Annotated in this window: 30 protein-coding genes and 2 pseudogenes (2 of these 32 running past the window's edge); 23 read left to right on the top strand and 9 right to left on the bottom strand. The window is 69.4% G+C overall.

What is annotated here, in order from left to right; translation table 11 throughout:
• The 3 genes and pseudogenes from ACIRG5_RS20225 to ACIRG5_RS20215 all read right to left on the bottom strand — a co-directional run.
• Positions 1–3,295, bottom strand: a pseudogene (locus tag ACIRG5_RS20225) (SDR family NAD(P)-dependent oxidoreductase) (its annotated part extends 1,829 nt beyond the left edge of the window); the annotation flags it as partial.
• Between the two features lie 37 nt (positions 3,296–3,332).
• On the bottom strand, positions 3,333–21,830 hold the full coding sequence (locus ACIRG5_RS20220; RefSeq protein WP_402906619.1) for a type I polyketide synthase: 18,498 nt from the start codon (positions 21,828–21,830) through the stop codon (positions 3,333–3,335).
• Positions 21,831–22,098: 268 nt separating this feature from the next.
• Positions 22,099–22,491 carry a hypothetical protein gene (locus tag ACIRG5_RS20215; protein ID WP_402906618.1) on the bottom strand — a complete coding sequence of 131 codons (393 nt, stop codon included), beginning with the start codon at positions 22,489–22,491 and terminating at the stop codon, positions 22,099–22,101.
• On the opposite strand from ACIRG5_RS20215, the gene ACIRG5_RS20210 reads away from it, so the two are divergent.
• The 3 genes from ACIRG5_RS20210 to ACIRG5_RS20200 all read left to right on the top strand — a co-directional run bounded on the left by ACIRG5_RS20210 (position 22,480) and on the right by ACIRG5_RS20200 (position 24,082).
• Positions 22,480–22,992, top strand: coding sequence for a hypothetical protein (locus ACIRG5_RS20210; RefSeq protein ID WP_402906616.1), 513 nt, complete (start codon positions 22,480–22,482; stop codon positions 22,990–22,992). The genes ACIRG5_RS20215 and ACIRG5_RS20210 overlap by 12 nt on opposite strands.
• 68 nt (positions 22,993–23,060) lie before the next feature.
• Complete coding sequence (locus ACIRG5_RS20205; protein WP_402906615.1) at positions 23,061–23,933, top strand: aminoglycoside phosphotransferase family protein; 873 nt, start codon at positions 23,061–23,063, stop codon at positions 23,931–23,933.
• Complete coding sequence (locus ACIRG5_RS20200) at positions 23,933–24,082, top strand: hypothetical protein (RefSeq protein WP_402906613.1); 150 nt, start codon at positions 23,933–23,935, stop codon at positions 24,080–24,082. The genes ACIRG5_RS20205 and ACIRG5_RS20200 overlap by 1 nt, the downstream gene beginning before the upstream one ends.
• Here ACIRG5_RS20200 and ACIRG5_RS20195 read toward each other — a convergent pair.
• The gene (locus ACIRG5_RS20195; RefSeq protein WP_402906611.1) at positions 24,059–24,877 is read right to left on the bottom strand and encodes a helix-turn-helix domain-containing protein; all 819 of its coding nucleotides are present in this window, start codon (positions 24,875–24,877) and stop codon (positions 24,059–24,061) included. The genes ACIRG5_RS20200 and ACIRG5_RS20195 overlap by 24 nt on opposite strands.
• Before the next feature lie 55 nt (positions 24,878–24,932).
• On the opposite strand from ACIRG5_RS20195, the gene ACIRG5_RS20190 reads away from it, so the two are divergent.
• The 10 genes from ACIRG5_RS20190 (at position 24,933) to ACIRG5_RS20145 (ending at position 42,409) form a co-directional block, all read left to right on the top strand.
• On the top strand, positions 24,933–25,685 hold the full coding sequence (locus ACIRG5_RS20190; RefSeq protein ID WP_402906609.1) for a nuclear transport factor 2 family protein: 753 nt from the start codon (positions 24,933–24,935) through the stop codon (positions 25,683–25,685).
• Position 25,686: 1 nt separating this feature from the next.
• Positions 25,687–26,532 carry a protein-ADP-ribose hydrolase gene (locus ACIRG5_RS20185; protein WP_402906607.1) on the top strand — a complete coding sequence of 282 codons (846 nt, stop codon included), beginning with the start codon at positions 25,687–25,689 and terminating at the stop codon, positions 26,530–26,532.
• Positions 26,529–27,323: a hypothetical protein gene (locus tag ACIRG5_RS20180; protein ID WP_402906605.1), complete on the top strand. Its 795-nt coding sequence runs from the start codon at positions 26,529–26,531 to the stop codon at positions 27,321–27,323. The genes ACIRG5_RS20185 and ACIRG5_RS20180 overlap by 4 nt, the downstream gene beginning before the upstream one ends.
• Positions 27,324–27,518: 195 nt before the next feature.
• Positions 27,519–34,028 carry an SDR family oxidoreductase gene (locus ACIRG5_RS20175; protein ID WP_402906603.1) on the top strand — a complete coding sequence of 2,170 codons (6,510 nt, stop codon included), beginning with the start codon at positions 27,519–27,521 and terminating at the stop codon, positions 34,026–34,028.
• On the top strand, positions 34,016–37,681 hold the full coding sequence (locus tag ACIRG5_RS20170; protein ID WP_402906601.1) for a beta-ketoacyl synthase N-terminal-like domain-containing protein: 3,666 nt from the start codon (positions 34,016–34,018) through the stop codon (positions 37,679–37,681). Before ACIRG5_RS20175 ends, ACIRG5_RS20170 begins: the two co-directional genes overlap by 13 nt.
• A complete protein-coding gene (locus tag ACIRG5_RS20165) occupies positions 37,681–37,941 on the top strand; it encodes an acyl carrier protein (RefSeq protein WP_036014077.1) in 261 nt (86 codons plus the stop codon). Before ACIRG5_RS20170 ends, ACIRG5_RS20165 begins: the two co-directional genes overlap by 1 nt.
• Positions 37,934–38,716 (top strand): alpha/beta fold hydrolase, encoded by a 783-nt coding sequence (locus ACIRG5_RS20160; protein WP_402906599.1) that lies wholly within the window; start codon positions 37,934–37,936, stop codon positions 38,714–38,716. The genes ACIRG5_RS20165 and ACIRG5_RS20160 overlap by 8 nt, the downstream gene beginning before the upstream one ends.
• Complete coding sequence (locus ACIRG5_RS20155; RefSeq protein ID WP_402906597.1) at positions 38,713–39,876, top strand: glycosyltransferase; 1,164 nt, start codon at positions 38,713–38,715, stop codon at positions 39,874–39,876. The genes ACIRG5_RS20160 and ACIRG5_RS20155 overlap by 4 nt, the downstream gene beginning before the upstream one ends.
• The gene (locus ACIRG5_RS20150; RefSeq protein ID WP_402906595.1) at positions 39,873–41,636 is read left to right on the top strand and encodes a class I SAM-dependent methyltransferase; all 1,764 of its coding nucleotides are present in this window, start codon (positions 39,873–39,875) and stop codon (positions 41,634–41,636) included. Before ACIRG5_RS20155 ends, ACIRG5_RS20150 begins: the two co-directional genes overlap by 4 nt.
• Positions 41,633–42,409, top strand: coding sequence for a hypothetical protein (locus tag ACIRG5_RS20145; RefSeq protein ID WP_402906594.1), 777 nt, complete (start codon positions 41,633–41,635; stop codon positions 42,407–42,409). The genes ACIRG5_RS20150 and ACIRG5_RS20145 overlap by 4 nt, the downstream gene beginning before the upstream one ends.
• Here ACIRG5_RS20145 and ACIRG5_RS20140 read toward each other — a convergent pair.
• The 4 genes from ACIRG5_RS20140 to ACIRG5_RS20125 form a co-directional block, all read right to left on the bottom strand.
• Entirely contained in the window at positions 42,387–44,627 is a 2,241-nt protein-coding gene (locus ACIRG5_RS20140; RefSeq protein WP_402906593.1) for a glycoside hydrolase family 3 N-terminal domain-containing protein, read from the bottom strand. The genes ACIRG5_RS20145 and ACIRG5_RS20140 overlap by 23 nt on opposite strands.
• Positions 44,628–44,848: 221 nt before the next feature.
• On the bottom strand, positions 44,849–45,346 hold the full coding sequence (locus tag ACIRG5_RS20135) for a hypothetical protein (protein WP_402906591.1): 498 nt from the start codon (positions 45,344–45,346) through the stop codon (positions 44,849–44,851).
• A 33-nt stretch (positions 45,347–45,379) separates the two neighbouring features.
• A complete protein-coding gene (locus ACIRG5_RS20130; protein WP_402906589.1) occupies positions 45,380–46,000 on the bottom strand; it encodes a TetR/AcrR family transcriptional regulator in 621 nt (206 codons plus the stop codon).
• Between the two features lie 90 nt (positions 46,001–46,090).
• A complete protein-coding gene (locus ACIRG5_RS20125) occupies positions 46,091–46,777 on the bottom strand; it encodes a D-alanyl-D-alanine carboxypeptidase family protein (protein ID WP_402906587.1) in 687 nt (228 codons plus the stop codon).
• Between the two features lie 145 nt (positions 46,778–46,922).
• On the opposite strand from ACIRG5_RS20125, the gene ACIRG5_RS20120 reads away from it, so the two are divergent.
• From ACIRG5_RS20120 to ACIRG5_RS20105, 4 genes are all read left to right on the top strand, one after another.
• On the top strand, positions 46,923–47,333 hold the full coding sequence (locus tag ACIRG5_RS20120) for an SSI family serine proteinase inhibitor (protein WP_402906585.1): 411 nt from the start codon (positions 46,923–46,925) through the stop codon (positions 47,331–47,333).
• 131 nt (positions 47,334–47,464) lie between these two features.
• The gene (locus ACIRG5_RS20115) at positions 47,465–48,562 is read left to right on the top strand and encodes a calcium:proton antiporter (RefSeq protein ID WP_402906584.1); all 1,098 of its coding nucleotides are present in this window, start codon (positions 47,465–47,467) and stop codon (positions 48,560–48,562) included.
• A gap of 65 nt (positions 48,563–48,627) precedes the next feature.
• Positions 48,628–49,149: an FAD-binding protein gene (locus ACIRG5_RS20110; protein ID WP_402906583.1), complete on the top strand. Its 522-nt coding sequence runs from the start codon at positions 48,628–48,630 to the stop codon at positions 49,147–49,149.
• Between the two features lie 86 nt (positions 49,150–49,235).
• Positions 49,236–50,366 carry a lipase family protein gene (locus tag ACIRG5_RS20105; RefSeq protein ID WP_402906581.1) on the top strand — a complete coding sequence of 377 codons (1,131 nt, stop codon included), beginning with the start codon at positions 49,236–49,238 and terminating at the stop codon, positions 50,364–50,366.
• 302 nt (positions 50,367–50,668) lie between these two features.
• On the opposite strand, the pseudogene ACIRG5_RS20100 reads toward ACIRG5_RS20105, so the two are convergent.
• A pseudogene (locus ACIRG5_RS20100) lies at positions 50,669–51,051 on the bottom strand (DUF3291 domain-containing protein).
• A gap of 91 nt (positions 51,052–51,142) precedes the next feature.
• On the opposite strand from ACIRG5_RS20100, the gene ACIRG5_RS20095 reads away from it, so the two are divergent.
• The 6 genes from ACIRG5_RS20095 to ACIRG5_RS20070 form a co-directional block, all read left to right on the top strand.
• The gene (locus ACIRG5_RS20095; protein WP_402906580.1) at positions 51,143–52,072 is read left to right on the top strand and encodes a D-2-hydroxyacid dehydrogenase family protein; all 930 of its coding nucleotides are present in this window, start codon (positions 51,143–51,145) and stop codon (positions 52,070–52,072) included.
• A gap of 34 nt (positions 52,073–52,106) precedes the next feature.
• A complete protein-coding gene (locus tag ACIRG5_RS20090) occupies positions 52,107–52,562 on the top strand; it encodes an SRPBCC family protein (RefSeq protein ID WP_402906578.1) in 456 nt (151 codons plus the stop codon).
• Between the two features lie 254 nt (positions 52,563–52,816).
• Positions 52,817–53,905, top strand: a complete 1,089-nt coding sequence (locus tag ACIRG5_RS20085) for a mandelate racemase/muconate lactonizing enzyme family protein (RefSeq protein WP_402906576.1) — start codon at positions 52,817–52,819, stop codon at positions 53,903–53,905.
• 31 nt (positions 53,906–53,936) lie between these two features.
• Positions 53,937–55,895 (top strand): alpha-galactosidase D, encoded by a 1,959-nt coding sequence (locus ACIRG5_RS20080; RefSeq protein WP_402906574.1) that lies wholly within the window; start codon positions 53,937–53,939, stop codon positions 55,893–55,895.
• Between the two features lie 26 nt (positions 55,896–55,921).
• Positions 55,922–56,872, top strand: a complete 951-nt coding sequence (locus ACIRG5_RS20075; RefSeq protein ID WP_402906572.1) for a carbohydrate ABC transporter permease — start codon at positions 55,922–55,924, stop codon at positions 56,870–56,872.
• 9 nt (positions 56,873–56,881) lie between these two features.
• Positions 56,882–57,671, top strand: partial view of a carbohydrate ABC transporter permease gene (locus ACIRG5_RS20070; RefSeq protein WP_402906570.1) — the 5' portion only. It continues 92 nt past the right edge of the window; 790 of the gene's 882 nt are visible here — the first part of the coding sequence; its start codon is at positions 56,882–56,884; its stop codon lies beyond the right edge, outside the window.

Raw genomic sequence — 57,671 nt, 5'->3', positions numbered from 1 at the left:
CGAGGTGTTTCGCCAGTTCGGCACCGAGCCCGCCGGTGCCGCCGGTGATCAGGACGGTCTTGTCCTGGTCCCACTCGTGCACGTCCTCGGTCTTCTGGGCTTCTTGAAGCCGTGGCACGGTCGTCTGTCCATTGCGGACCTTCACGTGCGGCTCGTCCCACGCCACCAGCTTGGGCAGCAACGCGCCGGACACGTCCAGTCCGTCGGTGTCGAACAGCAGGAACCTGCCGGGGTTCTCCATCTGCGCACTGCGCACGAGCCCTGCGGTGGCGGCCGCGGTGACGTCGTTCTCTCCGCTGACGAACACGATGTGCGCGCTGTAGTCGTTGGCCTCTTGGAGGATCGCGAGAACGCGTTGCGTCTGCGCGTGCGTGCTTTCTGGTGTGCCGTCACCGCTGACCGCCACGATGAACACGTCAGGCTTGGTGGACTTCGCGGCTTCGGCGAGCGTCTCCCCGTACCCGGTGACGGTCTGGCCGGCGCTGTAGAGCACGTGCGCGAGGTCGAACTCGTCCCCGCCGATGATCGCCCATCGGGCCGCCGCGATGGGACTGGCGGTGACGGTGGCTTCGATCCACCGCAGCTCGTGCAGGGCAGGTTGGGACTTGGCCGGTCCGCTCGGCGCGGTGCCGCCCTGGGGCCAGAACCGTTGCGTGTCGAACGGGTAGGTGGGCAGCGCGATCTTGGTGCCGCGCGGGAAGAACTTCCGCCAGTTGACGTTCACACCGCTGACGTAGAGCTTGGCAAGTGCGGTGAGGACCGCCGCCGGTTCGGGCTTGTCCTTGCGCAGCGTCGGAATGCAGCCGTCGACGAGTGCGCTGAGCACTCCGGTCGGGCCGATCTCGACGAACGTGGCCTCGCCGATCTTCTGGACGTTCTCGGTGAAGCGGACCGTGTCGCGGACGTGGCCGACCCAGTAGTCGGTGGTCGTGACGTCGCCGCTGGTGTGGATGGGGATGCGCGGCTTGTTGAGCGTGATGTGTTCGATGGCGTTGCGGAAGTCGTCGAGCATCGGCTCCATCAGCGGGGAGTGGAAGGCGTGGCTGACCCGCAGCTGCTTGTGCTCCCAGTTCTGTGCGATCACCTCCGCTTCTTCCCCGGCGATGACGATGTCGTTGGGGCCGTTGATGGCGGCGATGTCGACCTGAGCCGTGAGGTGCTTCCTGACTTCCGCTTCCGTCGCCTTGACGGCGAACATCGCGCCGTTCTGCGGAAGGGCCTGCATCAGACGTGCGCGCTCTTGGACCAGTGTGGCGGCGTCTTCGAGGCTGAGGACGCCGGCGACGTGTGCCGCCGCGATCTCGCCGATGGAGTGGCCGGCGACGTGGTCGGGCTTGAAGCCGTAGCTCTCCAGGAGCCGGTACAACGCCACCTGCAGCGCGAACAGGGCCGGCTGGGTGGTGCCGGTCTGGTTGAGCGCCTCCTCGTTCGTGCCCCACATGGCGTCGTCGAGATCGACGTCGAGGTGCTGGGCGACGTTGTCGAACGCGGTGCGGAAGGTGTCGGAGGTCTCGTAGAGGTCCTTGCCCATGCCGAGGCGTTGGGCGCCCTGGCCGCTGAAGAGGGCGGCCACCGGTGTGCGCTGGGTCTGGCCGCTCGCGAGGGTGACGCCGTTCAGGAGGACGGCGCGGTGTTCGAAGCCGGTGGATCGGGTGGTGAGGAGCGAGTGGCCGAGGTCTGCGGGGTTCGCGCCGCTGTCGATGAGTTCGCGGACCTGGCCGGCCCGCGCTTCCAGAGCGCTCGCGGACTTCGCGGACACGACCAGCGGAGCCTCGTCCGCCGGTGTGGAGGTCGCGCCGAAGCCGAACGGGCACACCGCGCCTTGTTCGCTGTCGGCAGCCGATGCCTTCCCTCCATTCGGAATCGATCCCGACTGGCCGGCCCCCTGGGGGGATCCGCCCCCCATCCCAATCATCTCAGGCAGGTCTGACAATTCCTGAGCGCTCGGGGCCTCCTCGATGATCACGTGCGCGTTCGTCCCCGACACGCCGAACGACGAGATCCCCGCCCGTCGCGGCTGCTCCCCGCGCGGCCACGGCTCGGCCTCGGTCAGCAGCGCGATGTTGCCCGCCGCCCAGTCCACGTGCGACGACGGCGCGCTCACGTGCAGCGTTCGGGGGAGCGTCTCGCGCTGCAACGCCATCACCATCTTGATCACGCCCGCCACACCCGCGGCCGCCTGCGTGTGCCCGATGTTCGACTTCACCGCGCCCAGCCGCAGCGGCTCGGCCCGTTCGGCGCCGTAGGTCGCGAGCAGCGCCTGCGCCTCGATCGGGTCACCCAGCACGGTCCCGGTGCCGTGCGCCTCGACCGCGCCCACCTCGTCGGCCGCCAACCCGGCCGATGCCAGAGCCGCCTGGATCACCCGGCGTTGCGAAGGACCGTTCGGCGCGGAGAGGCCGTTCGACGCGCCATCCTGGTTGACGGCGCTGCCCACCACCACGGCGAGCACGGGGTGTCCGTTGCGCTGTGCGTCCGAAAGCTTCTCCACCAACAACACGCCAACGCCTTCGGACCAACCGGTCCCGTCGGCGTCATCGGAGAAGGCCTTGCAACGCCCGGAAACCGCAAGTCCGCCCTGACGCGTGAAGCCGGCGAAGTTCGACGCCGTGGCCATGACCGTGACGCCACCCGCGACCGCGAGCGAGCACTCGCCGTTGCGCAGCGCAGCAGCAGCGAGGTGCAACCCGACGAGAGAAGAAGAACACGCCGTGTCGATCGTGACGGCAGGTCCCTCGAAACCGAACGTGTACGAGATACGGCCCGAGATGACGCTTGCGGCCGTGCCCATGCCGGCGTGGCCCTCGACGTCCTCCTCCGACGCGATCAGCACGTGTCCGTAATCTTGGCCGTTCGTGCCGACGAACACGCCCGTTTCGCTGCCACGCAACGATGCCGGGTCGATGCCCGCACGTTCGATGGCCTCCCACGTCGTCTGCAGCAGCAGCCGTTGCTGAGGGTCCATCGCGAGAGCCTCTCGCGGCGAGATGCCGAAGAAGCCGGGATCGAACTCGGCCGCGTCGTAGAGGAACCCGCCCTGCAACGTCGCGGAGTCCCCGCCCGCCAGCGTTCCCAGGTCCCAGCCGCGGTCGGTCGGGAACCCGGTGATCGCGTCACGGCCCTCCGAGACCAGGTCCCACAGGTCCTCGGGGGAGCGCACGTCGCCGGGGAAGCGGCACGCGATGCCGACGATCGCGATCGGTTCGTGGCGCCCGGACTCGACCTCCTCCAGGCGTTGACGCGTCTCGTGCAGGTCAGCCGTGACCCACTTCAGGTACTCAACGAGCTTCTCTTCGTTCGGCATCGCCGGAAACCTTCCGTCGTGAAGTGGGTCAGCGCTCGGTGCGTCGGCCGAGCTCGTTGTCGATGAACGCGAACACGTCGTCCGCGGAGGCCTCGGTGAGGCGATCGCGCGCGGCTTCTTTCTTGGCCGTGCCGCCGTACTGGGCGAGCAGCTTGCGCAGCCGCGCCGCGACACCCGGCGTTCCGGCGGCGAGCGCGATCTCCACCTGGTCGAGCTCGGAGGCGAGCGCGGGCCGTTCGTCCTGCGCGCCGACCAGCAGGCCGTGCAGGTGCGCGGCCAGTTCGGCGGGCGTCGGGTAGTCGAAGACGAGCGTCGCCGCGAGCTTGAGCCCGGTGGCGGCCGCGATGCTGTTGCGCAGCTCCACGGCGGTCAGCGAGTCGAAGCCGAGGTCGCGGAACTGCCTGTCCGCCTGCACCTCGGCGGGCGATCCGTGCCCGAGCACCCCGGCCGCGTGCCCGCGCACCAGATCGAGGACGTGCTGGAGCTGGTCCTCCGCGGGCAACGCCGCCAGCGTCGCGCCGTAGTCCACAGTGGACGCGCCGCCCGCCGTCCGCTTGCCGCCGCGCACCAGCCCGCGCAACACCGCCGCGACCGGCCCGTCCGAACGCCCGGTGCTGATCCGCGCCGGCACCAGGAACGCCTCGTCGCGTGACGTGGCGTCGTCGAACAGCCGCAAGCCCTCCTCGACGCTCAACGGCGGCATCCCGCCCCGTCCCATGCGATCCAAGGCGCCGTCCTGCAGATGCGCCGTCATGCCACTCGACTGCGCCCACGGACCCCACGCCAACGACGTCGCCGGAAGTCCCTGCTCGCGCCGATGGACGGCAAGTGCGTCGAGGAACGCGTTCGCGGCCGCGTAGTTGCCCTGTCCCGGCGCACCCACGATGCCCGAGACCGACGAATACAGCACGAACGCCTTGAGCTTCTGCTTCTTCGTGGCCTCGTGGAGGTTCCACGCGCCGTTGACCTTGGGCCTGAGAACGGTGGCGAGCCGCTCCGGCGTCAGCGACCCGATGATGCCGTCATCGAGCACACCCGCCGTGTGGATGACGGCCGTCAGCGCGACGCCCTTCACCACCTTCTTGACCGCCTTGAGGTCGGCGGTGTCACAAGCGGCGATCGTGACGTCCGCACCGTGCGCCGTCAGTTCCGCCTGCAACGCAACGGCTTCCGGCGCATCCGGCCCTCGCCGCGATACCAGCAGCAGCCGCTTGGCGCGCCGTGCCGCGACGAGGTGACGTGCCAGCTCCGCACCCAGCCCACCCGTACCGCCGGTGATCAGCACGGTGCCCTCCGGATCCCACCGCGCCGTCTCGACGGTGTCGGTGACGCGGGCGAGCCGAGCAACGAGGACCTGCCCGTCCCTCACTCGCGCCTGCGTCTCGCCCGCGTCCAGCAAGCCGATCGGCAGCGGCGCGGAGTCGTCGGTGTCGACCAGCAGGAACCGTCCGGGGTTCTCCGACTGCGCCGACCTGACCAGTCCCCACACCGTCGACGCCGCCAGGTCGTCGCCGCGCCTCACGAACACGACCCTCTCGTCCTGCTGGACCGTGTGGAGTGCCTGCACGGCAAGCGAATGGGCCTGCTCGACGTAGTCCTCGCCACCGCTGATCTCGACGATCGCTGCTTCAGCCTCGGTGAACCGCAGCGCCGGCACCCACTCCAGCCGGAACAGCGAATCCTGTTGCTGTCGCCTGGTGAGCGGCGAGCCGAGGACCACCGTCCGCGCCGAGAAGACCGGCGCCCCTTGCCCGTCAACGGCATCGATCGAGCCACCCAGATGCCGGACCCTCAGCGTCGACGCGCCAATCGCGTGCAGCGACAGACTCCGCCACTCCAGCGGCACGTCCTCGCCGAGCATCGCCTTCTGGATGAGCTCGGGATGCACGCCGTACTGGTGGGCGTCGTCGGATTCCAGCGACACCTCGGCGAACGTCGCGTCCCCGAGCTGCCACGTGTTCTGCCCGATCTCGACAGCGCCCTTCGGCGGCCACTCGGTGACCCGGAAGTCGCTCGCGTACTCACCTTCCGTGAGTACGCCACTAGCCAGCAGCACCCACTCGTCACCCTGTCGCGTGTGGACGGTGAGCTGCCGCTTGCCGTCTTGTAGCGCGGAAACCGACACCTGTAACACACCCGCCGTCAACGGCCCGCTGACGACCAGTTCCTCGACGAGCCCGCACCCGACCTGGTCGGCCGCCCGGAACGCGATCTCCGCGAAGGCCGCCTCGGCATGGTCTTCCGTGAGCCTGTTGGTGAACACCACGGCATCGGACCCGGCGAGCGTCATGGCGGCGCCGAGCACCGGGTGGTCCACCGGCCCAAGTCCGACCGCGGCGACGTCACCGGCGTTCTTGCGCGGCGTGGGCCAGTACCGCTCGTGCTGGAACGGGTAGGTGGGCAGCTTGATCTTGTTGTTTTCGGGGAAGAACGGCATCCAGTCGACGTCCACTCCCCGCACGAACAGCCTCGCGAGAGCCGTGGTCCACGCCGTGACCTCGTCCTTGTCCTTGCGCAGCGCCGGAATCGCACCGTCGACCAGCGCGCTCAGCACCCCGTCCGGCCCGATCTCCAGGAACGTGGCGTCGCCGATGCGCGCAACGTTGTCCGCGAACCTCACCGCGTCCCGCACGTGCCGGACCCAGTGCTCAGCCGTCGTGACGTCGCCGGTCGCCTGCACCGGGATCTTCGGCTCCTGGAAACGAATGTGCTTGATGGCCTCGCGGAAGTCGTCGAGCATCGGCTCCATGAGCGGGGAGTGGAACGCGTGACTGACCTTGAGCTGCCTGTGCTCCCAGTTCTCGGCGATCTTCCGCGCCTGCGCCTCGTCGCCCGCGATGACCACGGCGTTCTCCCCGTTGACCGCCGCGATGGACACGACGTCGTTGAGGTGCTTGAGGATGTCGCTCTCGCTCGCCCTGACCGCGAACATCGCGCCGTTGGCCGGCAACGCCTGCATCAGGTTCGCGCGTGCTTGGACGAGCTTCGCCGCGTCTTCAAGACTGAACACCCCGGCGACGTGCGCCGCCGCGATCTCGCCGACCGAATGCCCGGTGACCACATCGGCCTTGACGCCGAAGCTCTCCGCGAGCCGGTACAGGGCGACCTCGATCGCGAACAGCGCGGGCTGCGTCCTGGCCGTGCTGTTCAGTTCGGCTTCGTCCGCGCCCCAGACGATGTCGCGGATCTGGAGTTGTCGATCGACCGCGTCGAACGCTGCTGCGAATGCTGCGAACCGCTCGTACAGCTCCCGGCCCATCCCGAGCCGCTGCGAACCTTGCCCGGAGAAGAGCATCGCGAGCTTCTTCTTGCTTGCCTGTCCAGTGGCGATTTCCGCGCCGTCGAGCAGGACCGCCCGGTGGTCGAAGCGCGACCGGCCGAGCAACGAGAACCCGATGTCCTGCGCGCTCGCCCCGGTCCGCGTGCTGAAGTCGGTGATCCGCTCGATCTGCGCGCGCACCGCATCGGAGGACTTCGCCGAAAAAACGAACGGAGCCCCCTTGGGGGGACGCGAAGTCCCCACTCCAATCGTCGCACGAGAGACGGACAAACCCGAGTCGGCAAGATCGACAAGTGGCGAGTTGTCCACAGGTGCTGAGTTGTCCACAGATTCCAGCGCGCCCCTCTGACCAGCGCTTGCGGGCGGTACGCTGGAAATTGGGGGGATCCCCGCGGCCGGCGCCTCCAAGATCACGTGAGCGTTCGTGCCGCTGATGCCGAACGACGACACACCCGCGCGCCAAGGCCGGTCCACCGCGGGCCACGCGGTCGCCGAGGTCAGCAGCGACACCGACCCCGCCGACCAGTCCACGTGCGACGACGGCGAGGTGACGTGCAGCGTGCGCGGCAGGACGCCGTGCCGCATCGCCATCACCATCTTGATCACCGACGCGACGCCCGACGCGGCCTGCGAGTGGCCGATGTTCGACTTCAGCGAACCCAGCAGCAGCGGTTCGGAGCGGTCCTGGCCGTAGGTCGCGAGCAGCGCCTGCGCCTCGATCGGATCGCCCAAGGCCGTGCCGGTGCCGTGCGCCTCCACGGCGTCCACATCGGACGTCGACAACCCGGCGGCAGCGAGCGCCGCACGGATCACACGTTGCTGCGACGGGCCGTTGGGCGCGGTCAGGCCGTTGGAGGCGCCGTCCGAGTTCACTGCGGAACCGCGCACGACCGCGAGCACCTCGTGGCCCTGAGCCAGTGCATCGGACAGCCGCTCGACCACGAGCAGGCCGACGCCCTCGGCCCATGCGGTGCCATCGGCGGAATCGGAGAACGCCTTGCAACGGCCGTCACGCGCGAGGCCGCCCTGCTGGCTGAACTCCATGAACGTGCCCGGCGACACCAACGTCTGCACGCCGCCGGCGAGCGCCAGAGTGCACTCGCCGTTCCGTAGGGCGGACACGGCCATGTGCAGCGCCACCAACGACGACGAGCACGCGGTGTCGACCGTGATCGACGGTCCTTCCAGACCGAGTACGTAAGAGAGGCGGCCGGATACGACGCTCGGGGACGTTCCGGTGCTGGAGAAGCCTTCGCGGGCCTGCTCGGAGTTGATCACCAGCTGGCCGTACTCGAGGCCGCCGGCGCCGAGGAAGACGCCGGTGCGCGAGCCGCGCAGGGCCAGCGGGTCGAGGCCGCCGTGTTCGAGGGCCTCCCAGGCGGTTTCGAGGACGAGGCGCTGGTTCGGGTCCATCGCGACGGCCTCGCGCGGGGAGATGCCGAAGAACGCCGGGTCGAAATCCGCGATGCCGTTCAGGAAGCCGCCGTGGCCGGTCACCGACTGCCCGGCGCCGTCGCCGACCACGCTCGTGTCCCAGCCGCGGTCCGCCGGGAAGCCGCTGATCGCGTCCCGTCCGGCCGCCACCAGGTCCCAGAGCTGGTCGGGGCTCAGGACGTCGCCGGGGAACCGGCAGCCGATGCCCACGATCGCGATCGGCTCGTCGCTGACGGCGCCCGCGAACGACTCGGCCTCGGTGGTGCCGCCGAACATCTCGACGGCCAGGTGGTCGGCGAGCGCCTGAGGGGTCGGGTAGTCGAAGACGAGCGTCGCCGGGAGCGTGAGGCCGGTGGCCGCGTCGAGGCGGTTGCGCAGCTCCACGGACGTCAGCGAGTCGAACCCGAGCTGGCTGAACTCCAACCCGGCGTCGATCGTCGCCGCGGATCCGTGGCCGAGGACGGCGGCGGCTTCGGCCAGCACCAGGTCCACGAGGCCGTTCGGGCTGATCTGCACGTCGGAGCGGTTCGTCGCGGTTCGGCGTCCGCCGCGCACGAGGTCGCGCAGCAGCGGTGGCACCATGCCGTTCGTGGTGCCGCTGATGACCCGTGCGGGCACCACCTGCGCCGCGTCGACCGTGACCGCCGCGTCGAACAGGGCCAGGCCGAGTTCCAGCGAGAGCGGCGGCATCGAGGACTTCTCGAGCCGTTCGAACGCCGCCGCGTCCATCTGCCCGGTCATGCCGACGTCGGACGTCCACGCGCCCCACGCCAGCGACACCGCGTGCAGCCCCAGCGAACGCCGGTACTGGGCCAGCGCGTCGAGGAACGCGTTGCCCGCCGCGTAGTTGCCCTGGCCGGCGGTGCCGAGGACGCCGGACACCGACGAGTACAGGACGAATTGCGCCTCCGGGACGAGCGAGTGCAGGTTCCACGCGGCATCCACCTTGGGCCGCAGCACCTTCGTCAGTCTCTCGGGGGTCATCGACGCGATCACGCCGTCGTCGAGCACGCCCGCTGTGTGCACGACGGTGGTCACGTCGTGCCCGTTGAGGACGGCGGCCAGCGCGTCGTGGTCGGCCACGTCGCAGGCGGCGATCGTGACGATGGCACCGTGCGCGATCAGCTCCGCCTGCAGCTCCAACGCACCGGGGGAGTCGGGTCCGCGCCGGCTCAGGAGCAGCAGGCTCCGCGCTCCGGACGCGACGAGGTGCCGTGCCAGTTCCGCGCCCAGGCCACCGGTACCGCCGGTGATGAGCACGGTGCCGGACCAGTCGACGGGCCGCGTCTCGTGCTCGCCCAGGCGTGCCAGCCGTCCGGCGTGGGCGACGCCGTCCCGGACGACGAGCTGCTGTTCTTCGCTCATGAGCATGCCGGGTTCGACGGCGCTCGACTCGTCGAGGTCGATCAGCAGGAAACGTCCGGGGTCCTCGGCTTGTGCGGCCCGCACGAGGCCCCAGACCGCAGCCGCACCAAGATCGCGGACCGGCTCCTGCGCGCCCCGCGTGACGAACACCGTCCGCTCGTCGGCGTTCTGCAGAACCTCCAACGCCTCGATCGTCGCCCGGTGTGCGGCCTCGGCGTCGACGCCGCCCTGGATCTCGACGATCCGGGCGTTGATCTCGGACGCCTCGCCGAGCTTCGCCGGCACCCAGTTCACCTGGAACAACGCCTCACGCACCCGCTGGTCCTGCGGGACCTCAGGCACGTGCACAGTCAACGCGCGCACGGACAACACGGGGTTGCCCTCGATGTCGGCGGCCGCGACCTCGACGGCGTCGCCGTTGCGCGTGAGCTGGACCTTCAGCCGTTCCGGGCCGATGGCGTGCAGCGACACGTCCCGCCACTCGAACGGCACGCCCTCACCGAGCAGTTCGCTCGTTCCTTCGAGGGCCTGCGCCAACAACAACGGATGCACACCGAACGTGGCGGCGTCGTCCACACCTTCGGGCAGTTCGACCTCGACGCCGTCGCCACTGAACGCCGCGTGGTAGGGCTCGGTGGTGAGCGTGCCGGTGGCGTGCTCGACCCAGGTGTCGCCGTGCTGGGCGTGCACGCTCACCGTGCGCTTGCCGTCCTGCGGTGGTCCGACGCGCACCTGTACGGCGACGGCGTCACGTTCCGGCAGATGCAACGGCACGGCCGTGATGAGGTGTTCGACGCGATCGCAGCCGACGAGGTCGCCCGCGCGGATCACGAAGTCCAGGAACCCGGTCGCCGGGAACGTCTCGCCGAGCCACGGATGCGTCGCCTTCGCGAGCCGTCCGCTGAGCACCAGTTCGTCGGTGCCCGCGACGGTGACCGCCGCGCCGAGAAGCGGGTGTCCGCCCGATGCGAGGCCATAGGCCGTGAGGTCGCCTGTCCGGCCGCCGACGGATGCTTTCGGCCAGAACCGCTCGCGCTCGAAGGCGTACGTCGGGATGTTGATTTGTACACCTCGAATCAACATCTGAGTCAAGTCAACATTGATTCCGTCAACATGTACTTGACTGAGTGCAGTCATCAAGCTGTGCAGTTCAGTCCTGTCGCGCCTCGACGTCGGCACGCCGTTGACGAGCGCGGACAGGACGCTGTCCGGTCCGACCTCGATGAACCGCGTGACGCCCTTGTTTCTGAGCGCCTGGACGTTGTCGTGGAACCGGACCGTGTCACGGACGTGGTCCACCCAGTAGTCGACGGTGTCGGGCTGTCCGGATGTTGACATTCCTACAACCGGCGCGTGGAACGTGAGTCCGCTGATCGCCTCGCGGAAGTCATCGAGCATCGGCTCCATCAACGGCGAGTGGAACGCGTGACTGACGCGGAGTCGCTTGTGCTTCCAGTTGGCGGCGATGGCTTCGGCTTCTTGCTCGTCGCCGGCGATGACGACGGAGTTGAGAGCGTTGACGGCAGCGATGGAGACGTTCGCGGTGAGATGCGGCGTGACCTCGGCCTCGGTGGCTTGGACGGCGATCATCGCGCCGGTCCGCGGGAGGGCCTGCATGAGGCGGGCGCGTGCTTGGACGAGCTCGGCGGCGTCTTCGAGGCTCAGGACGCCGGCGACGTGCGCCGCCGCGATCTCACCGATGGAGTGGCCCGCGACGTGGGCGGGCTTGATCCGGAACTCCTCCAGCAGCCGGAACAACGCCACCTCGAACGCGAACAGCGCGGGCTGCGCGTTGCCGGTCTGGTCGAGCGCGTCGGCGTCGGTTCCCCAGACGAGGTCGCGCAGGCCCGGTTCGAAGTGGGCGAGGACGGCGTCGAACGTGTCCGCGAAGGTGCTGAACCGCTCGTACAGCTCCTTGCCCATGCCGAGGCGCTGCGAGCCCTGCCCGGAGAAGAGCACCGCGAGCGTGTGGTCGCCGGCGACGCCGTTCGCGACTTCCTCGCCGTCGATCAGGACCGCGCGGTGGGCGAACCGCGACCGCTTCGACAGGGTGTGGGCGACGTCGAGCGGGTTCGCGCCGGTGGCGAGGACGGCCTTGATCCGCTCGACCTGAGCACGCAGCGAGCCCGCCGACTTCGCCGACACGAGCAACGGCACCGCGCTCGCCGCGCCCAGCGTGCCCGCCGTGTCTGGCGCGCTCGGCGCTTCCAAGATCACGTGTGCGTTCGTTCCGCTGATGCCGAACGACGAGACGCCCGCGCGGCGGGGACGGTCCACCGTCGGCCAGGCGGTCGTGGAGGTCAGGAGTTCGACGGCGCCTGTCGACCAGTTGATGTGGGACGACGGCGAGGTGACGTGCAGGGTGCGGGGGAGTTGGCCGTGGTGCATCGCCAGCACCATCTTGATGACGCCCGCCGCGCCCGCTGCCGCCTGCGTGTGGCCCAGGTTGGACTTCACCGAGCCGAGCAGCAGCGGTTCGGCGCGGTTCTGGCCGTAGGTGGCCAGCAGCGCGTGCGCCTCGATCGGGTCGCCCAGGACGGTGCCGGTGCCGTGGGCCTCGACGGCGTCCACCTCGGACACCGTCAGGCCGCCCGAGGCGAGGGCCGCGCGGATCACGCGTTGCTGAGAGGGGCCGTTCGGGGCGGTGAGGCCGTTGGAGGCGCCGTCGGAGTTGAACGCGGAACCGCGGACCAGTGCCAGCACCGGATGTCCCGCGGCGACAGCGTCGGAGTGGCGCTCTACCACCAGGACGGCTGCGCCTTCTGACCAGACCGTGCCGTCCGCGGAGTCGGAGAACGCCTTGCACAGGCCGTCTTGCGCGAGTCCGCCCTGGCGGGAGAAGCCGGAGAACGAGGTCGGGGTCGCCATGACCGTGACGCCGCCGGCCAGGGCCAGGGAGCATTCGCCGCCGCGCAGTGACTGGGCGGCGAGATGCAGCGCTACCAGGGCAGAGGAGCAGGCGGTGTCGACGGTGACGGCAGGTCCTTCGAGGCCCAGTGCATAGGAGATGCGACCCGAGATCACCGACGCGGCCAGGCCGGTGCCCGCGTGGCCTTCGAGGTCTTCGTTGGAGGCCATCACCACGTGTTGGTAGTCCTGGCCGTTGGTGCCCACGAAGACGCCGGTCCGTGAGGCTCGCAGCGAAGCGGGGTCGATGCCTGCGCGTTCGAAGGCCTCCCAGGAGGTTTCGAGCAGGAGGCGTTGCTGTGGGTCCATCGCGAGGGCTTCGCGGGGGGAGATGCCGAAGAAGGACGCGTCGAAGTCCGCGGCACCGTTCAGGAAGCCGCCGCGGATGGGTTCGGTCGTGTCCCAGCCGCGGTCCGCCGGGAAGGACGTGATCACGTCCTCGCCCGCCATCAGCACACGCCACAGGTCGTCCGGCGAGTCGATGCCGCCTGGGAAGTGGCATGCCATGCCGACGATCGCGATGTCGTCGGTGCCGTCGACACGAACGTGCTCCTCGGCGACCACGGAGGTGTCTCCGAGGAGTTCGTCCAGCAGGAACTCCGCGAGCGCCAGCGGTGTCGGGTAGTCGAACACCAGGCTGGCGGGCAGCGCGAGTCCCGTGATCGAGGAGAGGTGGTTGCGCAGGTCGACGGCGGTCAGCGAGTCGAAACCGATGTCGCGGAACGCCTTGTCGGACGCGACCGCCTCCTTGCCCGCGTGCCCGAGCACCACCGCCGCACGCGTGCGGACGAGGTCGAGCACCGGGGCGACGCGTTCGCCGGCGGGCAGGGAACGCAGTGAACGCCGGAACTCCGCAGCCGCCGAGTCGCTCTCGGCCCGGGCGGCGGCGAGTTCGTCCAGCGCCTCGCGGGCACCGGGCAGTTCCGACATCACCGGCGTCGGGCGCAGGCTCAGCAACGCCATCAGCAGCTGCGGCGCGCGCAGGTCCGCGACGACCGCGGTGGCCGTGCCGTGCGCGACGAGGTGACGCAGCGCGCTGATCGCGAGCTCCGGGGCCAGCGACGCCGCACCGACCTGCTTGATGTGCTCGGCGACGCGGTCGTCGCCCGCCATACCGTCACCCGCCCAGGCGCCCCAGGCGATCGACGTGGCGGCCCGGCCCGCCTGGCGGCGTTGCTGGGCGATCGCGTCGAGCACGGAGTTCGCGGCGGCGTAGTTGCCCTGGCCCATGTTGCCGACCGAGCCCGCGACCGACGAGAACAGAACGAACGCGTCGAGGTCCATGCCGCGCGTCAGTTCGTCGAGCACGAACGCCGAGTTCACCTTCGACTCGAACACCTTCGTGAACGCGTCGGGCGTCAGGCTGTCGAACATCATGTCGTCGAGCACACCGGCCGCGTGCACGACGGCCTTGACGTCCTGCGTCAGCAGCTCGGCGACGGCCTCCCGGTCGGAGACATCACAGGCCACGACAACGGTTTCCGCTCCGAGCGCGGTGATCTCGGCCTGGAGGTCCGTCGCGCCGGGGGAGCCGGGGCCGCGCCTGCTGACCAGGACGATCTTCGCGGCTCCGCGCTGGGCGAAGTCACGTGCCAAGTGCGCACCGAGAGCACCGGTACCACCGGTGATCACCACGGTTCCGGCGGGCGTCCACTCGACCCCGTTCGCTTGCGCGCCAACGACGACACGCCTGCCGAACACCCCGGCGGAGCGGACGGCGGTCTGGTCCTCGTCGCTGGACAGCACGCAGGTGAACCGGTGCGCGACGCGGTCGTCGATGTCGTCCGGCAGGTCGATCAGACCGCCCCAGCGCTGCGGGTACTCCAGCGACGCGACGCGTCCCAGGCCCCACACGCCGGTCTGCCACGGTTGCGTGAGCAGGTCGTGGCGTCCGGTCGACACCGCACCGCGGGTGATGACCCACAACGGCGCGTTGATGTCCACGTCGCCCAGCCCCTGGATGAGCGCGGTCGTGCCGACGACCGGGGCCAGTTCGTCGAGATCGTCCAGCGCCAGCAACGAGATCACGCCCGTGTAGCGCTTCTGGTTGAACTCGACCAGCTGCCCGGTCAGGTACTCGCGGTCGGCCCACGCCACTTCGAGCACCGTGACGTCGTCGCCGAGGGAAGCCAGCAACGTGCGCACCCAGCCGTCCTCGGACAGCGACATCGGCACCGCGACGAACCACGAGCCTTGCGCCGGTTTGAGACCGGTCAGGGGCGTCCACGACTCTTCGTGCAGCCACGAGTCCACAGTGGACCTCGCGGATCGCCTCTGCCGCCACGCGGACAGGCCTGGCAGCACGCCGGCCCAGGTCTCCGGTTCCATGTCGAGCGTCGTGGCGAGCTGGGTGGCGTCCTGCTGCTCGACGGCGGCCCAGAACTCGGCGTCGATCGGGTCGCGGCCGGCCGCCGGTGCCTGGGCGATCTCCGGCCAGTGGCGCTCGTGCTGGAACGGGTAGGTGGGCAGGTCGATCGTGCGGCCGTCGAGCTGCCAGTCGATCTTGACGCCGATGACGTGCAGGCGGGCCAGAGCGGTCAGCCACGCGTCGGTCTCGGTCCGGTCGCGGCGCTGGGCGGGGATGGCGCCGGTGAGGCCGCTCAGGACGCCGTCGGGGCCGATCTCCAGGAACGCGTTGGCGCCCTTGGCTTTCAGGGCTTCGACGTTGCCGTGGAAGCGGACTGTGTCGCGGACGTGCCGCACCCAGTACTCGGGGTCGGTGACGTCCGCCTGCGTGTGGATCGGGATCTGGGGCTGGTGGAAGGTGAGTGTGGTGATGGCTTCGCGGAAGTCTTCGAGCATCGGTTCCATCAGCGGGCTGTGGAACGCGTGGCTGACCTTGAGGCGAGTGGTCTTGCGGTCTTTGAAGCGGTCGGTGATCCGCTGCGTTTCGTGGTCGTCGCCCGCGATGACGACGGAGTTCTCCGCGTTGACGGCGGCGATGGAGACGTTCTCGGTGAGGTGCGGGCTGATCTCGGCTTCGGTGGCCTGGATCGCGATCATCGCGCCGGTCTGCGGGAGGGCCTGCATGAGGCGGGCGCGTGCTGCTACCAGTTTGGCGGCGTCTTCGAGGGTGAGGACGCCGGCGGCGTGTGCGGCGGCGATCTCGCCTACCGAGTGGCCCGCCAGGAACTTCGGGGTGATGCCGGTGCTTTCGGCGAGGCGGTAGAGGGCGACCTCGAAGGCGAACAGGGCGGGCTGTGCGTTGCCGGTCTGGTTGAGCGCGTCGGGGTCGTCGCCCCACATGACCGGTGTGACGTCGAGGTGCTGGGCGACTTCGTCGAGCGCGGCTTTGAAGACCGGCTGGGTTTCGTACAGCTCTTTGCCCATGCCGAGGCGTTGGGCGCCTTGACCGCTGAACAGGATTGCGAGCGTTTTGGGGGTGGCGACGCCTTCTGCCAGTGTCGCGCCGTCTCGCAGCACGGCGCGATGGTCGAACGTCACGCGGTGGTGCAGCAGGGAGTAGGCGACGTCGTGTGGGTTCGCGCCGCTCTGTACGAGGGCGTTGATCTGGTCGATCTGGGCTTGGAGGGCTTCGGGCGACTTCGCCGACACGAGCAACGGCGCCGGGCTCGTCGATTTCGGGGTGCCTGCCGCGCCCGTCACGCCCTTCACGCCCGTCGCGCTCTTCGGGATCGATTCGGATTGGCCGACCCCCTGGGGGGAACTACCCCCCATCCCAATCATCTCAGGCAGGTCTGACAATTCTGGAGCGCTCGGAGCGGCCTCGATGATCACGTGGGCGTTGGTGCCGGACAGGCCGAACGACGAGATGCCGGCGCGATGAGGGCGGTCCACCACGGGCCATGGGGTGTTCTCGGTCAGCAGCGACACGTTGCCCGCCGACCAGTCCACGTGCGAGGTCGGCGACGTCACGTGCAGGGTTCGCGGGAGCACGCCGTTGCGCAGCGACAGCACGAGCTTGATCACACCCGCGACACCGGCGGCGGCCTGGGCGTGGGCGATGTTCGACTTGATGGAACCCAGCAGGAGCGGTTCAGAACGGTTCTGGCCGTAGGTTGCCAGCAGGGCCTGGGCCTCGATCGGGTCGCCCAGGACGGTGCCGGTGCCGTGGGCCTCCACGGCATCCACGTCCGAAGTGGACAGACCGGAGTTGGCGAGGGCCTGGCGGATCACGCGTTGCTGCGCAGGGCCGTTCGGGGCGGTCAGGCCGTTCGAGGCGCCGTCCTGGTTGATCGCCGAGCCGCGCACGACTGCGAGGATCTGGTGGCCGTAGCGCAGGGCGTCGGACTGGCGTTCGATCACCAGCACGCCGACGCCTTCCGCCCAGCCAGTGCCGTTGGCGTCCTCGGAGAACGAGCGGCAGCGCGCGTCGCCGGCCAGGCCACCCTGGGCGTTGAAGCCGGCGAAGCTCATCGGGGTCGACATCACGGTCACGCCGCCGACCAGTGCCATCGTCGTCTCGCCGGAGCGGATCGAGTTCGCGGCCAGGTGCAGGGCGACCAGGGAGGCCGAGCAGGCGGTGTCGACGGTGAGGGCGGGGCCTTCGAGGCCGAAGGTGTAGGAGAGGCGGCCGGAGATCACCGCCGACGACAGGCCCGTTGACGCGTGGCCCTCGACCTCGTTGCGGGAGCGCAGGATCAGGTTGGTGTAGTCCTGGCCGTTCGTGCCGATGTAGACGCCGGTTCTAGTACCGCGCAACGACGTCGCGTCGATACCGGCGCGTTCGACGGCCTCCCAGGCGACTTCGAGGAGCTGGCGTTGCTGCGGGTCCATCGCGAGGGCCTCGCGCGGGGAGATGCCGAAGAAGCCCGCGTCGAACTGCGTCGCGCCGTGCAGGAAGCCGCCCTCGACGGTGCCGCCCATCGCCTCGGCCTCCCAGCCGCGGTCGTGGGGGAACGTCGTGACGCCGTCGCCGCCGGTGACGAGCAACTGCCAGAGGTCTTCCGGCGAGTTCACGTCGCCGGGCAGGCGGCAGGCCATGCCGACGATCACGATCGGGTCGTCGAGATCGGCCTGGCCCTGGGCGACGACGTCGTCGGAGAGCCCCTCGCCGGTCAGTTCGGCGAGGAGGTGCTCGGCCACGGTCCGCGGGGTCGGGTAGTCGAAGATCAGCGTCGCGGGCAGCGCAAGGCCGGTGGCGAGAGCGAGAGCGTTGCGCAGTTCGATGGCGGTCAGCGAGTCGAAGCCGAGCGCGCGGAACTCCCTGTCCTCCGCGATCCCGTCGGCGTGGATGACCTTCGCGGCCTCCTCGCGGACCACCTCGACCACGAACGGCAGCCGGTCGGCGGAGGGCAGGCCCGTGAGCTTCAACGCCAGGCCGCCGCTGCGGGCGTTGGAGGCGGTGCGTCGTCCGGGGCGGGCGCGCTCGGGGACGAACGGCGCGAGGAACGCCTCGTCGGTCCTGATGGCGGCGTCGAACAGAGCCGGATCCCAGGTGTCCATCGCGAGCGCCAGGCCCGGCTGGCCGAGACCGCGGCGATGGGCGGCGAGGGCTTCGAGGTAGCTGTTCGCGGAGGCGTGGGCGCCCTTGCCGACCGCGCCGACGACCTCGGCGATCGACGTCAGCACGACGAACGGAACGTCACCGCACAGCGTGTGCAGCAGCCACGCCGTGTCGGCCTTGGCCTGGAAGACGGTGTCGAGGCGGTCCGGTGTCAGGGCGCCGACGACACCGTCGTCCTGGAGATCGGCCGCGTGCACGACCGCGGCCAGATCATCCACAGTGGACAGGAGTTCGGGAAGTGAGTCCCAGTCGGTGACCGTGACGACCCTGCGCACCCCTGGGAGAGCTCCGACGTGCTGTTCGATCTCGGGGAAGTCGCCCGTGACCACGACAGTGCCGTTCCACGAGTGCTCGGCGGTGTGTCCGGCGGCGCGGCTGAACCGGCCGACGCGCACCTCGCCGTCGCGGACGACGGCCTGGGTTTCGCCGAGGTCGAAGAGTGCCGCCAGGCCGTCCGGGAGGGAGTCCTCGACGTCCAGCAGCAGGAACCGGCCGGGGTGCTCGACCTGCGCCGACCGCACCAGGCCCCACACGGCCGCGCCCGCCAGATCGTCCCCGGACAGGGCGCCTCGCGTGACGAACACCAGCCGGGAGTTGGTCAGGAGCGACTCCTGGATCAGCAGCAGAGCCTGCCAGGAATCGGTGACCGGCACGAGGACGGTGTCCGGTGTGGACTCGCCCGCCAACGAGTCCACGACCGGAACACCGAGTTCGAGGAGGTCCTCGCCGAGCACAGCCCAGTCGTTCGCGCCGTGGACCTCGATCGGGACCCAGTCGAGCCGGTACAGCTCGGTGCGGTGCGTCGCCTTCAACTCGCGGAACGAGATGGAGGCGTCCAGGACCGCGTCCCCGTTGGCGTCGGCGGCGGTGAGCCGAACCTTCCCGTCCTTTTCGGACAGACGGACGCGGAGGAGTTCGGCGCCCGTGGCGTGCAGGGTGACCGAACGCCAGTCCGCGGCTTCGCCTTCGACGCCGAGGAAGGACGCGGCGTTCAGGGCGGCGTCCAGCAGGGCCGGGTGGATGCCGAAACCCGTGGCGTCGCTGGACAACGCGACCTCGGCGAAGATCTCGTCCTTCCGCCGCCAGACCGCGCGGAGGCTCTCGTCGTGGGAGCTGTCGACGACCTGCGCGCCCTTCGGCGGCCACACGGCGATGTTCTCGGGCTGCGTGCCGGTGCCGAGCCCGCCTTCGGCGTGCTTCACCCAGTCCTGCTGGTCGGCGCGGGAGTGCAGGGCGAAACGGCCGTCGGTGCCGACGTGGAGCTGGACCTGCACGGAACCGTTGCCTGCCAACCGCAACGGCTCGATCATGGTGAGTTCCTCGACGGCGCCGTGGTCGGTGAGGTCTGCCGCTTTCAGTGCCAGCTCGACGAAGCCGGCGGTCGGGAAGGCGGGCCACTGCGCTCCGGACAGCGTGCCGGTGAGGATCAGTTCGCCCGACCCGGCGACGGTCATGGCCGCGCCGAGCAACGGGTGCCCGGCGGGGGAGAGGCCGAGTCCGGTGGCGTCGCCCGCGCTGACCGAGACCGACGGCCAGTACGGCGCGTGCTCGAAGGCGTAGGTGGGCAGGTCGACGCGTCTGCCGCCGGGGTAGCAGGGCAGCCAGTCGACTCGCGTGCCGCTGACGTGCAGGCGGGCCAGGGCGGTTTCGAACGCCTCTACCTCGTCGCGGTCCTTGCGAATCGTCGGAATGGCGTCCTCGACCAGCGCGGCGAGGACGCCGTCCGGGCCGATTTCCAGGAACGTCTTGCCCTGCAGGGCTTGGACGTTGTCGTTGAAGCGGACCGTGTTGCGGACGTGCTGCACCCAGTACTCGGGATTGGTGACGTCGGCACCGTGGACGGGGATCTGCGGCTCGCGGAAGGTGAGCGTGCCGATGACTTCGCGGAAGTCGGCGAGCATCGGTTCCATCAACGTGCTGTGGAACGCGTGCGACACCCGGAGCCGCTTGTGCTTCCAGCGCTGGGCGAGTTCGAGGGTCGCTTCCTCGTCGCCCGCGATGACGACAGAGGCGGGGCCGTTGACGGCGGCGATGCTGACGTTGCCGGTGAGGTGCGGCGTGACGTCGGCTTCGGAGGCTTGGACGGCGACCATCGCGCCGGTCCGGGGGAGGGCCTGCATGAGGCGGGCGCGTTCGGTGACGAGGGTCCTGGCGTCGTCGAGGCTGAGGACACCGGCGACGTGTGCGGCGGCGATCTCGCCGATGGAGTGGCCGGCGAGGTGGGCTGGTTCGACGCCGAAGTGTTCCAGGAGGCGGTAGAGCGCCACTTCGAACGCGAACAGCGCCGGTTGGGCGTTGCCGGTCTGGTTGAGCAGGTCCTCGTCGTCGCCCCAGATGATCTGTCTGAGTTCGGGGGTGGTGCAGGCGTCGAAGGCTTGTGCGAACACGGGGTAGCGGGCGTGGAGTTGCTTGCCCATGCCGAGGCGTTGGGCGCCTTGGCCGGTGAAGAGCATCGCGAGTTCGGTGCGCTTGGCCTGGCCGGTGATCTCGGTGCCGGCCAGGAGGACGGCACGGTGTTCGAAGAGCGTGCGGGTGGTGACGAGGGAGTGGCCGATGTCGCGCGGGTCGCCAGGGTGGGTGCGGATGCGGTCGATCTGGGCACGCAGGGAGGTTTCGGACTTGGCCGACACGACGAGCGGTACGGGGCGTGCCGCGCCGGTTTCGCCTGGGGTGGCTGACGATTCCGGAGCGCTCGGGGCGGCCTCGATGATCACGTGGGCGTTGGTGCCGGACACGCCGAACGACGACACGGCGGCACGCCGCGCACGATCAGACTCCGGCCACGAGCGAGCCGTGGTCACCAGGGAGACATCACCGGCGGACCAGTCGACGTGTGTGGAGGGGCGGGACACGTGCAGGGTGGCGGGCACGACGCCGTGCTGCATCGCCTGCACCATTTTGATGATGCCCGCGACACCGGCGGCGGCCTGGGTGTGGCCGATGTTCGACTTCACGGAGCCGAGCAGCAGCGGCGAAGGACGATCGGCGCCGTACACGGCCAGCAGGCTGCGGGCCTCGATCGGGTCGCCCAGCGCGGTACCGGTGCCGTGAGCCTCGACGACGTCCACATCGGACGGTGCGAGCCCGGCGCGGTCGAGGGCGGCGCGGATGACGCGTTGCTGGGCGCGGCCGTTCGGGGCGGTGAAGCCGTTGGAGGCGCCGTCGGAGTTGACGGCCGAACCGCGCACCACGGCCAGAACGGGGTAGCCCGAAGCCTGAGCGTCCGACAGGCGGGCCAGTGCCAGCACGCCGACGCCCTCGGACCAGCCGGTGCCGTCCGCGTCGTCGGAGAACGCCTTGCAGCGGCCGTCGCGGGCCAGGCCGCCCTGGCGGGAGAACTCGACGAGTGAGCCTGGCGTGCACATGACGTTCACGCCGCCGGCCAGGGCCAGGGTGCACTCGCCGCCGCGCAGGGCGTTCACGGCCAGGTGCAGGGAGACCAGCGACGAGGAGCACGCCGTGTCGACGGTCAGGGTCGGGCCCTCGAAGCCGAACGCGTAGGAGATCCGGCCCGACTCGGCGGAGGCGGCGATGCCGGTGCCGACGTCGCCCGTCGCGTCGTCCAGGCCGCGGATCAGGAGGTGTTCGTAGTCCTGGCCGTTGGTGCCGACGAACACGCCCGTGCGGGAGCCGCGCAGAGTGGACGGGTCCAGGCAGGCTCGTTCGAGGGCTTCCCAGGACACTTCGAGCAACAGACGTTGCTGCGGGTCCATGGTCACCGCCTCGCGCGGTGAGATGCCGAAGAACGCCGGGTCGAAGTCGGCCAGGCCGTGCAGGAAGCCGCCCTGCACCGACACGCTGTTGCCGCGGGCGTCGACACCGCTGCCGAGCAACGAGTCCACGTCCCAGCCGCGGTCGGCGGGGAAGCCCGTGATCGCGTCCCTGCCGGTGGACACGAGGTCCCAGAGTTGTTCCGGGGACGTGATTCCGGCGGGGAAGCGGCAGGCCATGCCGATGATCGCCACCGGCTCGCCGGCCGCGGCCACCAGTTGCCGGTTGGCGCGGCGCAGGCGGTCGGCCTCCTTCACGGCCGCACGCAGCGCCTCGACAACCTTCTCACTGGAGTTGCTCATGCTCTGCGCTCCGTCAGTCCGAATCCCGCGGTGCTCCCCGTTGGCACATTCGAACAGCCGAACCAGTAGTGGATTCCACAGCTTCTGCTGGGTGAGAACGTTTCCACGGCCGGGGCTTGGGAACGTGACCACGCAGCGTGATCCGCGCTGGGGCGTTCGGACGCCCGCGCCGTGTTGCGGTGCCTCGAAAGTGAGTTCACCCATTAGTTGATCTTGACTTCTCAATCAAGATCAACTGTGGTTGAGGTGCGCGCGATCAAGGTTGTTCTCACTGTTCTAGGTGGCGCGTCAGATGTATCAGCAGTGGCACGTGAGTGCGTTCTTGGCTTCCGCCGACACGGGCGTCAGCAATGAGATAGTCGAAACGGTCTGCGAGTTGCGGGCGAGGGTGCTGTGTGATCGTGGACGCCGACCGGCGTTTCGCGGCGAGGACGGCCGGCACGTCGACGATCAGGATCTCGACTACGGCGCCTGGCACTTCGTCGCACGCAAAGAGCCAGGTGGGCCGCCTCTCGGCTACATCAGGCTGTCGACACCGGCGACCGGCGAGCTGTTCCAGTCCCGGGCATTTCTCGGCAATGCCGGATTCGAAGGAATTCTCCGCGAGCCCGGTATCACGCCCGGAGAAACGTTTGAGCACAGTCGACTCGTGGTCGAACATCGGGCGCGAAATCTGGGGCTCGGCGCCTATTTGAAGGACGTCGCGATCGGTGCCGCACACGCTTCAGGTGCGAAAGCGATGATCGGCACGTCCGGGACGAAGGACGGCCAGCACCTGTTCCACGAACGATTCGGCTTGCGGTGTGTCGAGGGGACGCGCCGACACGTCGAGCACTACACCGAGGACGTCGTGATCATGCTCCACGACGTCGAAGCAGGCGCAGGCGAATACCACGAACCCGTCACGAGGATGCGTGGAGAGTTCCCGGTGCTGGCGGCGGTCGAGCACACTCCCGCCGTCGCGCTCAGTCACCGCCGGCCGCACGACCTCCACGGCAACGCGGACACCACGGCCTGGCGACCGGTCCTCCTCACCCCAACGGGCGCGGCCGATCGGGAAGCGCTGCACTCGCGGTTCAGGGAGCTGCGCAAGGGCGACGTGTTCGTGATGTCCGCGATCGGTGCCGGGTTCCAGTGGGGAACCCTTTGCTTCCGGCACTAAACGAGTTGCTCCCGCCGACGGCCCGGTGTTGCATGCGAAGGGCACCGGGCCTCTGGGGGAGTTGATCGATGCTCGACGGCGTGATCGCCACCGACGTGTCCCTTGTGGACGAGCTGGTCCGCACGCAGTTCCCGCGCTGGCACGGCCCGCCGATTCGCGAGGTCGCGCACGGCGGCACCAGCAACGCCCTGTACCGGCTGGGCGACGAACTGGCGGTGCGGCTGCCGCGCCGCGAGTGGGCCAAGGACGGGGCGGGCAAGGAAGCCGTGGTCGTTCCGCTGGTCGCGCCGCACGTGCCGGTCGCGGTGCCGGAGCCGGTCGCGCTGGGCGAAGCCACCGAAAACTACCCGTACCAGTGGTCGGTGGTGCGCTGGCTGGACGGCGAGACCGCCCCGATCGAGGCCGTCGGTGAGGACACCCCCTTCCGGCTGGCCGAACTGATCCGCGCGCTGCACGAGATCGACGCGACCGGACGGCCATGGACCACCGGCCGAGGCCGGGTGACTGGTTCCGACCACGACGACCCCGTCCGCACCTGCATCGGGCAGGTCGGCGGAGACCCCAGGCTCGTCGGCATCTGGGAGGCCGCGCTGAACGCCCCGAGCTGGGACCGTCCCGGCCGCTGGCTGCACGCCGACCTGCACGTCGGGAACCTGCTGTTCACGGACGGCGCGCTGACCGGCGTGATCGACTGGGGCGCGGCCGGCGTCGGTGATCCGGCGGCGGACCTCATGACGGCCTGGCTCTACCTGGACGAACGCGGCCGCGAGCAGTTCCGGCGCGAGCTCGCCGAGTTCGACGACGCCACCTGGGTGCGCGCGAAGGGCTGGGCGTTGCATCTCGCCGTGCTCGCGCTTCCTTACTACCGCGACACCAACAAGTTCCTCGCCGACATCGCGAGCTGGACGCTCGACCAGCTCTGCCCGGGCTGGGACGACTGATGCGGATCGACGCGTGCCTCGTGGACGGACTGATCCGCGACCAGTTCCCGCGCCCGCACACCTGCGCGCTCGCCGAGGTGCTCCTGGCGTTGCAGAAGGTCGACACCGCGGGCGAACCGTGGCAGCTACTCGCGGAACGCGCCGGGTGACATGCCCGTCTCACGCACGAAGAACTTCGTGAAGTTGGTGGCCTCGCTGAACCCGAGCCTGTTCCCGATCGCCGCCGACGACAGGTCGGTGTGCACGAGCAGCCGTTTGGCCTCCAGCGTCACGCGGGCGTCGATCAACGCCTTCGCGGACAGGCCCGTCGCGGCCAGGCAGATGCGGTTCAGGCTGCGCGTCGAGTAGCCGATGCGGGCCGCGTACTCGGCGGCGTTGCGGGTGGCGGCGAAGGAGCGTTCCAGTTCCTGCTGGAAGCGTTCGAAACGGGCGTCGGCGTGGCCGGGAGCGGAGCCGGGCAGGCGGGCGACGCGCAGCAGCAACGCGCCCAGCAACTGGCGGAGAAGGTCCACCGGTTCGTTGGTCAGCAGGTTGCGGCGGTACTCCTGCCTCAGGTCCTGCACGGCGCGGGTGAAGACCGCCAGTTCCGCCTGGGGGACCAGGTGCCGGACCGGCCCGAACGGACTGAGCACCGGCGGAGGGAACGCGGGGGTGAAAAGCACCATGAACGCCTCCGTCGCGCCGGTCGGCAGGCGGAGCACCCGGCCGGGGCTGACGTGCAGGAGAGCGCCGGCTGAGCACGGGTGGTCCACGAAATCGACCATGGTGGTGCCGGTGCCCGCGGTGAACAGGAACAGCTGGTGGAAGTCGGTGCGGTGCACCTGCTTCAGCGTGTCCTCGCTGAGCCTGCGGCGGAGCACGCCGAGGTCGAGCGCTTCCAGGCCCAGCTGCCCGCGGTCGGGGTTGCTGAAGCCGAACTGCGCGACCTGTCCACTTCTGACCATGGTGAGGCGTGATCCTACCTCGTGTCGGTGAGCTGGCTGGGACATCGTTGCAGCCATGGACAACAAGGAACTCGTGCTCAAGGCCGCAGGCGAACTGTTCGGCGACAAGGACCCGTCCGCTGTGGACCGTTGGGTCGCGCCGGACTACCGCCAGCACAGCTCGCTCATCGCGGACGGACCCGAGGCGTTGCGCGGGCTCGTCGCGAGCCTGCCGGAAGGTTTCCACTACGAACTGGCACGGGTGATCGCGGACGGCGATCTCGTTGCCCTGCACGGTGTCTACCACGGCTTCGGGCCGGAGCCGCTCGTCGCGTTCGACCTGTTCCGGGTGCGGGACGGCAAGCTCGTCGAACACTGGGACGCGCTGACGCCCGTGGTCGAGAACACCGCGAGTGGACGGTCCCAGACGGACGGTGCCGCGCGGCCCGCCGCCGAAGGCACCGAACGCAGTCGCGAGCTGGTCCAGGAGTTCGCGCAGCGGATCCTGCAGGACGCCGACTACTCGGTGCTGACCGACTACATCTCCACCGAGACCTACCTGCAGCACAACCCGGAGGCCGCGGACGGACTCGACGGGTTCGGGGCGGCCGCGGCGAAGTGGGCGGGGGAGGGCCGCAACCTCGTCTACAAGACCGTGCACCAGGTCGTGGCCGAGGGTGATCTCGTTCTGCTCCAGTCGGAAGGCGAGTTCGGCGAACCGGTCGCGTACTGGGACCTGTTCCGCGTCCAGGAAGGCAGGATCGTCGAGCACTGGGACGTCATCGCGCCGATCCCGGCGGACCTGCCGCACGGCAACGGGCTGTTCTGACGTGCTCACGGCCCTGCCCGACTACCGGCACGCGGTCGCACTGGACGAGCCCTTCCGTCCGCTCAGTGCGCCCGCGCCCGCCGGCGAACTCGAACTCCTGACGAGCCTCGCCCTGCGGATGCTCGGCGACGACCCGTGGGTCGGCCGGTTCCGGCTGCCGCGCGAGGCGGGGGATCGGCGCCGCATGCTCCGGGCGGTGCTCACCGTCCGCGAACCCGCGCCGCTGGACCCCGAACTCGTCGCCGTGCTCGACGCGCTGCTCGGCGGCGAACGTGGGCAGCGGCCGCTCGCGAACGCCCTGACGCTGCCCGCGCCGATCGCGGTGTGGCGGGGCGACATCACCCGGCTCCGGGCCGACGCGATCGTCAACGCCGCCAACGACGCCCTGCTCGGCTGCTTCCAGCCGATGCACGCCTGTGTCGACAACGCGATCCATGACGCCGCCGGGCCGCGGCTGCGGGCCGACTGCCGGCGGATCATGACCCTGCAGGGAACGCCGGAGCCGACCGGGGCCGCGAAGATCACCCGCGGTTACCACCTGCCCGCGCCGTTCGTGCTGCACACGGTCGGACCGATCGTGCGCGGAAATCTGTTGCCCGCCCACGGAACCGCGCTCGCCGACTCCTACCGGGCGTGCCTCGACCTCGCCGCCGAGGTATCGGGAATCCGCACGGTCGCGTTCAGCGGCATCAGCACCGGGATCTTCGGGTTTCCGAAGAGGCCGGCCGCGCGCGTCGCGATCGGCACGGTCCGGGACTGGCTCGCCACGCACCCCGGCCGGTTCGACCGCGTGGTGTTCGTGGCGTTCAGCGGCGAGGACGAGACCGTCTACCGGGAGTTGCTGTGACGCTGGAACGCTGGCTGGACGAGGCCGATCGCGTGCTCATCGCGGCGGGCGCGGGACTGTCCGCGGCTGCGGGGTACGACTACTCGGACGCCGAACGGTTCGCCGAGCTGTTCCCGGTGCTGCACGAGAAGGGTCTGTGGGCGAGGTACCAGCTGATCGGGCTGCCGCTGCCGCCCAGGTTGCTGTGGGGGTACTGGTCGGTGCACGTCAACGACATCCGGTTCGGCGAGGAGCCGAACCCCGTGTACACGAGGTTGCGGGATTTGGTCGGCACCCGTGACCACTTCGTTCTGACGTCCAATGTGGACGGTTTGTTCGCGCGCAACGGTTTCGCTGAGGACCGGGTGTGGACGCCGCAGGGCGACTACGGCCGCTATCAGTGCGAGACGCCGTGCACGCGGGAAACGTGGCCCAGTAGGCCGATCGTGGACGCCGCATTGGCCACCTACGACGTCTTGACAGGGGAGTCCGAGACGGTGCCGGCGTGTCCACGCTGCGGGGAAGAGGTGTTCCTGAACGTGCACAAGGGGCCCGAGTACGTGCCCGACCACTACGCGCCTGCGGGGAGGCGACTGCGGGAGTGGCTGGGAGACGGCGTGCTCGTGATCGAGATCGGCGCCGGGTTCAGCACGCCCACGGTCATTCGCCGGCCGGTGGAATCGCTGGTCCGCGGCCTGCCAAGCGCTCGCTTGGTGCGGATCAACACCGCGCACGCCGAGGTGCCGGCTGATCTTGGTGAACGGGCGGTGTCTGTGCGGGCGGACATCACCGAGGTGCTGGGTCTGCCATAGCACATCGGGCTATCCGCGAACTGGAGTAAGACCCCCCGCCATCCGGGTCCATTCGTCAGGTTACGTATGTGAGAAAGTTTCATCACCCTCTCGACGGCGCATCGGGTTTGTGCGTACGGTGAGCGCGTTGTCACCGTACCGGTCAGTAGTAACCCTAGCTGAATTCCTTTCTCCCCACCCCTGCAGGGTGAGGAAGTGAGCACAGTGAACATGCTGTCGGATCGAGAACGGGTGCTGTGCCTGAGTCCGTTCAGCACCCCCAACCCGGCCCTCGTGGTCGCGGCCGAACGAGCCGGTGGGCTCGGCGTGCTCGACCTCGGGCTCAACGCCGCCGCCGACCTCGCCCGCGTGACCGCGCGCCATCCGCGCGCGTTCGGGGTGAGACTGCACGGACCGTTGACGGTGCAGTTGCCCGAAGCCGTGGACACCGTCGTAGTCGATCTCGCCCGCCCTTCGCCAAACCGCGCTGAGCTGGGTGAACGCCGTGTTCTCGCGGTGATCACCTCGGTGGCGGAAGCCGCTGCGGCGATCGAGTTCGGGGCCACCGGCCTGATCGCGAAGGGTGCCGAGTCAGGCGGCCGAGTGGGTGGTTCGCCCGCGTTCGTGCTGCTCCAGCAGGTGCTCGCGCTGACCGATCTGCCGGTCTGGGTGGCCGGCTCGATCGGGCCTGACACGGCTGCCGCGGCGATCGCGGGCGGTGCGCGCGGAGTGGTGCTGGAAGGCCAGCTCACCCTCGTCGCGGAGGCTCGAAAACATATTTCCGGCGAAATTGTCAACGCCGTCCGCATGATGGATGGCGCCGACACCGTCGTGAACCGCGGGTTACGCGTTCATGTTCGTCAAAACACGCTCGAAATTGGTCAAGAAGGTTCCTTGGCTGATTTCTACCGTACCTCGTTTGGGACCGTCGGAGGCGTGGTCGGCGCGATTGCGCGCGGCATTCGGGACAATCTCACCCTGGCGGGTGAGCAGCGCTCGATCCGGCCGGGCGGACCGTTCTGCGACCGCGTCCCCGGCCTGCGCTACCCGATCGCGCAGGGGCCGATGACCCGCGTCAGCGACCAGCCCGCGTTCGCCGCGGCCGTCGCCGAGGGTGGTGCGCTGCCGTTCCTCGCGCTCGCGCTGATGGAAGGCCCGGCCGTTCGCACGTTGCTCGAGCACACCGCGGAGAAGCTCGGCGACCGGCCGTGGGGCGTCGGACTGCTCGGCTTCGCACCGCCCGAACTGCGGGCGCGGCAGATGGAGGCCGTGCTGGCCGTCCGGCCGAAGTACGCGATCGTCGCCGGTGGCACGCCCACGCAGGCACGGGAACTGGAGGACGCCGGCATCGAGGCGTTCCTGCACGTGCCGTCGCCCGCGCTGCTGCGCCGGTTCCTCGACGAGGGCGCGCGCAAGTTCGTCTTCGAGGGCTCCGAGTGCGGCGGGCACACCGGTCCGCGCACCAGCTTCACCCTGTGGCAGCAGCAGATCGACGTCCTCAAAGGCCGCGAGAAGGACGTTGTGGCGCTGTTCGCGGGCGGTGTTCACGACGCCCGGTCGGCCGCGATGATCTCCGCCATGACCGCGTCGATCGCGGCACGCGGCGCGGCGATCGGTGTTCTCGTCGGCACCGCCTACCTGTTCACCGAGGAAGCCGTGTCGCACGGTGCGATCCGTCCGGTGTTCCAGCAGGTCGCGCTGGAGTGCGAGGACACCGCGCTGCTGGAGACCTCGCCCGGCCACGCCGTCCGGTGCGCTCAGACGTCCTATGTGGACACGTTCGAGCAGGCGCGGGCCGAGCTCACCGGACTGTCGAAGCAGGAGAGCTGGGAGAGGCTCGAACAGCTCAACCTGGGACGGCTCCGGCTCGCCAGCCGCGGTCTCGTCCGCGACGACGGTGTCCTCAAAGAGGTCGGCGACGACGAGCAGCGCCGCGAAGGCATGTTCATGATCGGGCAGGTCGCGACCCTGCGGTCCGAACGCACCACGATCGCCCGGCTGCACGAGGACATCGTCTCCGGCGTGCTGCCCGAGACGACCGAGCACGAGACCACCCCGGAACCGCTGGACGTCGCCATCGTCGGCATGGCCGCGATCATGCCGGGCGCCCGCGACGTCACCGAGTTCTGGGCGAACGTGCTGGCGGGCACCGACTCCATCACCGAGATCCCGCCGGACCGCTGGTCGCCCGAACGCTACGGCAGCCCGTTCCGCTGGGGCGGCTTCCTGCCGCGCACGGCCTTCGACCCGCTCGCGTACGGGATCCCGCCCGCCTCGCTGACCTCGATCGAACCGGCCCAGCTGCTGGCGCTCGAAGTGTCGGCGAAGGCGCTGGCGGACGCCGGGTACCAGACCAGGGTGTTCGACCGCGAACGCACGTCGGTGATCTTCGGAGCCGAAGCCGGGGCCGACCTCGCGAACGCCTACACGGTCCGCACCGCGTTGCCCGCCCTGGGAGTCAGCGGCCTGGACGACCACCTGCCGAAGCTGACCGAGGACTCGTTCCCCGGCGTGCTCGGCAACGTGATCGCGGGCCGCGTCGCGAACCGGCTCGACCTCGGCGGCGCGAACTACACGGTCGACGCCGCCTGTGCGTCCAGCCTCGCCGCGCTCGACGTGGCGTGCAAGGAACTCGTCGGCGGCACCAGCGACATGGTCCTGTGCGGCGCGGTCGACCTGCACAACAGCGCGCACGACTACCAGATGTTCGCCTCGGTGAAAGCCCTGTCCGCCCAGGGCCGCTGCGCCACGTTCGACTCGGCGGCGGACGGCATCGCGCTCGGCGAGGGCGTGGCCGCCGTCGTCCTGAAACGACTCGCCGACGCCGAACGAGATGGTGACCGGGTCTACGCGGTGATCAAGGGCATCGGCGCGTCGAGCGACGGCCGGTCGCTGGGTCTGACCGCGCCACGTCCGGAAGGTCAGCAACGAGCACTGCGCCGCGCGTACGCGTCGGCCGGGCTGCCGGTCACCGACGTCGGGCTGGTCGAGGCACACGGCACGGGAACCGTGGTGGGAGACCGGACCGAGCTCAGGTCGCTCACCGAGATGTTCGCCGGCGTCGAACCCGGCACCTGCACGATCGGCTCGGTCAAGTCGCAGATCGGCCACACCAAGTGCGCGGCGGGCCTCGCGGGCGTGATCAAGGCGGCGCTGTCCGTCCACACCGGACTGCGGCCGGGCACGTTGCACGTCAAGCAGCCCAACGCCTTCTGGGACGCCGAGACCTCGCCGTTCGCGTTCGGCCACCGCACGTGGGCGAGCAGGAACCGGGTCGCGGGCGTGAGCGCGTTCGGGTTCGGCGGCACGAACTTCCACACCGTCATCGCGGGCTACACCGGTGCCGACGAACCCCGTCACGGCCTGAAGGCGTGGCCCGCCGAGCTGTTCCTGGTCCGCGGCGACGATCAGGCCGCCGCCCAACGGGAAGCCGCTCGCCTCGCCGCGCTGGTCGACGTGCGGACACCGTTGCGTTCGCTGGCCGCGGCATGCGGTGAAGGCACCGTTCAGGCGGCGTTCGTGGTCAGCGATCACGATGGTCTGCGGAAGGCACTCAAGGACGTCGAGGCCTGGCGCGAGTCCGGCGTGGTGTCGCTGAGGTCGGGAGAACGGCCGCGAACAGCGTTCCTCTACCCTGGCCAGGGCAGTCAACGGCCGGGCATGCTGCTCGACCTGGTCACGGCTTTCCCGCGACTGCAGGACTTCCTCGACGCCCGCTACGAGCGGGTCATGTACCCGCCTGCCGCGCTGACCGCCGAGGACGTGTCCCGGCAGCGCGCGGAGATCACCGACACCCGCAACGCCCAGCCCACGCTCGGCATCGCCGGGCTGATGGTCACGGCGCTGCTGGACTCCGTCGGTGTGCGGCCGGATCTGGCCGGTGGCCACAGCTACGGCGAACTGGTCGCGTTGTCGGCGGCCGGCGCGTTCGGGGCCGCCGAACTGCTGGAACTCAGTGAGGCCCGAGCGCGGGCGATGCTGGACGCGGTCGGCGACGACCCCGGCACGATGGCCGCTGTGACGGCCGCGGTGGCCGAGGTCGAGGCGCTGCTGCCGTCCGACGTCGTGGTGGCGAACCACAACGCGCCCGACCAGGTCGTGATCTCAGGCCCCACCGAGGCCGTGCACAACGCCGTCGAGGTGCTGAAGAGCGCCGGGCTGAGCGTGAAGAACATCCCGGTCGCCGCCGCGTTCCACAGCCCGCTGATGGCCGGGGCCCGCGACCGGTTCGCGGCCCGTCTCGCGGAGATCTCCCTTGCAGAGACGCGGTTCCCGGTGTGGTCGAACGTGTCCGCGGCTCCTCACACCGATGTGCGCGACGGACTGGCCGAGCAGCTCGCGGGCCGCGTGCGGTTCGTGGACCAGATCGAGTCGATGTACGCGGCGGGCGCGCGGATCTTCGTCGAGGCGGGCCCCGGCGGCGTGCTGACGTCGCTGGTCGGCAAGACCCTCGGCGACCGGCCGCACCAGGCGTTGCGCTGCGACGACCACGTGACGTTCCTGCGCACGCTGGCAGCACTCGCGGTCGCCGGTGTCGACGTGGACACCGCGCCGCTGTTCGAGGACAGGGCCGAACCCGCCACGGTCGTGCCGCCACGGCCGGGCTGGTACGTGGATGGAGGACTCGTGCGGGACGCGAACGGTGACGCACTGCCCGGTGGGCTCCGGCCCGCGACCGAGTTCCCGACTCTCCGAGTCGGCTCGGGGCTGGGGCGCGACGAGATCATCGAGAAGTTCCTGGACGGGATGCGGGACGCGGTGAGCGCGCAGCGGGACGTGCTGCTGAGCTACCTCGGCACCGAACCCGCCGCGGTGCCCGCGCCGAGGCGGGTGATCGACCAGCCGGTGGTCGCCGTACCGCAACCGCAGGCACAGCAGCAGGAAGACGTCGGCACGGTGGTGCTGCGGACGATCAGCGCCCGCACCGGCTACCCCGTCGAGATGCTCCAGCCGGGTCTGGACCTGGAGGCCGACCTGTCGATCGACTCCATCAAGCGGACCGAGATCGTCGGCGAACTGGTGGCAGAGCTCGGCGCGGCCGGTTCGGTGGACGAACTCGCGCAGCTCAAGACCATCGACGGCATCGTCGGCTGGTTCGGCTCCGCCGCTCCGGTCACCGCTGCGGCGAAGGACGTCCGGGCGGTCGTGCTGCAGACGATCAGCACGCGCACGGGCTACCCGGTCGAGATGCTGCAGCCGGGTCTGGACCTGGAGGCCGACCTGTCGATCGACTCCATCAAGCGCGCCGAGATCGTGGGCGAACTGGCCCAGGAACTGGGCGCGACGGGCGGCGTCGACGAACTGGCCCAGCTGAAGACGATCGACGGGATCGTCGCGTGGTTCGGCGAGACCCCGGCACTGCCCGCCCCGGCGCCCGTGCTCGCGCTGCCGGCGTCAGCGGGCAGGCTCGTCCGGCTCGTGCCGCGGGTCGTGCCCGCCGCACCGGCCGAACCCGCCGACCTCGGCGGCAGGACCGTGCTGATCATCGACGACAACGGGATCGGGCTCGAACTCGCCGACCTGCTCGAACGCCACACGGCCCGTCCGCGCATCGAGCCGGCGTTCCCGGACGACCTGACCGGCATCGACGTCGTGATCCGGTTGCAGGCGCGGTTGCCGGAAGCGTTCAGCGAGGTCAAGCAGTGCGTGACGAACGGGGTCGCGCTCGTCGTGGTGACCACGGGCGGCGGCACGTTCGGCTTCGATCACACGCCCGACGAGCTGCCCGCGGACATCGGCCTGCACGGCCTGATCCGTACGGCCGCGCTCGAGTACCCGGACCTCGTGGTGCGCTCGGTCGACGTCAACCCCAAGGAAAGCCACCGCGACATCGCCACCGCACTGCTCGCCGAGATCGGGCCCGGCCCGGCGGTCGTCGGCTACCAGGCCGGCAAGCGGCAGGTCATCGAGGCGATCCCGGGAGACCTCGAAGCAGGAACCCCCGACCTCGACGCCGACAGCGTGGTGCTGCTGACCGGTGGCGCCCGCGGCATCACCGCGCTCGCCGCGATCGAACTCGCCGAACGCACCGGCTGCCACGTCGAACTGATCGGCCGCACCCCGATCGCCGCCGAGGACCACCGGCTGAGCCACGCCACGACCGAGCCCGAGCTCGTGAAGGCGCTGTTCGAGCTGGGCGAGAAGGACAACGTGCTGGCCAAGGCGCGCAAGGTGCTCGCCGAACGCGAAGTCCGTCAGACCATGGAACGGTTGCGCGCCAAAGCATCGAGTGTCCGCTACCACGAGTGCGACGTCACCGACGCCGAGGCCGTGGGCAAGGTGATCGACGACGTCAAGGCCAGGTTCGGCCGGATCGACGGTGTCATCCACGGCGCCGGAGTGCTCGACGACAAGCTGATCGAAGCCAAGACGCAGGAGTCGTTCGACCGTGTCTGGGCCACGAAGGTCAACGGCGCCAAGGCGTTCGGCGACGGGTTCCTCGTGCTGTTCGGCAGCGTCAGCGGTGTCTTCGGCAACCGCGGCCAGGCCGACTACTCCGCGGCGAACGACGCGCTGGATCGCATGGCGAGGTTCTGGGGTGCACAGCGCCGGGTCGTCGCCGTCGACTGGGGTCCCTGGGCCGGTGCCGGGATGGCGGCCGGGCTCGCCGACGAGTACGCGCGGCGCGGCATCCCGCTGATCGAGCCGAAGCAGGGTGTCGACGCGCTGCTGAACGAGATCGCGAACGGTCAGGACGTGCAGGTGGTCTACCGATGGGAGGCATAGCGATCGTCGGGATCGGCGCCGTCTTCCCCGGTGCCCCCGACGCGGCGACGTTCTGGCGCAACATCGTCAGCGGCGTCGACGCCATCGGCCAGATCCCGCCCGGCCGCTGGGACCCGGCCACCTACTACGACCAGGACAGCAGGACCGGCGACCGGTTCTACTGCCGCAAGGGCGGTTTCGTCGACGACCTCGCGGAGTTCGACCCGACCAGGTTCGGCATCATGCCGTCCACTGTGGACGGCGCGGAACCCGACCAGCTGCTCGCCCTCGCCACGGCCGCCGAGGCCATCGCGGACGCGGGCGGCGAGTCGATGCTGCCCTCCCGGGACCGCGTCGGCGTGGTCGTGGGGCGCGGCGGATACCTCACCCCGGGTTGTGCACGGCTCGACCAACGGGTCCGGCTCGCCGACGAGGTCGTGTCGGTCGTGAAGGATCTCTTCCCGAACCTCGCCGGCACCGAGCTGAACACCGTGCGCCAGGCGATCCGCGACCGCCTCGGGCCGGAGCAGCCGGAGGCGTCGATCGGCCTCGTGCCGAACCTGGCGGCGTCGCGCATCGCCAACCGGTTCGACCTCAAGGGCACTGCCTACACGGTTGACGCCGCGTGCGCGTCCGGGCTGGTCGCCGTCGAGCACGCCGTCCGCGAACTCCAGGAGGGTCGCGCGGACGCCATGCTCGCCGGCGCCGTCCACGTCTGCCACCACCCGACGCTGTGGAGCGTGTTCACGCAGCTCAGGGCCTTGAGCCCGACCGAACGCATCCGGCCGTTCGACGCCAGCGCGGACGGCACGCTGCTGTCCGAGGGCGTCGGCATGGTCGTGCTGAAGCGGCTGGAGGACGTCGGCGACGAGCGCGTCTACGCGGTGATCCGCGGCATCGGCACCGCCAGCGACGGCCGCGCGACCAGCATGATGACGCCCAACCCCGACGGCCAGATCCTCGCCGTGCAACGGGCCTGGGCCAACGCGGACCTCGACCCTCGGAAGAACCCACCGGGACTGATCGAGGCACACGGCACCGCCACGCCCGCCGGTGACGCCGCCGAACTGCGGACGATGATCGCCGCGTTCGGCGGGCAGGGCGACGAGATCGGCATCGGCACGGTCAAGTCGATGATCGGTCACGCGATGCCCGCCGCCGGCATGGCCGGGCTGATCAAGGCCGCGCTCGCCCTGCACCACAACACGCTTCCGCCGACCCTGCACGTCGAGAACCCGCACAGCAGCTTGACCGGCACCAGGTTCACGCCCGTGACGACCGCTCGCGAGTGGACCGGACGGCACCGCGCGGTCGTCAACGCGTTCGGGTTCGGCGGGATCAACGCCCACGCGGTCCTCGACGGCCACACCATCGCGAAGCCGCGCAAGCCGGTGATGACGTTCGCCGCCGACACCGCGGAGGAGCTCGCGAAGGCGCTGGCAGAACGTCGTACCTCCAGCGCCGACAGGGCGTTCCGGCTCGCCATCGGCAACCCGGACGACCGCAAGCTCAAGCTCGCGGAACGCGTTCTCGCCCAGGGCAAGGCGTGGCCCGGCCGGCACGACATCTGGTTCTCCCCGCAGCCGCTGCTGACCGGCACCGACCAGGTCGCGTTCGTGTTCCCCGGCTTCGAGCGCGAGTTCAGCGGTGAGGTCGTCGACCACGCGGTCGGGCTGCTGCAGGACGGCCGCCGCGAAGCCCGTGAGCTCATGGCACTCGGCATCACGCCGGGAGCGCTCGCCGGGCACAGCATGGGCGAGTGGACGGCGATGGTCGTCGGCGGCATCTACCCGACGATCGACGAGTTCGTCTCGGCGCTCGGGCCCGGTGCGGTCGCGGTCGTCGACATCGCTTACGCCGCACTGGGTTGTTCGGCCGACACCGCCGAGCAGTACCTCATCGACGGCGTGACGGTCAGCCACGACAACTGCCCGCACCAGTCGGTGATCTGCGGCCCGATCGACAGTCTCGAACACGTCCTGGTCACGCTCAAGGCCAACGGCGTGATGGCGCAGCTGATGCCGTTCCGCACCGGCTTCCACACGCCGGCGCTCGCCCCGTACCTGGGACGGGCCAAGGAGATGCTCGACGCACTGCCGGTCCGCGCGTCGGACATCCCGGTGTGGTCGGCGAACTCCCTCGAACCGATGGGCGCCGGCGAGGTCCGCGAACTGGTCCTGCGGCACCTGGTCGAGCCGGTCCGGTTCCGGCCGCTGCTGGAACGTCTGCACGGAGCCGGATTCCGCGCGTTCGTCCAAATCGGACAGGGCAGCCTGCCGGGGTTCATCGGCGACACGCTGAACGACCGGCCGCACATCGCCGTGAACGCCGACATCGCACCGGAGGCGTTGTGGGCGTTCGGACTCAAGCGCGGCACGGCCCACAAGGTCAAGCTCAAGCTCGGCACCCCGAGGATCAGGCTCGACGCGCTCGAAACCGAACCGGTGCTGGTGGCCGACGACAGCCCGATGTCCGCGGCGGTCAACAAGCTCCTGGCCCACACGAACGCGGTCGCGCGTGAGGTCGTCGGCGCGCTCAGGCCGAACGAGGCCGGGTTCACCCGCGAGTTCTCGTTGCGGACCATGCCGGAACTGGTCGACCACTCGGTGTTCCCGCAGGCACCCGGCTGGCCCGATCTCTCGGACGGGTTCCCGATCGTGCCCGCGACCGGCCTGCTGGAGGTTTTCGCGGACGCCGCGCGCAGGCTCACCGGCGGCACCGTGCACGGGTTCGCGCAGGTCAAGGCCAAGCGCTGGCTCACGGCGCTGCCCGCGACGACCGTGAAGGTCTCCGCCCGCGCGGAAGGCCAGGACCGGGTCGTCGTGAAGGTCGGCGACTACGCCGAGGGTCTCGTGCTGATGGCACCGCAGACCGTCCAGCACGAAAGCAAGGAGCTGCAAGGCGTTCGTGAGGCGCCGGTGTCCGCCGCCGAGCTGTACGAGGACAACTGGATGTTCCACGGACCGGCGTTCGCGGGCGTCACGAAGATCGACTGTCTGGCGGACAACGGGATCGCGGGCGTGCTGACGCCGCTGCCCGCGCCGGGAGCGTTGCTGGACAGCGCCGGGCAGCTGATCGGCCACTGGATGCAGGTCTGCCGCACCGAGGACCAGACCGTGCTGCCCACCGGCATCGAGCAGGTCACGTTCCACGGACCCGTGCCGACCGCCGACGTCCAGTGCACCGCCTGGATCCGCGAGGTCACCGAGCAGGTGATGATCGCGGACGCCGAGCTGACCGTGAACGGCGCGCTGTGGTGCCGGATCACCGGCTGGACCACCCGCCGCTTCACCACGGACGACCGGATCTGGCAGGTCAAGCTCAAGCCCGGCACCGAGATGCTGTCCACCCAGGACGGCGACTGGCTGCGGGTGACCGAGAACTGGTCCGACAGCGCGACCCGTGACCTGATCATGCGCCGCTACCTGAACTCGACCGAACGACTGCACTACGGCGACCTCGACGTGCCTGCCCAGCGCGACTGGCTGCTGCGCGTGATCGCGGCGAAGGACGCGGTGCGCGCGTGGTTGTGGGATCGCGGGGCCGGACCGGTCTATCCGGCGGAACTGACCATGAACGCCGATGGCCGGGTGCGCGGCGCGTTCGCCGTGCCACGGATCGAAGTCATTTCAGAACAAGGGCGAGCCGCGGCCCGCGTGCGAACGGAGATGTGATGGACGAGGTGCTGCAGCAGGTCGCCAAGCTGATCACCGAGGTGGTCGGTCCGGACTTCCTGCTGGGCGTGGAGATCACCCGCGACACCACGTTCAGCGACGACCTGGGCCTGGAGTCGATCGAGTTCGTCGCCCTCGCGGACAAGCTCAACGCCCACTACGGTGTGGATCTCGTGGCCTTCCTGGCGGACATGGACATCGACGAGATCATGGCGATGTCCGTCGGCCGCCTCGTCGACCACATCACGGCGCGTGTCTGAGGTTCACGCCCGAGGGCTGCGGTTTCACGTGCAGCGGCTCGGGCCTTCCCCAGAAGGAGAACAGGCAGCGCCGACCGTGGTGTTCGTGCACGGCCTGGTGATGGACAACCTGTCGAGCTTCTACTACACGCTCGCCGCACCGCTGGCCCAGGCCGGGTTCGGCATCGTGCTGTTCGACCTGCGCGGGCACGGCCTGTCCGAACGGCCGCCCTCCGGTTACACGCCGGAGGAGAGCGCGCTGGACCTGGTCGCCGTGCTGGACGAGATCGGCGTGACCGAGCCGGTCTACCTGATCGGCAACAGCTACGGCGGCGTCGTCGCCATGCACGCGGCCGTTCAGGCTCCCGAACGGGTCGGCGGCGTCGTGCTGGTCGAGTCGGCGGTCGGCGGAGTGGTCGGCGACGCGTGGTTCGAGGACATCACGAACACGCTGACGGTCGCCGCGCTGGGCCTGGAGTTCGACCGGACGCAGGACCAGCTGATGGCCCTCGGCCAGCGCAAGATCGCGAAGCTCGCCGTGAACGCCAACGCGTTGCTCAACGGCACGACGCTGATCGACGACCTCGGCTCCGGCGCGAAGCTCGACCTCACCCAGGTCCAGTGCCCGGTGCTCGGTGTCTACGGGGCCGAGTCCGAACTGATCGGGGCCGCCGCCGAGTTGCAGGAGCGGATTCCGGCGTGCCGTCTGCACGTCGTGACCGGCCTGGGGCACACGGTCCTGCGCGAGGCCACCGCCGAACTGCTCGACGTGCTGCTGGACTGGTTGCCGTCATGAGCCGGTTCCTGTTCGTGGTGCCGCCGCTGACCGGCCACGTCAACCCGACCGCCTCCGTGGGCGGCGAGCTGCTGGCGCGCGGGCACGAGGTGGCGTGGGTAGGGCATCCCGGCACGCTGACACCACTCCTGCCGGACAACGCGCGGATCTTCCCCGCGATCGACGACCTCCTGGAAGCCGACATCCGCGCGAAACGGGAGCGCTGGCTCGCGTTGCGCGGGATGGCGGTGCTCAAGTTCTTCTGGGAGGAGTTCCTGATCCCGCTCGGGTACGCCATGGTGCCCGGGGTGTCGGACGCGGTGGGCCGGTTCGCGCCGGACGTGGTGGTCGCCGACCAGCAGGCGCTGGCGGGACCGCTGGTGGCACGCGAGGCCGGTGTGCCGTGGGTGACCTCGGCCAGCACGTCGGCGGAGCTGGTCAATCCACTGAGGACGATGCCGAAGGTCGACGCGTGGGTGCGGGATCTGTTGCACGACTTCGCCGGCGGCGACATCAGGTTCTCCGACCGGCTGGTGCTGGTCTACAGCTCCGCGGCGCTGGTGGGCGAGGAGTTCGGGGACGAGGTGGCCTTCGTGGGCCCCGCGCTCGCGCACCGGGTCGAACGGGTGGGCTTCCCGTGGGAGTGGCTGGTGCGAGAGGTGGGGGCGTCGAACGGGCAGCGGAGCGACGGGGCGCGCTGCGTTCTCGTGTCCCTCGGCACCCTCAACGGTCCCGCCGGTGAGCGCTTCCTGAGCCAGGCCCTGGAAGCCGTGGCCGGCCTCGACATCGGGGTCGTGATGGTCGCCGAACCGCGACCGGCGCCCCCCAACGTCCTGATGCTGCCGTCGGTACCGCAGCTCGCGCTGATGCCGCACCTGGACGCGGTCGTCACGCATGGCGGCCACAACACGGTCTGCGAGGCGCTGGCGCACGGGTTGCCGCTGGTCGTGGCACCGATCCGGGACGACCAGCCGACCGTCGCCGCCCAGGTCGTGCAGGCCGGTGCCGGAGTACGACTGACCTACTCGCGGGCGCGGGCAGCGGACATCCGCAGCGCACTGGAGTCCGTGCTGGACGAGCCGGAGTACGCGGCCGCCGCCGGAGTGGTGCGCGAATCGTTCTTGGCGGCAGGCGGCGCAGCGGCCGCAGCCGACCGACTGGAAAAGGTGGTGGCCGGGTGATTCTCGCGAGTGGGATCCTTTCTGGGCTGGTGGTGCTCGTCGTCCTGCTGGACGTGCTGCGCCTGCGTTCCCGCGCGTCCAAGCTGCGAGTGCTCGCTCCGGGCGTGGGCGAGCACTCGCTTCTCACCGCCACCGGGGTCCATCCGGAGGGCTCGTGGGAGACCGACGCGGACCTCGTCGACCTCGTGCCGCGCGACCTGCCGACGGTGGCCGCGCTGGACCTGCTCGGCGCGTTCGATCCCGGCAAGTACCGCGACGACCAGTGGGCGCGCGGCATCAGCGCGTCGCAGGCCGTTCTGGTGCGGGAGCCCTACGCCGAGGAGGTCGACCCCGACGACCCGACCGAGTTCGTGGCGTACGTGCGGCGGGTCAAGGACCACGTGCACGCGAAGGTCGACATCGCGGTCGCACCGGGGCTCAAGGCCGGTCCGTACGACCTCGGATACCGGGCGGCGACGTTGCGGCGCTTCGGGAAGCGGCCGTCGCTGTGGATCGCGGGCTCGGTCATCGGGTACGCGACCGTCGCCGCCGCGCTGATCACGTCGTGGCAGTGGGGACTCGTCGCGCTGGCCGCGTACTGGGCGCACCCGGTCCTGGTGTTCGCCGGAACGCCGCTGCGGCCGCGTGACCTGTGGGTGCCGCGCGTCCTGCGCACGCCCTACCTGTGGTTCAAGACCTCCGGTGGCAAGAAGTCGACGGCCGAGAAGCGCCAGGCCCAGCACCTCGAACAGGCCGCGCCCTGGTACGAGCAGAACCGCGACCGGAACTTCCACGAGGCACCGCGCGACAACTGCCCGTCGTGCGGGAGCACGGACCTGCGCCGCTGGGTCACCGCGACGGACCTGGTGCAGCGCAAGCCCGGCACGTTCACGATGGACCGGTGTGTCCGATGTGGACACGTCTGGCAGAACCCGCGCCTGACCGAGGAAGGCCTGGGCTTCTACTACCGCGACTTCTACGACGGTCTCGGCGAGACGTCGGCGGAAGCGGTGTTCTCCGGCAAGACCGACCCGTACTACGGCCGGGCACGCATGGTGGAGCCGTTCGTCAAGCCCGAACGCTGGCTGGACGTCGGTTCCGGGCACGCGCACTTCTGCCTGGGAGCCAAAGAAGTTCTGCCGCAGACGACGTTCGACGGGCTCGACCAGGGCGCGGCCATCGAGGACGCGGCCAGGCTCGGCCGGATCGAGAACTCCTACCGGGGCAGCTTCAAGGACTTCGCGGGCGAGCTCAAGGGCCGCTACGACGTGATCAGCATGCACCACTACCTGGAGCACGTGCGCGATCCGTGGGAGGAGCTCGACATCGCGGCGGACGTGCTGCCCAACGGCGGCTACCTGCTGATCGAGCTGCCGGACCCGGAGTGGCGGCTCGGCCGGTTGTTCGGCCAGTACTGGATGCCGTGGTTCCAGCCGCAGCACCAGCACATGATGCCGATCGGCAACCTGGAGCACGCCCTGGCCGACCGCGGACTGACCACGGTGGCCACCGAACGCGCGAAAGCCCATCTCTGCAACGACTTCACGCTCGCGTTGCTGCTGTGGCTGGGAGACAAGGCACCGCGCACGCCGGCGCCGTGGCGTCCGGAGAAGGTCAGGCTCCGCCGGACCCGCAGCTTCCTGGTGTGGTCGCTGGGAATCCCCGCGTTCTTCGTCGCGCTGACGCTGGACCAGACGGTGAACCGGTTCCTCGCCGCCCGCACCGGCAACGGCAACGCCTACCGGCTGCTGGCCCAGAAGGAACCGGCAGAGCGGTCATGACCGTGGACATCGCGGATCGGCCTGAGCTCGCGCCGGAGCTCAGGCTGGTGCCGCACGCGTTCCGGCGCACGTTCGGACGGCCCGCCGAAGGCGTCTGGTACGCGCCGGGCGTGCTGAACCTGCTCGGTGGTGCGATCAAGGTGCCCGCCAAGTGGGGTGCGATCGTGGCGGGAGATCGGCGCGACGACGGCCTGCTCGAACTCGTGTCGGTGAACCGGCCGACCGAACGCGCGCTGCTGCCGTCCGACGACGTCCCGGCGTGGGCCGCGGGCGTGCGGGCGAGGGGCGGAGCCGCGCTGATGTGCAGCGTCGACCTGCCGCGGGGGAGTGGACTGTCCGCGAGCGAGGCGCTCGGAACGGCCGTCGAGCTGGCGCTCAGGGACCTCGCGGGCGAGCGGTTCGAGGAGTCGCGGACCGAGGTACTGGACCTGCCGGGCCAGCGGCTGCTCGTCGTCGACACCCGGATCCGGCGATCGGAACCGCAGGTGGAGCGGCCGTACACGCGGCAGGCAGAAGATCTCGGCGTGGCTTTGACGGCGTACCACCACGCTCAGGACCCGGATCCCGAGCAGGACGCGGTGGTCGAGGCCGCGCTGGCCGCCGGCGCACGGGGTGCCAGCATGCTGATCGACCCGCCGGGCAGGCCCGCTGTCGCACTCGTCGACGCGGACCTGGTCCCGGCGGTGAAGAAGGCGATCACGAAAGCGGTGGAGATCGCTCCCCGCTACCTCACGATCGTCCCGGGTCCCTTCAAGACAGAGGCTTTACGGTGAACTCGGCCCGGCGGAGGTCCTTCGAGTTCGGCCCCACCAGGAGGACGAACTCACCCGGCTCCACCACGCGCAGCCCCGCCGCGTCGACGATCGTGCAGGCGGAGACCGGGAGCTCCAGCTCGACCTTCACGGTCGCGCCGGGCTCCACGTCGACCTGCTTGAACGTCTTGAGCTCCTTGTCGGCCCAGCTCACCGACGTGACGGCGTCGCTCACGTAGACCTGCACGGTCTCGCGAGAGGGCCGTGAGCCGGTGTTCGTGAGCGACAGGCACGCCTTGACCGTCTCGTCCGGGCGCAGCACCGCCGTCTCCACGTGCAGGTCGCCGTACTCGACCGTCGTGTACGACAGGCCCTCGCCGAACGCGAACGCCGGCTCCTGCGTCAGGTCGGCGTAGCGCGTGCCGTGCTGGCCGCGGATCTGGTTGTAGTACGTCGGCTGCTGACCGGCGTGCGCCGCGAACGAGATCGGCAGCCGGCCGCTCGGCTCGACCAGCCCGTGCAGCACCTCGGCGATCGCCCGGCCGCCCTGCATGCCGGGGTTGGCCGCCCACAGCAACGCGGCGGCGTTGCGCGCGGACGCGGGCAGCACCAGCGGCTTCGACGCGAGCAGCACCACGACCAGCGGCTTGCCGGTCTCGGCCAGCGCGTCCAGCAGGGCGATCTGGCCGCCGATGAGGTCGAGCGTGGCGGTGGACCGGCCCTCGCCGACCAGTTCGATCACGTCACCGACGACGGCGACCACGTAGTCGGCGTCCTCGGCTGCCGCCACGGCCTCGGCGATCAGGTTCGCGTCCGGCGCGCAGGCCTTCACGACCGGCGGGCGCGGCTGGCCGTCGGGGAACGTGTCGCCCTCGGGGTCCGGCTCCAGCGTGAGGATGTCGGCGCCACGGGCGTACGTGACCTCCTGCGAGGACAGCTCGCGCAGCCCGTCCAGGACCGTCGTGATCATCTCGCGCGGGTGGCCGTTGGGCAGCCAGTCGGCCTGACCGGACGAGCCGGCCCAGTCGCCGAGCTGGGTCTGGGCGTCGTCGGCGAGGGGGCCGACGACGGCGATTCTGCCCTTGCCCTGGGCGAGCGGCAGCACGCCGTCGTTGCGCAGCAGCACCAGCGAACGGCGCGCGACCTGCAGGTTCAGCGCCACGTGGTCGTCGTGGTTGATCATCACGCGCTGGCGTTCGGCGTCGGGCCTGCGCGGGTTCTCGAACAGGCCGAGGTCGAACTTCAGCGTCAGGATGCGGGTGACCGCGCGGTCGAGGTCGGACTCGGCCAGCAGCCCCGACTCGACGCCCTGCAGCGCGCCGTCGAAGAACTGCGGGGTGGTCATGATCATGTCGTTGCCGGCCTTCACGGCGGCCGCGGCGGCGTGCGCGTAGTCGGGCTGAAGCTTCTGCTCCCAGACCATGCGGCCGACGTTGTCCCAGTCGGTGATGAGCGTGCCCTTGTAGCCCCACTCGCCGCGCAGAACCTCGTCGAGCAGCCACGAGTTGACGGTGATCGGCACGCCGTCGGTGGACTGGTAGCCGAGCATGAACGTCGCACAGCCCGCACGGGCGACCCGCTCGAACGGCGGCAGGAACCACGACCGCAGCTTGCGCCGCGACAGGTCCGCCTCGCTCGCGTCCCGGCCGCCCTGGGTCTCCGAGTAGCCCGCGAAGTGCTTGGCGGTCGCGAGGATCGCCGTCTCGTCGGCGAGGCCGTTGCCCTGGTAGCCGCGGACCATGGCGGCCGCGAGCTCGCCGATGAGCACCGGGTCCTCGCCGAACGTCTCGTCGACGCGGCCCCAGCGCAGGTCCCGCGAGATGCACAGGACCGGCGAGAACGTCCAGTGCACGCCGGTCGCGGCGGCTTCGACGGCGGTGACGCGGGCGACCTGCTCGACCAGGTCGGGGTCCCAGCTCGCGGCCATGCCGAGCTGGGTCGGGAAGATCGTGGCGCCCTCGTAGAACGAGTGGCCGTGGATGCAGTCCTCGGCGATGAGCAAAGGGACACGCAGCCGTGTCTGCGTGGTGAGGTCATGCGCGCGCAGCACTCGTTCGGGCGAGGTGTGCAGGATCGAGCCGACGTGCTTGCGCAGCACGTGGTCGTCCAGGTCCTCCCGCGAGTCCAGCTGCATCATCTGGCCGACCTTCTCGGCCAGCGTCATGCGGCCCAGCAGGTCGGCCACCCGCTCTGCGGTGGGCAGCGTGGCGTCGAGGTAGGGCACGTCGTCGCGATCCATGTGGTCTCCGAGAGGGCTCGTGCGGCGGCAGCGTCTATGGGAGCGCTCTCACAGTTGATACCTGAAACCGGTTCCGCGCGAAACCGGTTTCGGGATTTCCGGTACAAACGAATCGTTTGAGTAACACGAACGCGACAAACCGGCTACTCCGAAGAGCAGCCGGTTCCAGTGTGTGGCCCAGGCGTCACACCGCGCTGCCGAGCGCGGACGCCGAAATTTCGCTAGCGGGAGGCCTTGGCTCCGCTGGGGGAGATCGCGAACCAGCGGTCGTCCACGCCGTGCCCGGTCGCGTCTCCAGCGCCCTCGTCGTCGACGTAGCGGTACACGGGCTTGCCGGCGATCGTGACCTGCTCCAGGCCGTCCGGGCGCTTCGTGGTGCTCAGCAGAGCCTGGTCGAGGTCCGGCGCCTCGATCTTGCCGCCCGCGGCCAGCAGCGGCACCCAGACGAGCGTGCACTCGGGTTCGAGGCAGGTCGACTTCGACGGGCCGTCCTGGGTGGAGAAGTAGAGGGTGTTGTGCTCGCGGTCGGCGACGACTGCGCCGACCGCGGGCGACTCCTCGACCCGCAGTGTCGCGATGTCGCCCGGCAGCACCTGGGCGGGCCCCGCGACCGGACCGGCAGCGGCCTCCGGTTCGGTCGGTGAGGCGGTCTCCTCTTCCGGTGGTGCGGAACAGGCACCAAGGCACACCAACAGCGCGAGAACGGCGAATCGGCTCACACGGGTGGTTACGGACAGAGGTACCCCACCGGTTCAGCGCGACCTCAGGATGGCCGCCAGCATCAGCTCGCGGATCTCCACGGCGATCTCGTCGACCGCGAGCGGCGGCCGGTGCGCCTGCCACTCCCGCAGCAGCCCCGTGATCGCCCCCACCAGCGCGATCGCCGTGAGCCGGTACGACCGCCGCGGTGCCACGCCCGTGGCCGCCGCTCGCAGCGCCTCGGACTCGATGAACTCCGCCCACGTGTTCACCCAGCGCACGTGCTGCTGCTCGATCTCCGCGTTCACGCCCACGGCCTCGACGTAGTTGAGGCGCGGCGCACGGGGATCGGCCGTGACGCTGTGCACGAACACGTCCAGCAGCGTCGTGATCCGGATCGCGACGTCAGCGGTCTCCAGTTCGCTGAGCGCGGTGCGGACCTGGGCGAACGCCGTGGCGTTGATCAGGTCGTGCAGGTCGCGCAGCAGGTCCTCCTTCGAGGCGAACTCCTCGTAGAAGTTGCGCGTGGAGACACCGGCCTCGGTGCACAGCTCGGAGATCCTGGTGGCCGCGAAGCCCGCGCCGGTGAAGAGCTGGAGGCCTGCCTGCAACAGCTTCGCCCGGCGCTCCGCCTTGCGCTGCTCGGGTGAAATGCCGCCGTAGGCACGGGCCACCGGGGGTGCTCCAATCTGGTAACTGGGCTTGTCAGATTACGTCGGCGCAACCTTCCGCGCACCCCAGGCGTCTAGACCTTTGCACGGGGGTCAGCTGCCCGTCGCGCTGGGGATCAGGGCGGGACAACCCCCGGTGGGGTAGCCGGCGTTGTACTCGAAATGCCACTGCTCGTTTTCGTAACGACGGCACCAGCCGAGGCTGTTGCCGTTTTTCTCGACCCATTTCGCGGATTCGATCGGCTGAACGTCGACGGCGAATCCGATCACGTGCATCGAACGGTCCGGCGGGTTCAGCACGTACTTCGACGCGAGTTCTTCGGTGCCGAACTTCTTCACCGCCTCGTCGAATTCCGCCTGCTGCTGCTGACGGCTGCGCTTGCCGTCGTTCAGGCAGAGCTTGACGCCCTGCTCAGAGGCCTTGGCGCGCAGTGCGAGCCACGCCTTGAGCACCTCGGGGCGCAGGCCTCGCGGGTCCTCGTCGAAGTAGCGGGCGTCGATCGGGCAGTTCGGACCGTCCGGCGGTCCCGGCACTTCCTCGACAATCGCGAGCGGTTTTCCGGGATGGCGGTCGAACACGAGCGTCAATCTGCCCAGGTAACCCAGCGCGCCGCCGGCGGAAACCACGAGTGTGACGATCAGGAGCACGCCGAACACGACGCGTCTGGAGGTCTTGGACATGATTCGAATAATACGTCCAAGCGCAACCGCGTCTGTCAGCAACCCGTAACAGTCCGTCGGCAGCTGCGTCCCGGTGAACGTGTCGAGCGCCACATCCATTCGGCCCAACCACGCTTTCGGCGGAGCGCGCAAATGTGATCGGTGAACAGTTGCTGGCCCCTTTCGCGGCGACGAAACATGGTGGCAACATCTGCGTCGGCCGAGAACCGGCCCGTTTTAATGAGGTCTCAGGAGGACCGCTTTCATGTCCGGCCGCATTTTTGCGATCGTCGCTCTGTTCGCGTCACTTTTCGTCTTCACCGGCACCGCGCAGGCAGCCCCGGCTCCACAGTCCCCGTCTTCTTCTCGGGGTGGCACCGCGCTGATCTTGTCCGCCCAGTACTCGGAGTTCGACGGCGGTGCCTTCAAGGCGACTGTCCTGACCTGCGAACGAGGTGACCAGCACCCGCGCAGGGCCCTCGCCTGCGCGACGCTCGCCTCCGCAGGCGCCGACCTGCAGACCATGCAGGCAGATGACAGGGCGTGCACGTTCCACTACGCGCCCGTCGAGGTCTCGATGTTCGGTTTCTGGCGCGGTGAGCCCGTGAACGAGGTCCACACCTACCCGAACTCGTGCGTCATGCTGGCGCACACCGGTGCCCTCTTCGATTTCTAGGGATCGAACACGGCATCGAAACAAAATGTGGAGCGGCGCGCGGCAGGGGCGCTCCGCTCCACATTTTGTTGCTCCGAAATGAGGGCTGCGCCGAATGGCGGGCGGCCCGGCCGGTATGCGAGGGTTGGATCATGGCCGCCGCCCCGCGCTTCCCGCTGCTGCACTGGACGACCATCACCCCCGTGCTCGGCTTGCTCCTGCTCGCCCTGACCTGGGGTCGTGACCTCGGGGGCGTGCTCGTGGCGCTCGTCGCCCTGGTCCTCGCCGCGACCGTGCTCGCCGCCGTGCACCACGCCGAAGTGGTCGCGTTGCGGGTGGGGGAGCCCTTCGGATCGCTGGTCCTCGCGGTCGCGGTGACGATCATCGAGGTGGCCCTGATCGTCACGCTCATGGTGTCCGGCGGGCCCGAGGCGTCGTCGCTGGCACGCGACACGGTGTTCGCCGCGGTCATGATCACCACGAACGGCATCGTCGGCATCGCGTTGCTGCTAGGGGCGATGAAGCACCACACGATCCTGTTCAACGCGGAGGGCAGCGGCGGCGCGCTCGCCACGGTGATGACGCTCGCCACGCTCACGCTGGTGCTGCCGACGTTCACCACCACGACCCCCGGCCCCGAGTTCTCCGGCCCGCAGCTCGCCTTCGCCGCGTTCGCCTCCCTCGGCCTGTACGCGATGTTCGTGTTCACCCAGACCGTCCGGCACCGAGACTTCTTCCTCCCCGTCGACGAGGACGGTGTCATCGAGGCCGACGAACACGCCGAAGCACCGTCCGCCAAGGCCGCGCTGCTCTCGCTCGGCTTCCTGCTCGTCGCGCTGATCGCCGTGGTCGGCCTCGCGAAGATCGAGTCGCCCGCGATCGAGGCCGGCGTGCGCGCCGCCGGGTTCCCGCAGTCGTTCGTCGGCGTCGTCATCGCCCTGCTCGTGCTGCTGCCCGAGACCATCGCCGCCGCGCGCGCCGCGTTGCGCGACCGGATCCAGACCAGCATCAACCTCGGCTACGGCTCGGCGATCGCGAGCATCGGCCTCACGATCCCGACCATCGCGCTGGCGACCATCTGGCTCGACGGGCCGTTGATGCTCGGGCTCGGGTCGACGCAGATGATCCTGCTGCTGCTCACCGTTCTGGTCAGCGTCCTGACGGTGGTGCCGGGCCGGGCGACGCGACTGCAGGGCGGCGTGCACCTGGTTCTGCTGGCCGCGTTCCTGTTCCTGGCTGTGAACCCGTAGCCGGGATCCTTCCCGGTCGCTTGATCCGTTGTGCCCCGGTTTGTCCGGCTCCTACGGTTCGTGGAATGTTGCGTCGCAGGGCACTTCTGCACACGGCCGCTTTGGGAACTGTGTCGGCGTTGGCCGGCAGGTCCACAATGGACGTCCAGCTGATCAGGCCAGGCGACGCCGCCTACAGGGACGCGAAGCTCGGTTACTTCACGCAGTACGACACTCAACGTCCCAGCGCGATCGCACGAGTCGCGTCACCGGCGGATGTCCAGCGCTGCATCGAGATCGCACGTGCCGAGCGCACCCGGATCACCGCCCGCTGCGGCGGCCACAGCTATCCCGGTTACTCCACGGCGGACGGCGCGCTCGTCGTCGACGTGCGCGGCCTGAACCGGATCGACGTGCGCGCCGACGGAACGGCCGAGGTGGGCGCGGGCGTGTTGCTGATGGACCTGTACGTCGCGCTGGCGAACGCCGACCCGCAGATGCCGGACTGGGCGAACGCGTACTACGGCTCGTCCCTGACCCGGCTTCGTGAGGTGGCGCGGAAGTACGACCCCGACCGTGTTTTCTCGTTCGCTCAAGGCCTCGTGTGAATCCATAAAGCCGAACGGACTATTGTCCTGTTGCGGCGTTCGGCCCTACATTGCGGTAACGCCGGTTACCACAAAGGGGTCCAACGATGCAGCTCCGTGCCGTGCTCGCCGCCGTTCTTCTGTTGTTCACCCTGGTCACGCCCGCAACCGCGGCCGCACCGGGGGAGCTGGTCAGCAGCCGGGAGGTAGCGTGGCACCCGGAGCCGCTCAGGCTCCTGCCCGCCCCGGTGAAGGCGTACGACATCCGGTACAACTCCACGTCCGCGACGGGCGAGGGCACCGTCGTGTCCGGCATGGTGCTGGTGTCGCCGCTGCCGTGGAACAACGGTCCGCGGCCGATCGTGGCGTACGCGATGGGCACGCAGGGCATGGGCGACCAGTGCGCGCCGTCGCGGCAGTTGCAGGCCGGCACCGAGGTCGAGATCGCGTTCCTCGCGCAGGCGATGTTCAACGGCTGGGCGGTCGCCGTGACCGACTACGAAGGCCTTGGCACGCCAGGGGATCACACCTACGCGGTGGCGCGTTCGGAGGGACGGGCGCTGCTCGACGTGGCCCGTGCCGCGAGTGGCATCCCGGGGCTGTCCGCTGACGCGCCGGTCGGCGTTTTCGGCTACTCGCAGGGTGGTCAGGCCGCGTCGGCCGCCGCCGAGCAGTGGAAGTCCTACGCGCCTTCGCTGAACGTCGTGGGTGTCGCCGCCGGCGGTGTGCCGGCCGATCTGAACGCGGTCGCGAAGTTCAACGACGGCAACGCCGGTTCGGGCCTGGTGTTCGCGGCGGCTGCGGGGTACGCCGCGGCCTACCCCGAACTGCCGTTGTCGTCGTTGCTCAACGCCCGCGGCACGCAGGTCATCGACAAGATCCGCGAGTCGTGCGTCGCCGAGATCGCTTTGGTGGCACCGTTCACGCGCCTCAACTCGCTGACGACGACGCCGGACGTCATCCAGAACCCGTTGTGGCAGAAGCGGTTGAAGGAGAACACGCTCGGCTCGGTCAAGCCTGCCGTGCCCGTGTACCTCTACCACGGCACGCTGGACGAGCTGATCCCGTTCGCCGTCGGGCAGAAGCTGCGTTCGCAGTGGTGCTCGCTGGGCGCCGACGTGCAGTGGACGCCACTGCCGTTGCTCGGGCACGTCACCGCCGTGAGCGCGTGGGGCTCGAACGCGCTGCTGTGGCTCGGTGACCGCTTCGCCGGGAAGTCGACCCGCCCGAACTGCTAGTAGGACTTCGTTAAGTCGGGTGGTGGCTGGGCATTCGCGAGTCGGAGAAGGATTCGATGGTCGCGCTCCCACGGTGCCGTGGTCGGGAGTTGGTGGTAGTTACGAGCCGATGTAATCGATTGCAGATCACTCCAACTACAACCAACTGTGCTGGTGGAGACCGTGAGAGCGTGATCTTCATGATCGAATCACCGCTCTGCCGGCTCCAGCGCCGACGACACCGTCACGCCGGAGCCCAGGCCGGGCGACCACGACCGGAAGACTCACATACCCGCAGGTCAGAGCAACCCAACAAAGTACTACTAGAGGGGAGCCGGAAACCGACGCCGGAAGGTGAACCCTTCCGGCGTCGGCCCGTTCCGCCTGACGAGGTCGAGCTTCGCGAGACCCTCCTCGGTCGTGGGCCGATGCCCGGCGGGGATCCACCACATCACGTCCAGCGCGCTCTCCGGCTCGAACCACTGCGTGCTGCGCTTGACCGCTTCGAGGTGCACGCCGCTGAACGCGTACGCCCACAACGCTTCCACCGACTCCACACGCTGAGGTTGTAGGCCTCCAGCATCGGATCGCGTCCCAACCGGCTCAGGTCGTCCATCATCCGGTCGGACGTCGGCCGCCACACGAAACCGGGAGCCTGCCGCGCCAGGTCGTTGATCGCCTCGACCCGGCTCACGAACCCGCGCATCCTCCAGTGGTCGAACGCCCACCGCCCGGTCGAGATGTTGGCCTGTGCCAGGTGGAAGGCTTCCATGCGCCTGCTTTGGCATGATCGACCCATGCGATGTGTGGTGCTCGACGACTACCAGGGTGTGGCACTGGCGAACGCGGACTGGTCCGGCCTCGACGTCACCGTCCTGCGTGACCACCTGCCCGACCCGGCCGCCGAACTGGCCGAGGCCGAGTGCGTCGTGATCATGCGCGAGCGGACGCCGTTCGACGCGGCCCTGTTCGCCCGGCTGCCTCGCCTGAAGCTGCTGATCACCAGTGGCATGCGCAACGCGTCGATCGACCTGGACGCGGCACGCGAGCACGGCGTGACGGTCTGCGGCACCGGCAGCGCCAAGACCCCGCCGACCGAGCTGACCTGGGCGTTGATCCTCGGTCTCGCCCGCCACCTGGTCGTCGAGAACGCGGCCTTCCACGACGGCGGCCCGTGGCAGAGCACCGTCGGCGCCGACCTTTCCGGGCGCACTTTGGGGCTGCTCGGCTTCGGCAACCTGGGCAAGGCCGTCGCGCGTGTGGGTCGTGCGTTCGGCATGGACGTCGTCGCGTGGAGCCCGAACCTCACCGCTGAACGCGTTGAGCCCGAGGGCGTCCGGCTCGCTGGTGGCCTGCACGATCTGTTGGCGCAGAGCGACTTCGCGTCCATCCATCTGGTGCTGGGCGACCGCACCCGCGGGCTGGTCGACGCGGACGCGCTGGCGTGTCTGAAGCCCACGGCGTTCCTGGTCAACACCTCGCGCGCGGCCATCGTGGATCCCGTGGCGTTGCTGGAAGTGTTGCGGGAGAGGCGCATCGCCGGTGCTGGGCTCGATGTCTTCGAGATCGAGCCGCTGCCGTTGACCGACGAACTGCGGACGCTGCCGAACGTGCTCGCGACCCCGCACCTCGGGTACGTCACCGAGGCGAACTACCGCACGTACTTCACCGAGGCCGTCGAGAACATCCACGCGTTCCGCGCGGGTGAACCGGTCCGGGAACTCTAGCGGCCGGTTACCTACTGGTAGTAAGTTCTGTCGCATGACGCCGGACGCTTCCGCGCACATCGACGTCGCTGCCTCGCCGCAGCGGGTGTTCGACCTGGTCAGCGACCTCCGCGGACTCAGTGCGTGCGCCGAGGAGTACTCCGGTGGCAAGTGGCTGAACGCCGCCGGTCCGCGCGTCGGTGCCCGGTTCCGCGGCATCAACAAGCGCGGCTGGCGTGTGTGGCCGACGACGTCCACGGTGACCGACTGCTCCGCGACCAGGTTCGCGTTCGAGGTGAAGTCGCTGGGGATGGCGGTGTCGCGCTGGCAGTACGACATCGAGGAGACCGGTGACGGCTGCCGGGTCACCGAGTCGACCTGGGACCGCAGGCCCGGCTGGTACGTGCCGATCACACGGCTGGCGACCGGAGTCGGCAACCGCGCTGTGACCAACCAGCGCAACATCGAGGCGACGTTGCGGCGCCTGAAGAGGACCGCCGAGTCTGCTTGATCGTTCCTGTCCGTTCCTCGGCAACTGGACAAAAACGCTCACATCTTCACTCACACTCCAACATGCCTCAACAGCACTGATCAGGGCGTTGAGCTGCAGACATCGGAGGACCGGAACGAGATCCGGTCGCGCCTGACCGTTGAAAACGCTCTCATTGCCGTGGGAACGTGGCCGAACGACCGTTGACACCGTCGTAACGCCAGCGTTCAATCCCCGTCAAATATCCTATAGGATCAGAGATCCGAGGAGTTGGCGTGGCAAAGGTCCGACGAGCCGAGGCGTTCCAGGTCGACGTTCCGGTGGAGACTCTGCGCACCGACGCGGTCCAGCAGTTCATCAAGCAGGAGACCGTCTTCGTCGAGGTCGAGACCGACGACGGGCTCGTCGGCCTCGGGTACGCCTACACGATCGGCACGGGTGGCAGCTCGGTCCTCGCCCTCCTGAAGGACCACCTGCTGCCTCGCCTCGAAGGTGTCGACGCTCGCCGGATCGAGCACGTCTGGCACGACCTGTTCGCATGCACCCGCTCGACCACGGTCGGCGCGATCACCTCGCTGGCGCTGGCCGCCGTGGACACCGCGCTGTGGGACCTGCGCTGCCTGCGAGCCCAAGAACCGTTGTGGCGCATGGCAGGCGGGTTCCGCCACACGGTACCCCTGTACGACACCGAGGGCGGCTGGCTGCATCTGAGCACCGAGGAACTCGTCGCGGGCGCCAAGGAGACGGCCGCGCAGGGCTGGCAGGGCATCAAGATGAAGGTCGGTAAACCCGACCTCACCGAGGACGTCGAACGCCTCGAAGCCGTCCGGGCGGCGGTCGGGGAGCGGTTCGCGATCATGGTCGACGCCAACCAGTCCATGACGAGTGCCGAAGCGATTCGCAGGGCCGACGCGTTCCGGAACGTCAACCTGACCTGGCTCGAGGAACCGCTCCCGGCCGATGACGTGAGCGGGCACGAGAGGCTCGCCCGGAGCACGAGCATCCCGATCGCCGTCGGGGAGTCGCTGTACTCGGTGGCCCAGTTCCGCGAGTACCTCGAACGCGGTGCCGCCTCGATCATCCAGGTGGATGCGGCACGGATCGGTGGCATCACGCCGTTCCTCAAGGTCGCGCACCTCGCGGAGGCCTTCAACGCCGACGTGTGCCCGCACTTCCTGATGGAGCTGCACGTCAGCCTCGCGGCCGCGCTGCCCAACGGGAAGTTCGTCGAGCACATCCCGCAGCTGCGCGGGATCACCAAGAGCGAGATGACCGTCCGCGACGGACACGCGCTCGCCCCTGACACGCCAGGTCTCGGGATCGACTGGGACCGCGACGCGATGGACGACCTGCGGGTCTCCTGAAGTCACCGCCGGAAATCACAAAGGAGTGGTCTTGAGAACGTTAGGTGTCGTTGCCGGCCTGCTCGCGTCGTTGGTCGCGGTCCCCGCAGCCCAGGCCCAAGCACCCCAGGTGCACCAGCAGACCGCCGCCAAAGCCGAGAAGCCGTACATGGGCTGGAGCAGCTGGACGTTGCAGGCGACCAACTATCCCGGCGTGAACCCGGACGGGCCCGCCAGCTGGCTCAACGAGAAGAACGTGCTGGCCCAGGCGGACGTGCTGGCGGCGAAGTTCAAGAAGGCCGGCTACGACCACGTGAACGTCGACGCGGGCTGGCTCGGCTCGTTCGACGAGTACGGGCGGCCGGTGGTGGACGCCAAGAAGTTCCCGCGCGGCTTCAAGTGGCTGGGCGACTACATCCACGGCAAGGGCATGAAGTTCGGCTCGTACCTCGCGGTCGGCCTGGACCTCAAGGCGTACAACGACGGCAAGACGCCGATCTACAACGCGCCCGGCTGCACCACCAAGGACATCGTCTACCCGGACCTGCGCAAGACCAACGGGTGGGACATGGCCTACAAGATGGACTTCGCGAACCCGTGCTCGCAGAAGTACATCGACTCGATCGCGCAGGTGCTCGCGGGGTGGGGCGTCGACTTCCTCAAGCTCGACGGCGTCGGCCCCGGCAGCTTCCGCGGTGGTGAGCGGTACGACAACACGACCGACGTGAAGGCGTGGAACTCCGCGCTCAAGAGCACCGGCCGTCCGATCGAGTTCCTCATCTCGTGGGCGCTGAGCCACCGCCACGCCGACGTGTGGAAGGCCAACACCAACGGCTGGCGCGTCGACACCGACGTCGAGTGCTACTGCGACACGCTCGTCACCTGGAACCAGTCGGTGAAGCAGCGCTGGAACGACGTCGTGCAGTGGATCGACGACGCCGGCCCCGGCCACTGGAACAACCTCGACAGCCTCGCCGTCGGCAACGGCCAGATGGACGGCCTCACCGAGGCCGAGCGGCAGAGCTACATGACGCTGTGGTCGATCTCGTCCTCGCCGCTCTACATCGGCGACGACCTCACGAAGATCGACGACTACGGCTACAAGCTGCTGACCAACGACGAGGTCATCGCGATCAACCAGGCGGGCGTTCCGGCGCGGCCCGTGGACCAGTTCTCCGACCAGCAGGTCTGGTACGCCCGCAACCGCGACGGCAGCTACACCGTGGCGTTGTTCAACCTCGGCTCCAAGCCCGCGAAGGTGACGGCCGACTTCGGCCAGCTCGGCATCCAGGGCAACGCCAAGGTCCGCGACGTGTGGGCCAGGAAGGACGTCGGCCAGAAGTCCGGCTCCATCACGGAAGACCTGCCGGTGCACGGCTCGAAGCTGTTCACGATCACCCCGCGCGGCTCGGTCGCTCCCGGCGTCGTGGAGGGCACCGCGGCCACCCCGACCAGCGTCTCGCTGAAGTGGTATGGCAAGAGCGGCATCCGTTACGACGTGTACGCGGGCAACAAGAAGGTCGCCACGACCACCGACACCAAGGCGACCGTCACCGGCCTCATCCCGGCGACCTCCTACGAGTTCACCGTCGTGCAGAACGGCGCCCGCTCGAAGCCCGTCAGCTTCGTGACGCCGCAGGAAAGCGTGACGTACGAGGCGGAGAAGGGCAGCCCCGGCGGCGGCGCGACCGTCTACGGCTGCGCGTGCTCGGGCGGCAGCAAGGTCGGCTACATCGGCGGCAGCGGCAACATCACCATGCCGACGGTCGTCGCGCCGCGTGAGGGCACCTACCTCGTCGAACTGGCCTACATCTCCGCCGACGCCAGCAGGACCGGCATCGTCACGGTGAACGGCACCGGCTTCAAGCTGCCCGTCGCCGGGTCGAACGACGACGACTGGAACACGCCGCAGAAGGTCACCGTGCCCATCTACCTGTTGAAGGGCAACAACACGATCCGGATCGGCAACCCGGACGACTCCGTGTTCGACGTCGACAGCATCCGCATCTAGGACCAGGAGGTGCCGTGGTGACAACCGTGCAAGACACAAGCGCCCAGGTCGTGCGTGGACCTGCCACCACGGCGCCTCCGCCCCCACGCAGGCGCAAAGGCCCCGCCTCGCGCCGCAACGACACGTGGGTCGCGTGGCTGCTCGTCGCCCCCGCCCTGCTCGGGTTCGGCGTGTTCTTCGCCTACCCGATGCTGCGCGGGGTCTACCTGAGCTTCACCGAGTTCCACATCCTCAGCCCACCGGTGTGGACGGGCCTGGAGAACATCCGGGAACTCGTCGACGACGGCAGGTTCTGGCACTCGCTCGGCGTCACGGCGTACTTCGTCGTGCTGTCCGTGGTGCTGGGCGTCGGCGTCTCGCTGATCACCGCCGTCGTGTTGCACCGGCTGGGAGTCGGCACGACGGTCCGCGGGCTGATGATCCTGCCGTTCCTCATCTCCGGCGTCGTCACGGCGCTGGTGTGGACGTGGATGCTCGACCCGCAGCTCGGCATCGTGAACCAGCTGATCACCTGGGTCACCGGCGAGCCGATCATGTTCTTCGGATCGGACAGCTGGGCGGTGCCGTCGCTGGCCGCGCTGAACGTGTGGAAGTCCATGGGCTACAACGCGGTTCTCCTCTTCGCCGGTCTGCAGACGATCCCCGCGTCTATCTACGAGGCCGGCCGGATCGACGGCGCGTCGGAGTGGCAGATGTTCCGCTCGCTGACGCTGCCGCTGCTGCGGCCGATCCTGGTGATGGTCGTGATCCTCAACGTGATCGGCTCGACCCAGGTCTTCGACATCGTCCAGGTCAGCACCAAGGGTGGTCCGGCGGACGCGTCGCTGGTGCTGCAGATGTACATCTACGACAAGGCTTTCGGCCAGTTCGACTTCGGTTACGCCGCGACCATGTCGCTCGCCCTGTTCCTGATGCTCGTCACGGTGACCTTCACGCAGATGCGGATGGCCCGTGCCGGCGAGTCCGACACCGACTGAGGAGGCCCGGTGAACCTCTCGATGAAGCTCGGCAGGGGCGTCGCCTGGGGCTACCTGGTCGTCGTGCTGCTGGTCACGATCTTCCCGTTCTACTGGATCGTGCGGACCGCGCTGTCCAACAACTTCGCGATGTCGACCGACCCGTCGTCGTTGCTGCCGGTGGACTTCACGTGGGGCCCGTTCAAGCGCGCTCTCGGTCTCGCCACGCCCGCAGAAGCGGCCGCGGAGGGTGGTTCGGGAGCCAGCATCGACCTGGCCCTGGCGTTGTGGAACTCCATTGTGTACGCGGGACTTCTGACGCTCTTCACCGTCGTGTTCTCGGCGCTGGCCGCCTACGCGTTCGCCCGGCTGCACTGGAAGGGCCGCGATGTCGTCTTCGGCGTCCTGCTGACCGCGCTGATGGTGCCGTCGGTGTTCACGCTGCTGCCGAACTTCGTGCTGATGAAGGATCTGGGGCTGCTCAACAGCTTCGGCGGCATGATCCTGCCCGGCGCGTTCTTCTCCGCGTTCAACATCTTCTTCCTGCGGCAGTTCATGCTCGGGCTCTCCCACGAGGTCGAGGAGGCGGCGATCATCGACGGCGCCGGGCCGTTGCGGGTGTGCTTCCGAATAGTGCTGCCGATGAGCGTCGCGCCGATGGCGACCCTGACGCTGCTGACGTTCATCACCACCTGGAACGACTACTTCTGGCCGTTGCTCGTCACGAACGACGAGTCGGTCCGTCCGCTCACCCTCGCGCTCGCGGTGTTCAAGCAGTCCTCACCGCAGGCGTCGCTGGACTGGGCGGGCCTGATGGCGG

It is taken from the genome of Lentzea sp. NPDC102401 (genome assembly GCF_044765805.1).
GTDB classification, from domain to species: Bacteria; Actinomycetota; Actinomycetes; order Mycobacteriales; family Pseudonocardiaceae; genus Lentzea; species Lentzea sokolovensis.
Note: the sequence above shows the minus strand (reverse complement) of the source record. Positions and strands in the feature narration are given on the sequence as shown.

Excerpts from the sequence above, each read along its gene's own strand:
- ACIRG5_RS20220 (WP_402906619.1), bottom strand. The coding sequence starts at position 21,830 with ATGAGCAACTCCAGTGAGAAGGTTGTCGAGGCGCTGCGTGCGGCCGTG.
- ACIRG5_RS20215 (WP_402906618.1), bottom strand. The coding sequence starts at position 22,491 with ATGTTCGACCACGAGTCGACTGTGCTCAAACGTTTCTCCGGGCGTGAT.
- ACIRG5_RS20205 (WP_402906615.1), top strand. The coding sequence starts at position 23,061 with ATGCTCGACGGCGTGATCGCCACCGACGTGTCCCTTGTGGACGAGCTG.
- ACIRG5_RS20200 (WP_402906613.1), top strand. The coding sequence starts at position 23,933 with ATGCGGATCGACGCGTGCCTCGTGGACGGACTGATCCGCGACCAGTTC.
- ACIRG5_RS20195 (WP_402906611.1), bottom strand. The coding sequence starts at position 24,877 with ATGGTCAGAAGTGGACAGGTCGCGCAGTTCGGCTTCAGCAACCCCGAC.
- ACIRG5_RS20190 (WP_402906609.1), top strand. The coding sequence starts at position 24,933 with ATGGACAACAAGGAACTCGTGCTCAAGGCCGCAGGCGAACTGTTCGGC.
- ACIRG5_RS20170 (WP_402906601.1), top strand. The coding sequence starts at position 34,016 with ATGGGAGGCATAGCGATCGTCGGGATCGGCGCCGTCTTCCCCGGTGCC.
- ACIRG5_RS20165 (WP_036014077.1), top strand. The coding sequence starts at position 37,681 with ATGGACGAGGTGCTGCAGCAGGTCGCCAAGCTGATCACCGAGGTGGTC.
- ACIRG5_RS20155 (WP_402906597.1), top strand. The coding sequence starts at position 38,713 with ATGAGCCGGTTCCTGTTCGTGGTGCCGCCGCTGACCGGCCACGTCAAC.
- ACIRG5_RS20145 (WP_402906594.1), top strand. The coding sequence starts at position 41,633 with ATGACCGTGGACATCGCGGATCGGCCTGAGCTCGCGCCGGAGCTCAGG.
- ACIRG5_RS20140 (WP_402906593.1), bottom strand. The coding sequence starts at position 44,627 with ATGGATCGCGACGACGTGCCCTACCTCGACGCCACGCTGCCCACCGCA.
- ACIRG5_RS20125 (WP_402906587.1), bottom strand. The coding sequence starts at position 46,777 with ATGGATGTGGCGCTCGACACGTTCACCGGGACGCAGCTGCCGACGGAC.
- ACIRG5_RS20120 (WP_402906585.1), top strand. The coding sequence starts at position 46,923 with ATGTCCGGCCGCATTTTTGCGATCGTCGCTCTGTTCGCGTCACTTTTC.
- ACIRG5_RS20115 (WP_402906584.1), top strand. The coding sequence starts at position 47,465 with ATGGCCGCCGCCCCGCGCTTCCCGCTGCTGCACTGGACGACCATCACC.
- ACIRG5_RS20110 (WP_402906583.1), top strand. The coding sequence starts at position 48,628 with ATGTTGCGTCGCAGGGCACTTCTGCACACGGCCGCTTTGGGAACTGTG.
- ACIRG5_RS20105 (WP_402906581.1), top strand. The coding sequence starts at position 49,236 with ATGCAGCTCCGTGCCGTGCTCGCCGCCGTTCTTCTGTTGTTCACCCTG.
- ACIRG5_RS20095 (WP_402906580.1), top strand. The coding sequence starts at position 51,143 with ATGCGATGTGTGGTGCTCGACGACTACCAGGGTGTGGCACTGGCGAAC.
- ACIRG5_RS20090 (WP_402906578.1), top strand. The coding sequence starts at position 52,107 with ATGACGCCGGACGCTTCCGCGCACATCGACGTCGCTGCCTCGCCGCAG.